The sequence below is a fragment of the Rhizobium sp. AN68 genome, from assembly GCF_030758035.1.
Classification (GTDB): Bacteria; Pseudomonadota; Alphaproteobacteria; order Rhizobiales; family Rhizobiaceae; genus Agrobacterium; species Agrobacterium tumefaciens.
The window spans coordinates 1,996,520-2,054,190 of record NZ_JARWMI010000003.1 but is presented as its reverse complement, the minus strand read 5'-3'; the positions used below and the strand labels follow the sequence as shown (position 1 = coordinate 2,054,190).

Below are 57,671 nucleotides of genomic sequence, written 5' to 3'. Positions count from 1 at the left end.
CAGCCTGCGGCGCGGTCGTATACCGCTGGGCGACGACCTGCAAAACGAAGGCGAGGCCGGAGGATACGAGGCCGACGTATAGAATTTCCGCCAGCGACCCTTCTATGGACGCCATGCTGATGGGTTCTACCGCAAGGCCGATCATGCAACTCAAGAGAGAGCAAATCGCAAACTGAGTGCATGAGAGCGCAAGCGGCCGTCCGCTTTCGGAAACGAAACGACCTGCAAGCGTAATCTGGATTGCCCAGAAGAAGGCGCAGATGATGCTGAGAATATCGCCCTGCGTCAGCGCCTCGAATGCGCCGCCGGAGAGCAGGAATATTCCACCCAGCATCATCAGGGCGCCGGGCCAGACGATCCAGTGGGGATGGCGCCGGTAAAGAACGACGGCGATCACGGGCACGAAGATGACGTAAAGTCCCGTCAGGAAGCTGGAATTCGTGACGGTCGTAGTCAAAAGCCCGACCTGCTGCGTCGTCGCGCCGCCGAACAGGGCGAGGCCCACAAGGATGAAGCCGCCGATTTCCCTGCGACGTGGCGGCGATTTTTTCGAGCGGTTTTCCATCAGGGCGAATGGCAGCACGGCGATGGCGGCAATGGCGAAGCGTAAACCGACGAACCAGAATGGCCCGATCGAGGCCATGGCGGATGATTGTGCGACGAAACCGCCTCCCCAGATCGCCGCGGCGAGCAGAAGCAGCATGTTGGCCTGAATACGCGTCATTGATGGCACCAGCACAGCAGGGGCCCGAAGATCATTCCGTCGCGGCCTTGGCATTTCGGGGATTTTTGAAACGTCGTTCTGACGACTTCCCCTGTGCTTTAGCAGCAACACGCCGATGCCGCAAGTCGAGGAGAGGGCGGCTTACTTGTGGCGGCGGGCCTCGTCCTTCAGGCTTCGCCGGGTGAGCGCGAGGCCGCCTATGCCGAGGCTGATGAAGGCTGCAGCCGAGAAGATAACCAGCAACAGGTGCCCTCCCGCCCGCGCGGTTGCCGTCACCTGCGGAATAGAGGATGTCTGCAGGGTGTCGACTGCCTGAGGGGCTGCATTGGCCGAGGTTGCGATCCCGGCGGCCATGGTGACGACGACAAGAAAGGCGGCAATGGCCATCCAGAGGGAAAACAGCGTTCTCTGCGCCCTTAACCGTTCAACTGATGTCCTGTCGTTGGTAAACATGGCGATCGCCTCTTGTCCCTGTTCTCAAAGGATAAAAGAGGCTTCGAAATGGACGGCTTGGAGACCGAATTCAGGCGTTCCGCAGTATTTATTGTGGCAATATCGTGGCAAAGCCGATTTCAGGACAATTTCGCTGTCAACGGCCTCAAAGGCCGCGTTTTCCGAAGGTTCTGGTCTGGCGCAGGGTATGCGGCTCGGCTGGGCGGTCTTCACGCGGGAATGCCGGTGTCGCAGTACTTCTATCCGACCTTGGCGAGGGTGAAAAATATCCGCTGCCGAGTTCGGGAAAGCGAGCGTCGAAACTCGTCGGCGCTAGTTCGGGTTTTGCCAAAACGTATCCCTGCATCAGCAGGACGCCGAGGTCCTCGCAGATATCCACCTGCCTGCCGGTTTCCAGTCCTTCGAACACCGGCTCTATCCCATCGTCGCGAAACTGGCTGACGATGACGCGCAGAAGGGCGGCGCCTGCCGGAATTCTGCATGAAATCACGCACCCAGCCTGCCTCGAATTTCACATAGTCCGGCTTGATGAGTTTCACCCGGTCAATGTCGGAATCGCCCGCGCCATAATCGTCCAGCGCCACGCGAAAACCGATGTCGTGCATATGATAGGCGAAGTCGGCGACCATCTGCGTATCGGAGACTTTTTTCTCGGAGATTTCGCAGACGATGCGGTCTGCCGTCATGCCGGCCTCGTGGGCGGTAAGGCGCATGCGCTCCACTTCCTGACGCATCTTGGCCGGGGTCTGGAACAGGCCCGGATGGAAATTGACGAAGACGCGGGCGCGCGAACGATTGAGCCTGCCGGTATTGAGAATGTGGATCGTGCGCAGAATACTGTCGATATTCTCTATATCTTCTGGTGCCACCAGCGAGAAGAATTCACCGGGTGTCACAGGTTCGCCGTTGCGATGGGGACGCACCAGACCCTCGAAGGAATCGATGTCGAGAGCGCCGTTCATCGTTCGGCGAAAAATGGGCTGCAGTGCGGATTTCAAGTTGAAGGTGCCATAGGCCGTGGACCATGTGCCATCGACCTCGCGGACAAGACTGGAAAAGATGCTTTTGGGCGCCATTTTTCAACCAGCTACAGAGACACGACCTCTAGCCGGAGAATATAGCGCATCAAGCGTTACTTCCGGGTTAAGGAAGGTTTAAATTCTTCCCCGTGTCACATATGCTGCTTTTGACCTTGAAAGAGCGCCTGTCTTTCGACATAGAAAATGCCGCAGAAGACAGGATTTTCCGCCTCTGCCGATGTCAACCACAACAGGACCGATTAAAAATGGCCTTCCTTGCCGACATTCTCTCCCGCGTAAAGCCATCCGCCACCATCGCTGTTACCCAGAAAGCCCGTGAGCTTAAAGCGAAGGGCCGCGATGTGATCAGCCTTGGCGCCGGCGAGCCGGATTTCGATACGCCCGAAAACATCAAGGAAGCCGCCATTGACGCCATCAAGCGCGGCGAAACGAAATACACGCCCGTTTCAGGTATTCCTGAACTGCGCAAGGCGATTGCCGACAAGTTCAAGCGCGAAAACGGTCTGGACTACAAGCCGGAGCAGACCATCGTCGGCACCGGTGGCAAGCAGATTCTTTTCAACGCCTTCATGGCCACCCTCAACCCGGGTGACGAAGTCGTCATTCCTGCACCTTACTGGGTCAGCTATCCCGAAATGGTGGCGATCTGCGGCGGTACGCCTGTCTTCGTCGACACGACGCTCGAAGACAATTTCAAGCTGAAGCCGGAAGCGCTGGAAAAGGCGATCACGCCGAAGACCAAGTGGTTCGTTTTCAACTCGCCGTCCAACCCTTCGGGCGCTGCCTATTCGCATGACGAGCTGAAGGCATTGACGGACGTGCTGGTCAAGCATCCGCATGTCTGGGTGCTGACTGATGACATGTACGAACACCTGACCTATGGCGACTTCAAATTCGTCACGCCGGTTGAGGTGGAGCCTTCGCTCTATGACCGCACGCTTACGATGAACGGCGTCTCCAAGGCCTATGCCATGACCGGCTGGCGTATCGGCTATGCAGCCGGCCCGCTGCCGCTCATCAAGGCCATGGATATGATCCAGGGCCAGCAGACCTCGGGCGCCAGCTCGATTGCTCAGTGGGCGGCTGTCGAAGCGCTGAACGGCACGCAGGATTTCATTCCGGCCAACAAGAAGATTTTTGAAGGCCGCCGCGATCTCGTCGTCTCCATGCTCAACCAGGCGAAAGGCATCAATTGCCCGGCTCCGGAAGGCGCATTCTACGTCTATCCGTCCTGCGCCGGCATGATCGGCAAGACCGCGCCGTCCGGCAAGGTCATCGAGTCGGATGTGGATTTCGTCTCCGAGCTTCTGGAAGCCGAAGGTGTTGCCGTCGTGCAGGGATCGGCGTTCGGCCTCGGCCCGAACTTCCGCATTTCCTACGCCACGTCGGAAGCACTGCTGGAAGAGGCCTGCAAGCGCATCCAGCGCTTCTGCGCCGATTGCCGCTGATCGGTCTAGGATATTGAATAACAAAGCCCGGCAGCGATGCCGGGCTTTTTTGCGGCTAAAGCCCGAGAAACAACAGCATGATGAAGGTTGCGAAGAGGATGAAATGCGTCATTCCCTCGATCGCGTTGGTTTCACCGTCATTGAGGTTGATGGCGGCGGCGATGAGGGTGATGAAGACCATGACCGTCTGAACCGGCGTCATCGCCATGATGAACGGCTGACCGGTGTAGAGTGCGATGCCCTCCATCACAGGGACGGTGAGGATGACCGTCGAAAGCGATGCGCCCATGGCGATATTGACCACGGCCTGCATGCGGTTGCGCAATGCGGACCTGAGCGCGGTCAGGATTTCCGGTGATGCTGAGATCGTCGCGACCACGACTGCCATCAGTGCCGGTGGCGCGCTTGTGCCCTCGAGGCTCTGGCTTAGGAAGGCCGCCATGAATTCCGCCAGCACGCCGATCAGCACGACGCCCGCGACGATGAGACCGATGGAGAGGGGCACGCTGCCCTCTTCCTCGTCCTCCGTGTGATCGCCGGATGGATGACCGCTGGGATGAGCCTTGCGGGGATAGGCGTAGCTGAAGAAATAGCTGTGCGGACCAACCTGCATTTTCAGGAACAGCGCATAAAGCGCGATCATTGCAACGATGGTGAAGGCGGAATAGACGTGCCAGCTTTCCTTGGGGATGAATTCCGGCACGATCATCGAGATGCCCATGGCAGTCAGGATCATGACGCCGTAGGTTTTGCCTGAATCGTCATTGTAGGGCTGCTCGCCGTGGCGAAGGCCTCCCAGCAGGGCGGCCAGTCCCAGAATGCCGTTGATGTCGATCATCACGGCGGAATAGATCGTGTCACGCACGAGCGTCGGCGAGTTGGATTCGCTCATGATGATGGCAAGGATCAACACTTCCACCGCCACGGCAGACAGCGTCAGGATCATCGTGCCATAGGGGTCTCCGACCTTGGCGGCGAGGATTTCGGCGTGGTGGGCAACCCGCATCGACACCAGAACGATCATCCCTATCAGGGCGATCGCGGCAATCAGCGACGCCGTTTTGCCGGCCTCGAATATCGCATGTTCGGCCATATAGGCGACGGCTGCCACCGGTATTGCCAGCAGCAACATGCGCTCCTGCTTTAAAATAGAACCCGCCATCGATTTCCCTTCCCCTGAGAGTGTGAGGCTGTGACGTATCGTCGTTAAGATCAAGCAGGATTTGCGCTTGAGTGCTTTTGGTAGGATAGTGTTACGGTCAAGGACATGCTGCTCATGCCGTGTTGTCCCCCGTTGGGTGCAATGCTTGAAGCGCGGTTGTGGTTGCGATGTCGCCTACTGAAACAGGAGGAACATGCATGACAAAAGTGGTATATGAAGTCGTGGAACATGACGGTGGCTTCGCCTACCGCATGAACGGCGCTTATTCCGAAACATTTCCTACCTATGCCGATGCGGTCGAGGCCGCGCGCATCGTTGCTGCCGAACAGCAGGTGGGCGGCGATGATGAGGAAATCAGCTATCAGGACGAACGCGGCCAGTGGCATGAGGAATACAGCCAGGGCGGCGACCGGCCGGAGGCGGAAGTGGTCGACAAGATTTCACCGCCGGCCAGACCGTTTTGATGGAGTGCGTCAACATTTCCGGTGAGAACAGCATCACCATCCATGCTTCGCCGGTATGTCTTGCGGATTTGCGGGCGCAAGGCCGTGCGGCATCGATGCTGTAATGGCGCTAGCGTCGTTGCGGCGGGGCGCCCGGATCGGTTTCCTTCAGGTGGGCCTTCAGGCCGTCGACAAGGGCGCTGAACACGGCACGGCATCGCGGCGAGGTCTTGAGATTTTCATGCATCGCGACCCATGCGTGCAGCGGGATGTCGGTTTTCGGAAGGACCTGGACAAGCCGCGGATCCTTGCGCGCCAGGCCGATCTGACAGACGCCGATGCCCGCGCTGGCGCGGATCATGGCAAGCTGGGCGAGGTTGCTGTCGGCGCGAATTTCGAAGGAAATTTCTTCGATATCGGGTATTTCCGGATCGAGCGAGCGCATGCGCTGGATCGCCGCCCTGATGAAAGGCGTCTTGCGGTCGAAACCGATCATACGGTGGTTGTTCAGTTCTTCCATGTTTTTCGGGGTGCCGGCTCTTGCCAGATAGTCGCGTGTGGCATGAAATCCCAGACGGAAATTGCCGATATAGCGCATGACGATGGCATCCTGCTGCGGTTCGGTCATGCGGATGGCGATATCAGCCTCGCGCCGCAAAAGGTCTTCCAACGTGTCGGAGAGTGAAAGTTCTATTTCAAGCCGGGGGTGAATCTCCTGCATGGCAGCGATGATCGGCGGCAGCATTTCAACGCCGATGATGTCCGATGCGCTGATACGAACGGTTCCTTCGATCTTGCCGACCTCGCCGGAGGCCGCCCGCATAAGGGCTGCGGCCGTCGCCGCCAGATTTTCCGCATAGGGCCGGAGCGCCAGCGCCGCTTCCGTCGGCATCAGCCCGTGCGGCGAGCGGATGAACAGCGGAAAGCCGATGGCCTCTTCCAGCGCTCCGATATGGCGCCCAGCTGTCGGTTGGGTAATGCCGAGTTCGCGAGCGGCGGCGGAAAGCGAGCCGTCGCGCAGCACGCTGAGGAAGGTGCGGTAAAAATCCCAGCTGACATCGCGGCTTCTGATTATAAGATTTTGTATAGCGGCTCCACTCATTTGGACAATTTCGTATATCGCCTGATGGCCCGATACTCCAGCCCAGAAGAAGGAGTAATGGCAATGATATATGAAATCCACGCAAATACAGCAGAGAATAACCGGCCTCTGGCGCTGATTGTTGGGGCGAATGGTGGCGTCGGCAGCCATGTCTCGAAGATGTTGTTGCAGCGCGGCTGGCGGGTGCGGGCGATGACTCGCCGATCGGCACCAGTTGATGCCGTCGATGGCATCGAGCGCGTGACCGGCGATGCCATGAACCGGGAGGATGTGGTGAAGGCGGCAAAAGGCGCCGGGCTCATCGTCCATGCGGTCAATCCTCCGGGGTATCGCAACTGGGACAGCCAAGTGCTGCCGATGCTCGACAATACCATTGCCGCTGCCGAGGCCTGCGGGGCAAGGATCGTGTTTCCAGGCAGCATCTATAATTTTGGCCCGGATGCCTTTCCGCTTCTGACGGAGGACAGTCCGCAAAAGCCTTTCACCCGCAAGGGCGGCTTGCGCGTTGAAATGGAGCGGCGTTTGAAAATGGCGTCGATGCGCGGCGTGCCGGTCCTGATCGTCCGCACCGGTGATTTCTTTGGTCCTGACGCGAAGAACAACTGGTTTTCGCAGATGCTGGTGCGACCGGGTAAGCCGGTTCGCAGTGTTCAGAATCCAGCAGTACCGAATGCCGGGCATCAATGGGCCTATCTGCCGGATGTTGCGGAGATAATCGGGCGGCTGCTCGATCGCTCGGACGAGCTTCAAACGTTTGCCGTCTACCACATGGAGGGTGTCTGGGATTTCGACGGGCTGCAACTGGTTGGGGCAATCGAGCGAGCCGTCGGTCATCCGGTCAAGATGCGGCGGCTTTCGTGGTTAGCCGTCGGGCTGGCTGCACCGTTCGTTCCACTGTTCCGCGAAGTCATGGAAATGAAATATCTGTGGCAGATGCCGATCCTGATGAGCAACCGCAAGCTTGTCGAATTCCTCGGCGCGGAACCGCGAACGCCGATCGATGCGGCAGTATCGGAAACACTGGCGAGCCTTGGGTGTCTCGCCGAGGTGCAGCAACCGGCGGGCCTTCATCATGCGACCGATGCCGGGGGTAGGGTGTGATGGTTACAGTGGCTAATGGATTTTCCCGGCGGCGCCGTATGTTCGCCGTGATTTCGGCAGGCGTGCCGGTGTTGATTTTCGCGCAGGTGCTGCTGGCCGGGCTGTCGATCTATCATGACGGATCGCTGCTTGTGGTTCACAAAGGGCTTGGCATGCTGATCGCCGTTCCCATTGTATCTCTAGTCGTGCTCGCCCTTCGTCATGATGACCTCCGGCCAAACCTTGGGCGCGCGCTCGTGCTGCTCGCTCTCTACTGCCTTCAGGTGGCGTTGATGAGCATCGGTCGGGAAACGGGCAGTGGCTTTCTGCAGGCGCTGCATGTGGCCAACGCCTTCGTGATGGGCGCATTTTCAGACTTTGCTGCGCGGCAGGCGCGAGGCCTGTCCTGAAACGGCAAAACGCCGCACCGCTGTGGAGCGGTGCGGCGTTTCAAGTTTAGCACTGATCAGCCAAGAGCCGGGTAGTCGGTATAGCCTTCAGCCCCGCCACCATAGAAGGTCGGCTGGTTCGGCTCGTTCAGCGGCGCGTTGTCCTTGAGACGGCGCACCAGATCCGGGTTGGCGATGAAGGCCTTGCCGAAGGCCACGGCATCAACCTTGCCGCTTTCCACCGCCTCGATGGCGCTCTCACGGTCGTAGCCATTGTTGGCGATCCACAGGCCCTTGCCGCCCGCATTGCGATAAGCGGCCTTGAAGGCTGCGTAATCGAAGGGCTTGTCGCCCTGCTTGAAGTCGCGCGGACCACCTGTCGCACCTTCAACAACATGGATGAAGGCGAGATTGCGTTTGCCGAGTTCTTCCGCAACGTAATTATAGAGTGGCTGCGGGTCGGCCTCGAAAATGTCGTTGGCGGGTGTGACGGGTGACAGGCGAATGCCGGTGCGGCCTGCGCCAATCTCTTCCGCAACCGCATCGACGACTTCGAGAAGGAAGCGGGCGCGGTTTTCGATCGAGCCGCCATATTCGTCGGTGCGCTGGTTGGTGCTGGATTTCAGGAACTGCTCGATCAGATAACCGTTGGCGGCATGGATTTCGACACCGTCGAACCCGGCCTCAAGTGCGGCGCGCGCGCCGGTCCGGTAATCTTCAAGGATAAGACCGATATCGTCGATGGTCAGTGCGCGTGGCTCGGAGGTTTCCGCAAACGCGCCGGTGCCGTCATCATTGATGATATAGGTCTTGGACTTGGCGATAATCGCGGAAGGGGCGACCGGCTGTCCGCCATGCGGCTGGAGCGAGGTGTGGGAAATGCGTCCCACGTGCCAAATCTGCGCGACGATCTTGCCGCCGGCGACATGCACGCCATCCGTGATCTTTTTCCAGCCCTCAACCGCTTCCTTCTTGTAGAGGCCCGGAACATCCGCGTAACCCTGACCTTGCTGGGAAATCGGCGTGCCTTCGGTCACGATCAGCCCGGCTGTTGCGCGCTGCTCGTAATAGGTGGCGTTGAGATTGTTGGGAATTGCTCCCGGCGAGCGGTTGCGGGTGAGGGGAGCCATGACGATACGGTTGGCGAGTGCGATATCGCCGGCCTGTGCCGGTTCGAAAAAGACTTGTCATGCGACTTCACTTTCTGGTCGGTTGGCGAAACTGCGCGGCTGGCGCGCTTTCCTAATGTATGGGCATCGGAGAGAAAACCGCCTTGCAGTTTCCGGTCCGACGCCCCGGTCTTATAAGCTTGGGAGGCTCAAAGATTGGCTTGCAGATAATTGCGGAAGGCGTCGATGGTTTCCTCGTTGCGTTCGAAAAACACCCATTGCCCGACTTTCTTTGACCTTATCAGGCCAGCTGCCTGCAAAACCGCCAGATGTGAGGAGACCGTCGATTGCGACAGGCCGCTGATCTGGAACTGATTGGCGCATACGCCCATGCTGAGCGGATGGTCCTGACAGAAGTGACTTTCAGGGCTCTTCAGCCACTCGAGGAACTTCAGCCTTGCGGGGTGTGAAAGGGCTTTGAGGATTTCCTCCGGGTTCATCTGCGTTTCTCTAATATCTGACATGTCCGATATTTATATCGATAGTTTCCGATATACAATTCACGTCTCTGTGAGGTTGTCGCCCGGGCCGAGAACAGCGCGCAAAAAAATGGCCGCCGGATTTCTCCGCGGCCAATGAGTTTGAAGGTTAAAACCTCCAGAGGGGAACAGCTGTCGCGTGCATAGGCAGGCGTGACAGCTGATTGAAATATGGGAGTGGCAAGAATGCAAAACAAGGTTGCATCATGCGATATTTCGCCAAATTGGAGAAAATTCTTGCGGGTAAAAAAAGAGGGCCGCCGGATAAATCCAGGGCCCTTTAAGTGTGAAGGTCAAAAACCTCCAGAGGGGAACAGCTGATGCGGTGGAACTGGGAGGAAAAGCCACCGTGTGCATCAACTGAGAGCGATATGGTGCTTTTTTGTGCACGAAACAACTCTTTTTTGTGCAGGTCAGGCATGCGTGCGATGCAGGTCTGGATATTTCCGGTATAATTTATGTGCAAAGCTGAAGCGCGGCGCGTCTGGCGCGCCGCCATCTTGGGAAGGCCAACTCCATGAATTAGTATGATATTTTGTGGCGCTGGCCTATTTAAACGTCAGAAGTTCCAGTTCCGTGCCTTGGCAACGACGAAGTCGCGGAAGGCTTTCAGTTTTGCAGCGTTTTTCATCTCGTCCGGGTAACAGAAGTAGGTGTCGAACGAGGGAATATCGGCGGCAAGCGACAACTGAATCAATCCCGGATCGCGCCCGACGATGTAATCCGGCAAACAGGCGATACCTATTCCCAGCAGGCAGGCGCGCTTGATCGAGGTCTGGCTGTTGATCTGAAGATGCGGAATGCGGGTGTTGTCCGACGAGCGTCCCGCATTTTCCAGCCAGTTGACATCAAGCAGATAGTTGGGTGCCGGTTCGCCGAAGGAGATGATGCGGTGGTTGTCCAGATCCTCGATCGACTGCGGCTCGCCGTGGCGGTTGATGTAGGACGGCGCCGCATAGACGTGCATGTGCACCGTGAACAGCTTGCGCTGGATAAGGTCGGACTGTTGCGGCTGACGCAGGCGGATGGCGCAATCGGCGTGGCGCATGTTCACATCCAGCTCCTCATTGTCGAGGATGAGCTGGATCGACATTTCCGGATAGAGCTGCAGGAATTCCTGCACCTTGTCCGTCAGCCAGCCCTGGCCGAGACCAACAGTCGTCGTCACGCGCAGCTTGCCGCTCGGCTTCTCCGTCGTTTCGGTCAGTTGCATCTTGACGGTTTCGAGCTTCAGCAACACGTCGTGGGCGGTGCGATACAGCAGTTCGCCCTGCTCGGTGAGGATAAGACCTCTGGCGTGGCGGTGAAACAGCTTCACGCCAACATCCTGTTCCAGCGCGCTGACCTGGCGGCTGATGGCCGACTGGGACAAATGCAGCTTGTCGGCAGCGTGGGTAAAAGACCCCGCTTCGGCTGCGGCATGAAAAATGCGCAGTTTATCCCAGTCCAATGGCATTGCCATGCCTATCCTGCCTTTCGGTTATTCGGCTGCTACCGCAAGCGGCTGCTGCGCGGTGAGGTACCGTTCTGCTTCAAGGGCGGCCATACAGCCCATACCGGCGGCGGTGATGGCCTGACGGTATATGTCGTCGGTAACGTCGCCGGCGGCGAAAATACCTTCCACGTCGGTAGCGGTGGAATCGGGCGCGGTCCACATGTAGCCATTGTCCTTGAGCTTCACCTTGCCCTTGAACAGTTCGACGGCCGGCGCGTGGCCGATGGCGACGAAGACGCCGTCGATGGGCGTATCGCTGATCACACCGGTCTTGGTGTCACGCAGTCGCACACCCGAAACAGAGGGTGGCATTGGCGGCTTGGCGGGAGCGCCGGTGATTTCGGCGATTTCCGTGTTCCACAGAATCTTGACGTTTTCCTTGGCGAAGAGCCGTTCCTGAAGGATTTTCTCCGAGCGGAAACTGTCGCGGCGGTGTACGACGGTTACGGACTTGGCGATATGGGCGAGATAGAGCGCTTCCTCCACGGCAGAGTTGCCGCCGCCGACCACGATCACATCCTTGTTGCGATAGAAGAAACCGTCGCAGGTGGCGCAGGCGGAAACGCCGAAGCCCTGAAAGTGCTGCTCACTCTCGATACCGAGCCACTTGGCCTTCGCGCCTGTTGCGATGATCAGCGTGTCGGCGGTCCAGACCTGACCGGAATCGGTCTTGACCACGAAGGGGCGCGTGTTCGTTTCGACTTCGGTCACGAGGTCGCTGACGATTTCCGCACCCACATGCGTCGCCTGCTTCAGCATCTGGTCCATCAGCCAGGGGCCCTGGATCGGATCGGCAAAGCCCGGATAGTTTTCGACATCGGTGGTGATCATCAGCTGGCCACCCTGTTCCATGCCGGCAATCAGCACGGGTTTCAGCATTGCGCGGGCCGCGTAGATCGCCGCGGTATAACCGGCGGGACCGGAGCCAATGATCAATACCTTGGTATGGCGGGCAGACATGGAAACAATCCTTTTTAAAGTAGCGGGGCCTTTCGGCAGCAGAACATTCCAGCCGCAGCACGGTGGACAGGCCGCAACCCCTTCGTTGCCCGGTATTTAAGGTTGTCTAGTGCCTTTATTCAAGGGCAGCCTTGCGTTACCAACAAGGCAGTTGTGGATGCGCGCGCAATTTTGTGACCGGCCGGCGGCATATTGTTGCGAATCCTGCGCCTGGTAGTACAAGGAAGTTCTCCGGCTTAACGAGGAACCTCTCCGTGACCAGCGTCGAACTCGATGCCATCGATCTGAAAATCCTGCGCGAATTGCAGCGCGACGGGCGCATGACCAACGTGGAGCTGGCCGAAAGGGTCGGTATTTCCGCGCCGCCGTGCCTCAGGCGCGTCCGCAAGCTGGAAGAAGCCGACGTGATCGAGGGTTATCACGCCATGTTGAACGCGCCGAAGCTCGGTTTCGATCTCGTTGCCTTCTGCATGGTCGGCCTCAAGCGCCAGTCGGACAGCAATCTGAAAGCCTTTGCAGCGGCGACGGCCGGATGGTCGCTGGTGCGCCAGGCCTGGATGGTATCCGGCGAAAGCGATTTCCTTCTGCATTGCATCGCCAGAAACCTGACCGAGTTTCAGGATTTCGTCATCGAGGTTCTGACAGCGGACGAAAACGTCGACACCGTGCGCACCATGCTCACCATCCGTCAGGTCAAGCGCGTCGGTCTGGTGGAAATCTGATCGGCGGACCTTTGAGTGATTGCGCCGGCGCTTACCCGCGCCGCAACGCGTCGTAGATATTGCCGAGGCTCGTCGCCTCTTTTTCCAGCGGAAATGCAGTGCGCACATGCGAAAGTCCGGCACGGGCATGGTCCCTGGCGAGAGCAGGATCGGCAAGATAGGTTTTAATGGCATCCCGCAGGGACGCGTAGTCGCCGGCCTCAACAACCATGCCGGTCTCGCCCTTGACGATCATTTCCTCATAGGCGCCGGCATTGCTGGCAACGACAGCCGTCTCGGACGCCATGGCTTCCAGTGGTGTCAGGCCAAAGCCCTCGTTGCGTGACGGTGCGACATAGAGGGTTAGCCGCCGATACCAGGGCTTGATGTCGTCCACCTCGCCCTGAAACGCGATGCGGTCCGCAAGACCGGCTGCTGCGACATCGGCCACGAGCTTGTCGGCGAAGGCCTTGTGCTCTGCGGTCACGCGGCCGGAGATGACGGCCGTCCATTCGGGATAGTCGGGCAGAAGTTCGATCATGGCGCGCACGAAAAGGTCTGTTCCCTTCTGGTGGCGCACCCGTCCGAAACATCCGATGAGAAATTGCCCCGGCAGGCCGGTCGAAGCGATCGTATCCTCCGGGCCGGTTGCGGGATGAAACAGCTCGGTATCGACGCCATGCATGACGACGCTGTGTGGTACTTCCAGAAACGAGCCTGAGCGGCTGCTTGTCGCGACGACCGCATCCATTTTTGAAATCAGAAAGCGGGTATAGGCGGAATGTCGCCTTTGCGCCGCCGAGGTGAACATCAGCTTCAGCTTCATGCGCAGCACGTCACGCATGAGAATGCCCGGCAACATTTCGAGATTGCGGCGGGCGTGCCAGATGCGCGGACCGCTGAGCGGGCCGTTTTGCCAGAGCCGCCACAGATCACGGAAGCGCACATGTGGCAGATGCTGCGGCAGGCCGGGGCCGATGACGGCCACTTTCTGACCCAGCCGGTTTTGTACCGGAATAAGCTGCACGATGGTGGAGGTAACGCCGGAGAGCCTGCGCTTGAAGTTCGGCGCAAGCACCTGCACATCTTTCAGACTGGCGTGGGACAAGATGGGCTTCCGTCTTTGCGGCTAAGGCAGGATGTTCAGTTCAGGATATCAATGCAATGCGCCCGAGGGGCGCATTGCATGAAAGGGCAGATCAGCCCCACTGTACGGCGAGAATCTCGTAACCCTTGGCGCCGCCCGGTGCGTTGACTTCGATGCTGTCACCGACTTCCTTGCCGATGAGGGCGCGGGCGATGGGCGAGGAAATGGAAATGCGTCCCGCCTTCACATCGGCTTCCTGGTCGCCAACGATCTGATAGATTCTTTCCTCGTCGCTATCCTCGTCGATCAGCTTGACGGTGGCGCCGAACTTGATCTTGGAACCGGACATCTTGGAAAGGTCGATGACTTCCGCGCGTGCGGTCAAGTCTTCGAGTTCAGTGATGCGGCCTTCGTTATGGCTCTGGGCTTCCTTGGCAGCGTGGTATTCGGCATTTTCCGAAAGGTCGCCATGGGCGCGCGCCTCCGCAATTGCCTCGATGATACGGGGGCGCTCCTCCTGCTGGCGAAAGCGCAGCTCCTCCTGCAGCTTGATGAATCCACCGTGCGTCATCGGTACTTTTTCTACCATTTTTTTATCCTTCGCAGTCCTGTCGCTTTACTTGCAGACACAAAAAGAAACAGGTTCCGGAGGGGAACTCCGGAACCATGCCAAAATCATAACTAAGCCGACTATATCAGAAGACGACAACGAAATGCCAGCAAATTTGAGACGGGCATTTTCTTGCATTCGTTCAGGGCTTTAACAGATGAGATTGACATTTTTCAATAGAACATATAGTGAACATAACCATGAAGAAGTCAATCAGGCAACGGCTTGCCATTCTTTCCGATGCGGCCAAATACGATGCGTCCTGTGCCTCCAGCGGCACGACGAAACGCAGCTCTGCTGCATCCGGCGGACTTGGCTCCACGGAGGGGTCGGGCATATGCCATGCCTATGCGCCGGACGGGCGCTGCATTTCGCTCCTGAAGATTTTGCTCACCAATTTCTGTATCTATGATTGCGCCTATTGCATCAATCGTTCTTCGAGCAATGTCGAGCGGGCGCGGTTTACTGCCGAGGAGGTGGTGTGGCTGACGCTGGAGTTCTATCGGCGCAACTATATCGAGGGGCTGTTTCTCTCTTCCGGCATTATCCGCTCTTCCGATCATACGATGGAAGAGATGGTGCGGGTGGCGCGGGAACTGCGCGTCACGCATGGTTTTCGCGGCTACATCCATCTGAAATCCATTCCCGAAGCATCGCCAAAGCTTATTGAGGAAGCGGGGCTTTACGCCGACCGGCTGTCGATCAACATCGAATTGCCGACTGATAGCGGCGTCAGCCGTTTTGCGCCGGAAAAGCAGCCCGCCAATATTCGCCGCTCGATGGCTGATATCCGCCTGAAGATCGAGGAGGCGGGGGAGCCGACTGTCAGGACGCGAAAGACCAAACGTTTTGCGCCTGCCGGACAGAGCACGCAGATGATCGTTGGGGCGGATGGGGCTGATGACAGCACCATTCTGTCCACCAGCGCCCGGCTTTATGGCAGCTATGGTTTGCGGCGCGTCTATTATTCGGCTTTCAGCCCCATTCCGGATTCGTCGAAGAACCTGCCGCTCATCAAGCCGCCTTTGATGCGGGAACACAGGCTTTATCAGGCCGACTGGCTTTATCGTTTTTATGGGTTCGACATTGGTGAAATAACCGCGATCGGCGGTAACGGAATGCTCGATCTCGATATAGATCCGAAGCTTGCCTGGGCGCTGAAAAATCGTGACCGTTTTCCAGTGGACGTGAACGTGGCGGATCGCGAAATATTGCTGCGCGTGCCCGGCTTCGGTACCAAGACGGTCGCCTCGATCCTGTCTTCACGCCGGATTCGACGGTTGCGGCTGGAGGATATTGCCCGCTTCGGCGTTTCCCTGAAAAAGGTGAAGGCCTTCATCGTTGCCGAGGGCTGGACGCCGGGCAAGCTGACTGAACGGCCGGATTTGCGAGCGATGTTTGCTCCGCAGCCCGAACAATTATCGCTGCTGTGATGTACGGCCCGGTTCTGGAAGGGCGGGGCGATTTCGGCGAGTGGCGTGATGCGGCGCGCGCGGCTCTCGCCGCCAATGTGCCGCCGGAGGCGATTGACTGGCGGTTGCGGGATGAGAAAGTCGGGCTTCTCGATTTTGCCGGAGAGCCTTTGCCGGCGGCCCGTGCGGATGACGTGCAGGTGTCCGTTCCAGCCTCCTTCGTGACGTTGGCGCAAGCGATTATCTGTCATAGCGATCCGGGTCGTTTCGCACTGCTTTACCGGTTGCTGTGGCGGCTGAAGCGGGATCGCGCCCTGCTGCAGTTCAAGTCCGATGCGGATGTTTCCGAAGCCCGGCAGCTTGAAAAATCGGTCCGCCGCGATTGTCACAAGATGACGGCCTTTGTTCGCTTCAAGGAATTATCCTTGCCGCAGGGGCAGGGCGGGCGGCGGCGCTTCGTCGCATGGTTCGAGCCGGATCACTTCATCGTCGAGCGCACGGCCCCGTTTTTCCAGCGGCGGTTCACGGATATGGACTGGCTGATCGCGACACCGAACGGCTCCGCGCGGTGGGACGGAAACGTGCTGGAGACATCGCGGCAGGCCGCGTCCAAGCCTGAGCTGACGGATGAAACCGACGAGCTGTGGCGAACCTATTATGCCAACATATTCAATCCGGCGCGTCTGAAGATAAAAGCGATGACGGCAGAGATGCCAAAGAAATACTGGAAAAATTTGCCGGAAGCCGAGCTTATTCCAGGTCTCGTTCTCGGTGCCGAGGCGCGGGTGCTGGAGATGGCGGCGAAGGCTGCTAGCCAGCCGCAACCATTCCATCACCGCCTGCAGGCCGCGGCCTCGGCGCGTGAAGAGCCGCCAGCGGCGCCAGACGGTACGCTCGCTTCATTGGCGCGGGAGGCTGGCCAATGCACGCGCTGCGCCCTGCATTGCAAGGCAACGCAGACAGTGTTCGGCATGGGACCTGAAGATGCGAAAGTGATGATCGTCGGGGAACAGCCGGGAGATCATGAGGATCTTGCCGGAAAACCTTTCGTCGGTCCCGCTGGTCAGCTGTTCGACCGGACGTTGGTTGAAGCCGGTATTGACCGCAAAAAGCTTTATGTCACCAACGCCGTCAAACACTTCAAATACGAGGCCCGCGGCAAGCGGCGCATTCACCAACGACCGGATGCGGGCGAGGTGCAGCAGTGCCGCTGGTGGCTTAACAAGGAAATCGAGCTGGTACGGCCGAAGCTTATCGTTGCCATGGGTGCAACTGCGCTTTATGCGCTGACAGGCGGAAAGGAAAAGGTCTCCGAGGTTCGGGGTCGCCCGATACCGATGCAGGAGGAGCGGACGCTTTTTGTCACGGTGCACCCTTCCTATCTTCTTCGCCTTCCCGACTCGCAGCAGAAGAAGGAGGAAATGCAGAATTTCAGGAATGAAATTGATTTTATAAGATTATTCTAATATACTGTTTTGTGTGTTGCTATGCTATATTGGATGATCATCGATGTCTTCATCGATATGATTAAATTTTTGTTTATTGGTTATTTTTATTGAAATTTTATACTTGATGCCATAATTCAGATATTTATATTTATTCATTGCGTGGATGTATGATGCTCGGCGAACTAGATCTTGCAACAGTGATACTGATGCAAAAGTGTTCTTACATTGTTGGAATGCTGAGTTTTATATATCTGAAGCTCACAAATCGTGGTTTGCACGGCCCGACAGCTCTTGCAGCAGGCTTCGCAGCCATGGCTGCCGGCTCCACGCTCGCTGGGTACGGCGAATGGGGAATAATGTCTCCGGCCTTGTGGCAATTCGGCAGCATCGTATTCGGTATCGTGGGTTATGCGCTGATCTGGCTTGGCCTGAAAATCGTGAGCGATGGACGTGCTGCCAGCAGGGGGACAGTATCAGCTGTCTGTTTGATTGCCTTGCTGGCAATTGTCCTTGCACAGCAGGTGGCTGACAATAACGCTTATCGTGCGGCCCTGTTCAACGGCTGTGCGGCTGTGGCCTATCTTGCGGGAGCGGGCGGGCTTTTTGCGCGGTGGCGCAAGGAGCCACTCCTGTCCCGCTTCGCGCTGGGCGCGATTGCGGGTATTTCCGGCCTGATTTCGTTGTCGGTGGCAAAGAGCGTGCTTTTGCCCCAATACGCCGCCATCGATCTGGTCAATGCGTTTTTCTTGATCATCATGTTGAACTTCGCCATTGCGCTGTTCGTGATGATGCTGGTAGCCGAGCGGTCAGAGCGGAAATTGCTGGTTCTCGCCAACACCGATCCTTTGACGGGCGTCAAGAACCGTCGTTTTTTCTTCCAGGCCATGCCGGCGGTGCCGGGTCCCCACGATGCGGCGATGCTGCTCGATATCGACCACTTCAAATCAATCAACGACCGCTTCGGCCACGCCGTCGGCCACAGCGTTCTTCAGGAAGTCGCGAAGCGTATCGGCGGCAGCATACGCGGTGGTGACGTGCTGGCGCGTTACGGTGGCGAGGAGTTCATCATCTTCCTGCCGGGTGCCGGTGTTCAAAAGGCTTGCATGATCGGAGAACGCATTCGCGATGCGATTGCGATAACCGAAGTCGATTGCGGCGGTTTGCGTGTCGGCGTGACGATCAGCATCGGCGTCGCAACCAGCGGCGATATGCGCTGCGATCTTCAGACCCTGGCGGAAATGGCGGACCGCGCCCTTTACCGCGCCAAGACGGATGGGCGCAATTGCGTGCGCGAAGCCCTGGCGGCGTGAGGCTTTTGAGCTTTTTGTGAGACAATGCAAAACGCCGCAGGCATGACCCGCGGCGTTTCCATGATCTTTGTTGTCGGCTGATTTTACAGGAAGTAGCTCTGCAAGGGCTTCACTTCCAGGTTGCCGGCCTTAAGCGCCTTGATGGCAAGGGCTGCTGCTTCCGCACCGGCCATCGTCGTGTAGTAGGGCACCTTCTGCATCAGCGTTGCGCGGCGCAGCGACTTCGAGTCGGAAATCGCCTTGTTGCTGTCGGTGGTGTTGATGACCAGCTGGACCTGACGGTTGCGGATGGCGTCTTCGATATGCGGACGACCTTCCTGCACCTTGTTGATCTTCTCGGCGTTGATGCCCTGTTCAGCAAGGAAACGCTGGGTGCCGCCGGTTGCCAGTACCCTGAAGCCACTCTCGACCAGAATACGAATTGCGGGCAATACGCGGTCCTTGTCGTCGTCGCGCACCGAGACGAAGACGGTGCCGGAGCGCGGCAGGTCGACGCCGGCGCCGAGCTGGCTCTTGGCGAAGGCGAGTGCGAAATCGGTGTCGAGGCCGATGACTTCGCCGGTCGAGCGCATTTCCGGTCCGAGCAGAATGTCGACGCCGGGGAAGCGGGCGAAGGGGAAAACGGCTTCCTTGACGGCGATGTGCTTCAGGTTGCGCGGGTCGGGTTTCTTGCCGTAAGCGGCAATCGCCGCATCAAGCTTTTCGCCGGCCATGACGCGGGCAGCGATCTTGGCGATCGGCGCACCGATGGTTTTTGCAACGAAGGGCACCGTGCGGGAGGCGCGCGGGTTGACTTCGAGAACGTAGATCGTGCCGTCCTTGATCGCGTACTGAACGTTCATCAGGCCACCGACGTTGAGCGCCTTTGCAAGCGCCGTCGTCTGGCGTTCCAGCTCGTCGAGGGTTTCCTTGCTCAGCGAACGGGACGGCAGCGAGCAGGCCGAGTCGCCCGAGTGGATACCGGCTTCTTCGATGTGCTCCATGATGCCCGACACGAAGACGTTTTCGCCGTCGCACAGTGCATCGACGTCGACTTCGACGGCGTTGGTCAGGTAGCTATCGAACAGAAGCGGGTTCTTGCCGAGCAGGGTGTTGATCTGGCCGGTCTTGTCGTTCGGGTAACGCTGCTTGATGTCCTCTGGCACGAGGCCCGGAACCGTGTCGAGCAGATAGGTCTGGAGCTGGCCTTCCGAATGGATGATCTGCATGGCGCGGCCACCCAGAACATAGGACGGACGCACGACCAGCGGGAAGCCGATTTCCGAAGCGACGAGGCGCGCCTGTTCAACCGAATAGGCGATGCCGTTGTTCGGCTGGGCGAGGTCGAGCTTCATCAGCAGCTTCTGGAAGCGGTCGCGGTCTTCGGCAAGGTCGATCATGTCAGGCGCGGTGCCGAGGATCGGAATACCGTTCTTTTCCAGCGCTTCGGCCAGCTTCAGCGGCGTCTGGCCGCCGAACTGCACGATGACGCCGACCAGTTCGCCCTTTTCCTGTTCGGCGCGCATGATCTCGATCACGTCTTCGGCCGTCAGCGGTTCGAAATAGAGGCGGTCGGAGGTGTCGTAGTCGGTCGAAACCGTTTCCGGGTTGCAGTTGATCATGATCGCTTCGAAGCCTGCATCCTTCAGCGCGAAGGCAGCATGGCAGCAGCAATAGTCGAACTCGATGCCCTGGCCGATACGGTTCGGACCGCCGCCGAGGATGACGACCTTCTTGCGGTCGGAAACCTGCGCTTCAGAGCGGGCGGCGCCGACGAAGGGGATTTCATAGGTCGAATACATGTAGGCGGTGGGCGAGGCGAATTCTGCCGCGCAGGTATCGATGCGCTTGAAGACCGGGCGAACATTGAGGCTGTTGCGCAGTTCGGCCACTTCCTTTGGGCGCTTGCCCGTCAGAATTGCCAGGCGGGCGTCGGAAAAGCCCATGGCTTTGAGCATGCGCAGGTTCTCTGCGTCCTGCGGCAGGCCTTGCTCACGGACACGGGCTTCCATGTCCACAATTGCCTTGAACTGGGCGATGAACCAAGGGTCGATCTTCGAGTTTTCGTGGACTTCTTCTTCCGTCATTCCCATGCGCAGCGCCTGGGCGACCATGCGCAGGCGATCCGGCGTCGGCGTGCCGATGGCGGCGCGGATGGCGTTCTTGGAGCCTTCGCCCTCTTCGAAGCCGGGGATTTCGATTTCATCGAGACCGGTGAGGCCGGTTTCCATGCCGCGCAGCGCCTTTTGCAGCGATTCTGCGAAGGTGCGGCCGATGGCCATGACTTCACCGACGGACTTCATGGCCGTGGTGAGGATCGGCGAGGCGCCCGGGAACTTCTCGAAGGCGAAACGCGGGATCTTGGTGACGACGTAGTCGATCGACGGTTCGAACGAGGCAGGCGTCGCGCCGCCGGTGATATCGTTTTCCAGCTCGTCGAGCGTATAGCCGATGGCGAGCTTGGCGGCGATCTTGGCGATCGGGAAGCCGGTCGCCTTGGAGGCGAGAGCAGACGAGCGCGAAACGCGCGGGTTCATTTCGATGACGACGAGGCGGCCGTCTTTCGGGTTGACGGCGAACTGCACGTTCGAGCCGCCGGTTTCCACGCCGATCTCACGCAGCACCGCAATCGAGGCGTTGCGCATGATCTGGTATTCCTTGTCGGTCAGCGTCAGTGCTGGCGCAACCGTGATCGAGTCGCCCGTGTGGACGCCCATCGGATCGATGTTTTCGATGGAGCAGATGATGATGCAATTGTCCGCGGTGTCGCGGACCACTTCCATTTCATATTCCTTCCAGCCGAGAACAGATTCTTCGACCAGCACCTCGGTGGTCGGCGAAGCGTCGAGGCCGCCCGAGACGATGTCGAAGAATTCGGAGCGGTTATAGGCAATGCCGCCGCCGGTGCCGCCGAGCGTGAAGGACGGGCGGATGATGGCGGGCAGGCCGACATGGTCGATCGCCTGGGCGGCGATTGCAATCGCATGCGCCATGTAACGCTGCTTGCGGTCGGTCTCGCCAAGGTTCCACTGGTTTTCCAGATCGTCCAGCGCCTTGTCCAGTTCCGCACCGGAAAGCTTCGCCTTGAGTTCGGCGCGGGCAGCTTCGTGCTTCTTGCGGTCGGCGTCCTTGATTTCAGTGGCGTTGGCCAGCATGGACTTCGGCGTTTCGAGGCCGATGCGAGCCATGGCCTCGCGGAAGAGGGCGCGGTCTTCGGCCATGTCGATGGCTTCGGGCTTGGCGCCGATCATTTCCACATTGTAGCGGTCGAGAACGCCCATGCGCTTCAGGGACAGCGCGGTGTTGAGCGCGGTCTGGCCGCCCATGGTGGGCAGCAGCGCGTCCGGGCGTTCCTTCGCGATGATCTTGGCAACGACTTCCGGGGTGATCGGCTCGACATAGGTTGCGTCGGCAAGGCCCGGATCGGTCATGATGGTGGCCGGGTTGGAGTTCACCAGAATGACCCGGTAACCCTCTTCCTTCAGCGCCTTGCAGGCCTGGGTGCCGGAATAGTCGAATTCACATGCTTGGCCGATGACGATCGGTCCTGCGCCAATGATGAGGATGGACTTGATATCTTGGCGCTTCGGCATGGCTCTCTCGTTCCGCGTTTTGGTTGCGCAAAACACCAGCCAGGGTGAAAGATCACCGGCCGGGGCGCGCAATTCAAAGTTTTCAGGCTAGAAGCGGCTTATAGGCAAATGTTTTTGAGAACGGAACCCCATAAATTCCGGAATCGACAGAAACTCTTAACCCGCCGGTGTATGCGCGGCGAAACGGGCCTGCACGGCCGCGCTATGGGAGCGGCTGACGGGTATTTCCGAGCCGTCTCTTGTAATGACGTGCAGACGGCCAGCCTGTTTACGCAACGAGACGACGTCGGAAATGGCAATCCAGTGGGAACGGTGCACCTGCAAGCCTTCCGTGAGGCCTATTTCTTTCAGCGCATCGGCAAAACGCAGCAGAACGAGCTGATGGCCGCGCGTGGTGACGATTTCGGTATAGTGGTCCTGCACCGACAGCCGCAGCAATTCTCCGCGCTTTTGCGGCGGCAGCCGCTCCAGCAGCGGCGCGATGCTTTTCACCTCACCTTTGGCATCTCCATTCGGGTCCGCAACGGCATCCGTTGCCGTTGCGCGTGACTGGCAGGCCGTGAGGTAGCTCAGCAGGCAAAAGATGGCGCAGAGCGGCAGGGCCGACAGGCTGCTTTTCAGAAAGGCAGCGAAACCCATTTCCCTGCCGGAAAAGATTTGGTTCATGATGGAAAGCAGCAGCCCGATGGGCAGGGCTGCCGTCAGCGAGCCGATCATCATGCGTGTCAGCATATTTTCAATGCTGCCGGCAAGGATGGTGTTGGCGAGGATGGAAAAGGATATTGCGAACGTCCATGCGCCAGCCTGAACGATTGTCCAGTAAAGCAGCCGGTCGGCGAAACTCATGGTCTCACTTGTCCCGAAAGGGCCGGTCAGAATGAAGATCGCCAATATGGCAAGGAAGGTCAGCCACAGTCTGCGCGATTGCAGGATGGCGTGCATTTCACGAAGCGTGGACTGCAAAGAGAGGTGATCCACGAAGTTTTCCTGCGGTTGACGCCAATGCGTTTTTCTTTCGCGCATGTTTTGCCGAAGTTAGCGATAATTTCAACCGGGTCAAAACGCTTCACCATGTCACTCCAGCCTTTGCTAGACGCACCGCTTGCCGTGCAATTCCATGTCGCCACCGTTGTTCCGGCCGCGATTCTCGGTGCCTTCATTTTCCTTCGCCCCAAAGGAACCGCCATCCACCGGCTCCTCGGCAGGATCTGGGTGACGCTGATGGTCATGACGTCCGTTTCGACCTTCTTCATTCATGAATTGAGGGTGTTTTACGGTTTCAGCCCGATCCATCTTTTATCGGTTCTCACCATATATGGCTGTCTGCAATCGGTCCTTTTTGCGCGCAGGGGCGAAATCAGGCGCCATATGAGGATCATGCAGAGTGTTTATCTCGGCGGTATCGTCATCGCAGGCGGTTTCACCTTCGTTCCGGGGCGGATCATTCACGAGGTTGCTTTCGGTGACGGTCAGCCGGGTCTTGTGGTGCTTTTCGCGGGCGTGTTCGTGTTTGCCCTGCTGTCTCTGACCGTCTTCACGCAAAGGCGGCGAGCCTCCTGAACGAATGCACCCACCTCCGCTTTCTTCCGGAACAAGATGTATTATAGTGCCGTTATAAGGTTGCCTGTTGAGGCGACGTTTGCGGAGAGAAAAGCATGGAATGGAGAGGGCGCCGCCAGTCGGACAATATCGAGGATCGGCGCGGCATGTCGGCGGGATCGGGGCCATCCGGCAACGATCCTTTTTCGCGTGGCGGAATGCGCGTGCCGATCGGGCGCCGCGGCGGCGGCATCGGCATTGGCGGTCTTCTGCTGATCCTGCTGATAAGCTGGGTGCTTGGCATCAATCCGCTGACGCTGCTTTCGGGCGGAGACATTTCACTGGATGGGGGCGGTACCACGCAGCAATCCGGCCAGCAGGCGGGCACTCGGCCGCAGGGCCAATCGTCCGACGAGACGACGGCTTTCGTGCGCACCGTGCTGGCTGAGACGGAAGATACGTGGAGCGGCATTTTCCAGTCCGCCGGCGAGACCTATCAGAAACCGACCCTTGTGCTGTTTTCCGGGCAGGTTGCGTCTGCCTGCGGTTCTGCCTCTGCGGCCAGCGGCCCGTTTTATTGCCCTGGTGACCGCAAGGTCTATCTTGACACCAGTTTCTTCAGTGAACTTGACAAGCGTTTCGGCGCGTCTGGCGATTTCGCGCAGGCTTATGTGATTGCGCATGAGGTGGGCCACCACGTCCAGAACCTGACCGGTGTCCTGCCGGAGTTCAACCGCCGCCGCCAGTCCATGAGCCAGGTGGATGCCAACAAGATGTCGGTGCGTGTGGAGCTTCAGGCCGATTGTTATGCCGGCATCTGGGGCAAGTTCACCGAACAGAAGGGAATTCTAGAAACCGGTGACCTTGAGGAAGCGCTCAACGCTGCCCACCAGATCGGCGACGACACCCTGCAGAAGCAGACTCAAGGATATGTTGTGCCTGACAGTTTCAACCACGGTACGTCGGCGCAGCGCATGGAATGGTTCAAGCGCGGCTTCCAGAACGGACGCGTCGAGGACTGCGACACCTTTTCGGCGAATATCTGATAATCAAATGAACGAGGGGGCTTTTCAGCCCCCTTTTTTATTCAGCGCATCAACAGCGCCACGGCATACATGCCAAGCGCGAAGATCGTATGTGCAACGAGGTTGAGAAAGCGAACCTTGTTCGGGTTCGGCGTCTTCGATGCCGCCCAGCCGATGCCGAGGCCAGGTTGCAGCAGGAACCAGCCCGCGCCGACCGTGACGATGCCCACGATCCAAGGCTGAATGAAGGACGGCTCTGAAAACCACGAGGCCGGCACTATCAGGGCGAGAATGATGCCGTAGAGAATGCCGACGGCATAATGCGAGACCCAGCCGAGCGCCAATTCATGCTCGTAAGGTGCGGCCGTCGCTATAGTATCGTGGAATATCCGGCCCTTCGGCAGATGCCAGAACCAGCGGCCGACCGGCGCCCCAGTTCGGGGCGGATTGGCCGAAAAACCGGTGCAGCACAATCGCCCATATATCCATAAACACGGTGCCACCCACCCCCATGGCAATACCGCGCCAAATCAAATCCAGCATAGATCCCTCCGCAAATCATGATCGACCAAGCTCTAGCTGATCGTGTGAGTGGCGGGAACAGGGTTTTTCGCGTGCTGAGAGCGGACAAGAAAAATGGCCGGATCGCTCCGGCCATAATGAAGACTGAAACGTCTCCTCCGTCATGCCGGACTGGATCCGGGGTAACGGTGCGATTGTCTCACCAGTGAGCTATTTTAGGTCTACGCAGCACGCCCATATTCAGCCTGCCGCCGCGTTGCCGTGGCGAGCTGGAACTGCGCAAGCAATTCGTTGAGTGCCGCCGCTTCCGAGGCTAGGCCGTGGCTTGCCGCAGTCTGTTCTTCGACCATGGCGGCATTCTGCTGGGTGCCCTGATCGATGGTGTTGATGGCGGTGTTGATTTCCTGAAGTCCGGTGGACTGCTCGCGCGACGACGTTACGATGGCGTCGATGTGGCGGTTGATCTCCTGGACTTCGCGGACGATGGTTTCCAGCGCCTTGCCGGCATTGCCGACGAGATCGACACCGGATTGCACCTGCGATGTTGAGGCGTTGATCAGCGTCTTGATCTCCTTCGCGGCATTTGCAGAGCGCTGGGCAAGCTCGCGCACTTCCTGTGCGACAACGGCAAAACCCTTGCCTGCCTCACCGGCGCGGGCGGCTTCCACGCCGGCATTCAGCGCAAGCAGGTTCGTCTGGAAGGCGATTTCGTCGATCACACCAATGATGTTGCTGATCTCCGACGACGATTTTTCGATGCCTTCCATGGCGCGAACAGCGTCCTCGACGATGATGCCGGACTGCTCGGCATTGTTGCGCGTGCGGTCTACCAGACGGCCTACCTCTTCGGCACGGCGGGCGGAATCCTTGACCGTCGTGGTTATTTCCTCAAGCGCGGCCGCAGTCTCCTCGACAGAGGCGGCCTGCTGCTCGGTGCGCTTGGCCAGATCGTCGGCAGACTGGCGGATTTCTCCAGCACCGGCATCGATTGCGCGTGCATTCTGGCCGACTGTGCTCAAGGCAACGTTCAGCTTGGCCACGGAGTTGTTGAAGTCGTCGCGCAAGCGGTCGATGCGGGTCACGAAAGGCGTCTCGATCCGGTAGTTGAGGTCGCCGTTCGAAAGGTGCGTCAGTCCCTTTGCCAGCGAATCGACTGCGAACTGGATGTCGGCCGCGTCTTTCGCCGCCAGTCTTTCGCGGTCGTTGCGCTCCTGTTCGGAAAGCGTGCGGTTCTGTTCGGCGTCGCCTTCAAGACGCAGACGTTCCGTGGCGTTCGATTTGAATACGGCAACCGCCGCAGCCATCGAGCCGATCTGGTCACTGCGCTCCTGGCCGGGAATGGCGACATCGAGATTGCCGGCGGCAAGCCTTTCCATGGCAGCAGTCATCTGCGTGACGGGGCGAACAATGAAACGGCTGAGAACGGTTGCCAGCAGGGCGATCATGATCGCGGCGGCAAGGATTGTCGCGATGGTTGCCGCGAGGCGAAATTGGCCGATCGCGCTGTAGGCGACGTCGGAATCGACAACGAAACCGAGATACCAATCGACCGAGGGCAGACCGGCGACGGGAATGAAGCTGGTGATCTTGCCCTTGCCGTGGATCTCGGTTTGCGAAATCGCGGAAGAAATTGCCGGTGTATCAACCTTGAAGAGATCGGTCAGCGGTTTGTCGACGAATTTCGCATCGGGATGCATGAGGATCTTGCCGTCCTTGCTGACGAGGAAGGCGTATCCATCCTTGCCGGCATCCACCGACTTGATCATCGTTACCAGCAGAATCCAGCGAGAAGTCGCTACCCGTCACGCCGGCCAGCTTGCCGTCGATGGACACGGGAATGGCGGCAGTGATGATAAGGCCGCCAGTCGACGCATCGCTATAGGGCTCGGTCAGTACTGGCTTGCCGGCCTTGACGGCGTCCAGATACCAGGGGCGCTTGCGCGGGTCGTAGCCTTCCGGCAATGGCAATTTCGGGAAAGTCGTGAAACTGCCGCTTTCGGCATCGCCGAAATAGGTGGACATGAACTGAGCCGTCAGCACGTCGTTCTGGAGGAACTGCAGTTTGGCGTCGTCATCTGGGAGCTTGGCGAGCGTCTTCGCAACCGTTTCGGTCAGCATGATGCGGCCGTTCAGCCAGTTGGCGATGCTTTGCGCTGCCTGCTTGCCGGACGAATCGATATTTTCCGCCACGGCTTGCGTTGTCACCTGGTGTTGAAGACTGTCGATATAGAAGGAAAAGCCGGCAAAAGCGGCGACGACAAGCGATGACGCCGCAAACAGAATGCGCGTCATGAGATTGGTTTTTTTGGGCAAGCTACACGTCCTTGGAACCAGATGTGCCCATTCGGCTCATCTTGGAAAATAATGGGAAAGACATGCCTCAATGGCGGGAATATTCTGCGTCATGCAGCTTATGGTTTGAAAGAACTTCGCGATATTCTAATGCGTAAAGTGAAATGGTAAAATTCGGCTAAATTTGTTTTATGTCACGCCGTTTCGGCCCAAGTGGACGTAAAATTGCCGTTCTGCGTAAATTTTGATCATTGATCCGCAAAGGTTGCGTGCAGGAAGGGAATATTTTATTCATCACCTGCTGCCATTGCGCAATTCGCGGGCAATGGCCAAAATTCAGGTGAATTACAATGTCTTCGTCGGTTGTTGCAGAAACCGTTCCCTCTGGATCGGGGTCGTGGCTTTCGCATTTCAAGGCTACGCTTGCGCTTGGAATCCCGCTTGTCGGTGCGCAGCTCGCGCAGCTTGGCATCCACACTACAGATATGGTCATCGTCGGTCAGCTCGGAGCTGAGAAGCTGGCGGCCATGGTGCTGGCCGGGCAGTTCTTCTTCGTTGTCTTCATTTTCGGCTCGGGATTTTCCGTGGCCGTGGTGCCAATGGTAGCGCAGGCTTACGGGCAGGGCGATGCGACGGCTGCCCGCCGCTCGCTGCGCATGGGCATGTGGGTTGCAATCGCGTACTGGATTCTTGCCTTGCCGATATTCTTCAATGCCGAGCGCATTCTGGTCTATCTCGGGCAAAACCCCGAAGTTGCGGCGTTGACCGGCCATTATCTCGCCATCGCCAAGTTCGGCCTTTTGCCGGCGCTGCTTTTTTACGTGCTGCGCGGGCTTGTCAGTGCCATCGGCCGTGCGGGCATCATTCTGTATGTCACCATCATCATGTTGGTGCTGAACGGTTTGATGGCCTATGCGCTGGTCTTCGGCCATTTCGGATTGCCGGTGATGGGTATGAACGGCGCGGCTGTCGTTGCCGTCATCGTCAATGCCTTCAGCTTCATCTTCATCGTCGCTTATGTGCAGACGCGTGAGGAAACCAGGAAATACGAGCTGTTCGTGCGCTTCTGGCGGCCGGACTGGCATGCGCTGTTCGAAGTGCTGCGCCTTGGCCTGCCGATCAGCATCACCATCCTTGCCGAAGTGACGCTGTTTGCGGCGGCTTCGATCCTGATGGGACAGATTGGCACCGTGCAGCTTGCGGCGCATGGCATCGCTCTGCAGCTTGCCTCCATCGCTTTCATGATCCCGCTCGGCCTGTCGCAGGCGGCGACCGTGAGGGTCGGTGTCGCGTTCGGTCAGGGTGATTTCAGGAACCTCGTGCGCGCCGCCATCATGGTCTACGCGATTGCCTGCGGCATTGCCGTTTGCGGCGGCATCCTGTTTGCGGCTGTTCCGGAATTTCTGGCGAAGTGGTTTCTTGACGCGAAGTTGCCGGAAGCGGCGGAAGTGCTTGCCTACGCAAGCAGCCTCGTGGTGATCGCCGGCATCTTCCAGCTGGTCGATGGTATCCAGGCCGTGACAGCAGGTTTGCTGCGCGGATTGAAGGATGCGCGCATTCCGGCGATGCTGGCGCTGATTTCCTATTGGCCGATCGGGCTGGCGCTGGCCTGGACCATGGCCTTTCCGCTCGGCTTTGGCGGACGTGGCGTCTGGTTCGGTTTCGTGATCGGCCTTTCGACGGCGGCCGTTCTCCTGACTATACGTTTCGTCATTCTGGTGAAGCGTGAAATGAAAACGGCCCGCTGAAAGCGGGCCGTATATTTTTCCTGATTTTTCGAAGATGTCTCAGCGCTCGGCGAGCGCTGCCTCACCTTGTCTCTCGCGCAGCAGGTTGACGAAGCGGCGGAAGAGATAGTGGCTGTCCTGCGGGCCGGGCGATGCTTCCGGATGGTGCTGGACGGAGAAGACCGGCTTGCCGACGATGCGCAGGCCGCAATTGGTGCCGTCGAACAGCGACGTGTGGGTTTCTTCGACGCCATCAGGCAGCGACTTGGCGTCAACCGCAAAACCATGGTTCATGGAAACGATTTCCACCTTGCCGGTGGTGAAGTCCTTGACCGGATGGTTGGCGCCGTGGTGGCCCTGGTGCATCTTTTCAGTCTTGGCGCCGACGGCCAGGCCAAGCATCTGGTGGCCGAGGCAGATGCCGAAGATCGGCAGGTCGCTGTTGATGAGGTTCTGAATGACCGGTACGGCATATTCGCCTGTCGCGGCCGGATCTCCCGGACCGTTGGAAAGGAAAACGCCATCCGGCTTCAATGCCAGAATGTCTTCGGCGGATGTCTGGGCCGGAACCACCGTGACCTTGCAATCGAGACCGGCGAAGAGGCGCAGGATGTTGCGCTTGACGCCGAAATCCACGCAGACGACATGGTACTTCGCATCGGCTTCATTCAGCGTGCCGTAACCCTCGTTCCAAACCCAAGGCGTTTCCGTCCAGGTGGAGGATTGGCCGGATGTGGCTTCGATGGCGAGGTCGAGGCCGACGAGACCGCTCCATGCCTTGGCTTCCGCCTTTAGCGCCTCAATGTCGAACACGCCGTTGGGATCATGGGCGATCACCGCGTTCGGTGCACCGTTTTCGCGTATCCATGCCGTCAGCGCGCGCGTGTCGATGCCGCAAAGGCCGATGACGCCGCGGGCTTTCAGCCAGGCATCCAGATGTTTGGCGGCGCGGAAGTTCGAAGGGTCGGTGATGTCGGCCTTGAAGATGACGCCGACCGCGCCGCGGCGGGCGGCTGGCGTCAGGTCTTCGATGTCTTCCTCATTGGTGCCGACATTGCCGATGTGCGGGAAGGTGAAGGTGACGATCTGGCCGAGATAGGACGGATCGGTCAGGATTTCTTCGTAACCGGTCAGTGCGGTGTTGAAGCAGACTTCGGCCTGTACCTTGCCGGTTGCGCCGATCCCCGTTCCCTCGATCACTGTGCCATCGGCAAGAACAAGCATTGCGGTCGGTTTGCGGGTAGTCCAGGGCGCTGTCTCGGTCATCTCGTTCCGTTTCTGCCGCTTCGCACCCCGCCTCTTGAAAGGCAGGGGGAGAGGGGCCATTTTTTGTCGCAGGCTTCGTGACATAAAGGGGCGCGCGAAAAACTCGCGTTTTGACCCTTCGTTAAAATCTCGTGCAGGTGCCGGAAAATAACGAAAGCTGCTTAAACGGTCAACCGCAGGCTCGAGATTTACGCGGAATTAAACCTTCGCACATTCAAAGGCTTATGCATTTGATTTGCTTGAGCGGGTTTGCTCGGTTATGTCGTTTCGAAAAATAAGGTGGAAAGTTTCCGTGTCGAGAAGCTGCGGAATGCACTTTCCCAAGGAGAAGAAGAAATGATGCGCGACACGTTCGCTAATACTCTGAAAGACGCGCTGAAGGCTCGTGACGCCCGGCGTACATCGACCGTGCGTCTCATCCAGGCGGCCATCAAGGATCGCGATATTGCCAATCGCGGCGTGGGCAAGGACCCCGTCACCGACGACGAGATCATGCAGATCCTGACCAAGATGGTGAAGCAGCGGGAAGAGTCCGCCAGCATCTATGATGGTGCCGGTCGCGCCGAGCTTGCCGCTCAGGAGCGCGAGGAAATCGTCATCATCAAGGAATTCATGCCGGAAGAGATTCCGGCCGAAAAGGTGCGCGAATTGTGCCAGGCCGTCATCAGCGAAACCGGCGCCTCCGGCCTGCGTGACATGGGCAAGTGCATGAATGCGCTCAAGGAGCGCTATCCCGGCCAGATCGACTTCGCGAAAGCCTCCGGCGTCGTCAAGGATTTGCTGAAGTAGGTTTCGCCCGTTCGGAAAAAGTAAAGGCAGGGCAGCCATGGCTGCCCTGCCTTTTTGCTGCCGACGAAGGCGCATTTCGGCGGATCAAAATGCGGTCACGCGCAGGCGTTTTTCGGGGGACGTGCCTGCGGGCGTCAGCAGCTTTATGAGAATGTCCGGGCGCTGCCTTTGAATATGTTTTATACCTCGGCGACGGTTGGCTCAAATTACAAAAACATAATTTTTTGTGATGATGCGCTGCCATAAATTTGCCCGAAGCGGGCGACAGCGGCGATGCGGTTTTAGTGCGATGGCCTGTGAATATCGGGTATTCCGGTTCTTTGGGTTTGGTACTGACCCCTTTCTGCGCTTATATGAAAGACTGGCCTCGAACAGGTAACCCATGCGATTTTCCAATTCTTTTCTCGATGAGATACGCGACCGCGTGAACATCTCCGATGTGATCGGCAGACGTGTGTCCTGGGATAAGAAGAAGACCAATACGCCGCGGGGCGATTATTGGGCCTGCTGCCCGTTCCATGGCGAAAAAAGCCCGAGTTTTCATTGCGAGGATCGCAAGGGGCGATACCATTGTTTTGGTTGCGGTGTTTCCGGCGATCATTTCCGGTTTCTCACCGATCTCGAGGGGTTGAGTTTCCCCGAAGCGGTTCAGCAGATCGCCGACATGGCCGGCATCTCCATGCCGCAGCCCGATCCGCAGGCTGAGAAGCGCGAGCGCGAGCGCACCTCTTTGCAGGACGTCATGGAAATGGCGACGCTGTTCTTTCAGGATCAGTTGCAGACCGCGCTTGGTGCGCGGGCGCGGGCTTATCTGCGCGATCGCGGACTGACTGGGCGCACCATCGAGACATTCAGGCTCGGTTTTGCTCCAGATAGCCGCAATGCGCTAAAGGAGCATCTGGCGAGCAAGGGTGTGGCGCGCGAACAGATGGAAGCCTGCGGGCTGGTGGTGCATGAAAACGTGCCGGTTTCCTATGACCGCTTCCGCGACCGCATCATGTTCCCGATCCTGTCGTCGCGCGAAAAGGTGATCGCTTTCGGCGGCCGCGCCATGGCGGCGGATGCAGTGGCCAAATATCTGAACTCCAACGAGACCGAGCTTTTTCACAAGGGCAATGTTCTCTACAATTTCGCCCGCGCGCGGCGCGCCTCGCAGGCTTCCGGTGGCACCGTCATTGCCGTCGAAGGTTATATGGATGTCATTGCGCTTTATCAGGCGGGTGTCGAAAATGCTGTCGCCCCGCTCGGCACGGCGCTGACGGAAAGCCAGCTTGAGCTCCTGTGGAAAATGTCGCCGCAGCCGATCCTCTGCTTTGATGGCGACGGCGCCGGCATTCGTGCCGCCAACCGCGCAGCCGATCTCGCCTTGCCGCATATCAAGCCTGATCGTTCGGTCAGCTTTGCGCTTTTGCCCGACGGAAAAGACCCTGATGATCTCGTGCGGCTGGAGGGGCGTGCGCCTTTTGACCGTGTGCTTTCCGAGGCAAAACCGCTCGCGGCGATGATCTGGAGCCGCGAGACGTCTTCGGTGACTTTCGATACGCCTGAAAAGCGTGCCCAGCTTGAAAGCCGGCTGCGGCAGATCGTTGCCGTGATCGGCGACGAGGCGGTGCGGCGTTTTTACCAGCAGGATATGCGCGACAGGCTGAATGCCTTCTTCCAGCCGCGTTTTCAGCAGGGCGGTTCGCAGGGTGGAAATTTCCGCCGCGATGGCCAGCAGGGTAATGGGCGCGGGTTCCAGAGGAACGCTTCCGGACGGGGTGGAGCCATGGCTGCGCCGGCCAGCAACATTTCCGACCGGCTTACCCAGTCGGGTCTGGTCAGGGGCCACCAGACCAAGCCTTCACTTCGTGAAAGCGTTCTCGCCATCACCATCGTCAACCATCCCGAACTGCTACTTGAGGAATATGACGAGATCGCCGCGATCGATTACGAGAACCGCGATCTGCAACGCCTGTGGTCGACTGTGCTGACGTTTGCTGCGGAAAGTGCGGCCGAGATTTCGCGGGCAGGGCTGATCGAGCGCCTGTCGCAGCAGGGTTTCGAGGTGCTTTTGAAAACCATGGACCAGCAGGTGCGCAATGCGCGCCTGTGGACGGCCACGGAACAGGCGGCGCTGGAAGATGCGCGTGAGGGATATGTGCAGGCGCTTTCCCTGCACAAGAGGACGAAATCCCTGCTCTGGCAGAAGCGCGAACTGGAACGGGAAATAGGCGAGGCGACGGACGACGAACGCGGCACGCTTCTGGTGCGGGCGCTGGCCGAAGTTCAGCTGGAAATCGGCCGAATGGAAAATCAGGAAGCGATCATCGATGGTTTCGGCGTCATGTCCGGCCGGGTAAAGGGTCCGGCTGTCGGCCATGGCTGAGGACTGCGGCAAAGAATAGAAAGACGTGTGGGGTTGCCTTTTGCTGCAAGCGCCCTAAATAGGGGGTAGTCTGGTGATAACTCGCAAAATGCGGCCCTTTTTATGAATTTCCGTGGCTGTCTCGCCCTCAAAGGCTTGACGGGGCGGGAAATAGCGGGAATCACCAATTCAGGAATAGTAAGGTGGAATGAGCCTTGGCGGATAGAAATTGCATGAGCAAGCATTTTCGGGTGCACTGTCTTTGCATTCTGCCTGAGGCTGCCGTGGTTAATCGGCAATTAAAGATCACTCCGTTAGGTGTCTGACAGTGATTCGCTGTTATCAGCCGGATGCTCTCAAGGCGAACGGCTATGCGGCGGAACAGGTGTTAGCGTCAGGGAAAGCGACGAGATAGATGGCAACCAAAGTCAAAGAAAACGAAGAAGCAGAAAACGAACGCGACGGTGCGACGGACGGTCCGCTTCTCGATCTTTCGGATGACGCGGTCAAAAAGATGATCAAGGCCGCCAAGAAGCGCGGCTATGTGACGATGGACGAGCTGAATTCCGTCCTGCCGTCCGAAGAAGTGACGTCCGAGCAGATCGAAGACACGATGGCGATGCTGTCCGATATGGGCATCAACGTTATCGAGGACGAGGATGCCGAGGAAGCGCCGGGCGAAGCCGAAAGCGACGATTCCGATAACGAAGAGTCCGAAGGCGGCGAACTGGCACCTTCCGGCGGTACCGCGCTTGCGACCGCGAAGAAAAAAGAACCGACCGACCGTACCGACGATCCTGTGCGCATGTATCTGCGCGAAATGGGTTCCGTAGAGCTTCTGTCGCGCGAAGGCGAAATCGCCATCGCCAAGCGCATCGAGGCCGGCCGCGAAACGATGATCTCCGGCCTTTGCGAAAGCCCGTTGACGTTCCAGGCGCTGATCATCTGGCGCGACGAACTCAACGAAGGCACGACGCTTCTGCGCGAGATCATCGATCTCGAAACCACCTATTCCGGCCCGGAAGCCAAGGCTGCCCCGCAGTTCCAGAGCCCGGAAAAGATCGAGGCGGACCGCAAGGCCGCCGAAGAGAAGGAAAAGACCCGCAGACTGCGTGCGCCCTCCGGTGACGAGGATGTGACTGATGTGGGTGGCGATGGCCTGCCGCCGGAAGAGGAAGAAGAGGACGACGACGAGTCCAACCTTTCGCTTGCCGCGATGGAAGCCGAGCTGCGTCCGCAGGTCATGGAAACGCTCGACACCATTGCCGACACCTACAAGAAGCTGCGCAAGCTTCAGGACCAGCAGGTCGAGGCTCGCCTTGCCTGCACGGGGACCCTGTCCTCCGGTCAGGAGCGCCGCTACAAGGATCTCAAGGACCAGTTGATCACGGCTGTGAAGTCGCTGTCGCTGAACCAGAACCGTGTCGACAGCCTTGTCGAGCAGCTTTACGATATTTCCAAGCGTCTGATGCAGAACGAAGGCCGGCTGCTGCGCCTTGCCGAATCCTATGGCGTAAAGCGCGACAGCTTCCTCGAGCAGTATCACGGTGCGGAACTCGATCCGAACTGGATGAAGTCGATTGCCAATCTGGCCGCCCGCGGCTGGAAGGAATTCGCCCGCGAGGAAAGCAACACGATTCGCGAGATCCGTCAGGAAATCCAGAATCTGTCGACGGAAACCGGTATTTCCATCGCCGAATTCCGCCGTATCGTTTCCATGGTACAGAAGGGTGAGCGCGAAGCACGTATCGCCAAGAAGGAGATGGTCGAGGCCAACCTGCGTCTCGTGATCTCCATCGCCAAGAAATACACCAACCGCGGCCTGCAGTTCCTCGATCTCATTCAGGAAGGCAATATTGGCCTGATGAAGGCAGTGGACAAGTTCGAATATCGCCGTGGTTACAAGTTCTCGACCTATGCGACATGGTGGATCAGACAGGCGATCACCCGTTCGATCGCTGACCAGGCGCGCACGATCCGTATTCCGGTTCACATGATCGAGACGATCAACAAGATCGTTCGCACCTCGCGCCAGATGCTGCACGAGATCGGCCGCGAGCCGACCCCGGAAGAGCTGGCGGAAAAGCTGGCCATGCCGCTTGAAAAGGTGCGCAAGGTTCTGAAAATCGCCAAGGAGCCGATTTCGCTCGAAACCCCTGTGGGTGACGAAGAGGATTCGCATCTCGGCGACTTCATCGAGGACAAGAACGCGCTGCTGCCTATCGACGCCGCCATTCAGGCCAACTTGCGCGAGACGACGACCCGCGTTCTCGCCTCGCTGACGCCGCGTGAAGAACGTGTTCTGCGCATGCGTTTCGGCATCGGCATGAACACCGACCATACGCTGGAAGAAGTCGGCCAGCAGTTCTCGGTCACGCGCGAACGTATTCGCCAGATCGAGGCGAAGGCACTGCGCAAGCTGAAGCATCCGAGCCGCTCCAGAAAGCTCAGAAGCTTCCTCGACAGCTAAGCCTTTGCCTGCGTTAAAATTGAACCCGGTCAGTCACCTCTGGCCGGGTTTTTTGTTTCCCGCACTGGCGATCTCTGCGACAAGCCTTATGTGTGAAAACAAAGCATTCCGCTTTTTCGGAAATGCTCAGGTTCGATTTGGCTCGATAACATGCAACAGGTTTCGGCAAGCAGATGGCGAGGGAAGGGATGGGCGGTGCCCGTCTCCGTGTTGCTGCATCTGGCTGTGGTCGCGATCTTTCTTTTTGAACTGCCCGAACGCATAGCCGAACCGCAGGAGCCGGAAAGCATCAGCGTCGATCTGGTGCCGCCGCCTGAGGAAAAGAAGCCGGAAGAAGCCAAGCCTCCCGCCGCCGAGCAGGCAAAGCAAGAAAAGCCGCAGCCTCCACCGCCGCCGCCCGCTCCGCCGGCAGAGGAGCCGAAACCTTCGCCGCCCTTGCAGGCGACGCTGCCGGCGATCGCCATGCGGCCGGAGGAGACGCAGGCGGACCCAGAGGACAAGCCAGGTAAGGCGGAGGAAGCGGACAAGACCGAGCCTTCCAAGGAGCCTGAAAGCCAGCCTGAAAAGACGGCTGAGGACAAGCCCGCGCCATCTGCCGCCAACGGCGATCTCAAGGCGTCCGCCGAACAGGGAGAAATTGCGGTTTCACCCGTCAAGCAAGAGGCTGAGCCGGAGAAGGCGCCTGTGCCGCAGGAGAAACCGGCTGCCGAAAAACCTGCCGAGGTGGCAAAGGAGAAGCCCGCGAAACTTCCGGCCGCGAAACAATTATTGTCTTCGTCGCTGCTTTCTCCGGCCCAAAGACGCCAGATGTTTGGTGATCTGCCGCCCCGCCGCCGCATTGTTCAGCTTTGCAGCACGGAGGCTCTGGCGCAAATTCAGGGCGCGGGTTTTGCCGCCCGTGGCATGATACCCTATTCGGATACGGGCGGGAGGATATCGGGGAATTCGATTGATGCTTCCGGCGGCGCATTCAACACCGGCAATAGCTGGCACGATGTGTCTTTTCAGTGCGAGGTCGATCTGGATAACTACGCCGTAACGGCCTTCCGGTTTAAAATTGGGAACGCCTTAACACCGGATGAGGCGAAAAAGCGGGGCTTCACCCGATTTCAATGAAGGCTAGTTTTTTTAACTTTCGGTTTGCTGACGAAGGTTTCCGTCCGCCACTCCGTCGTCCTCGGGCTTGTCCCGAGGATATGCAACCGACTGATTTTGTAGACGTGTTTAAATCCTTGGGACAAGCCCAAGGATGACGTCCAGTCTGGACATATCTCGGTCAGCAGGGCTGGGAGCTTACACCCTCTCCGTATCACCGACCAACAGCCCGATACCCGCCATCAGCGCATCCTCGTCGTACGGCTTCCTGATAACAGGCACGTTGCCGAAGTCGTCAGGCACCATGCTGGCATCGGCATAGCCGGTGGCGAACAGGAAGGGGATGCCGCGGCGGTGAAGCTCGCGTGCGACGGCGATGGAGGTGTCGGAACCGAGATTGATGTCGAGGATAGCCACATCCGGCACGTAGCTCTTCAGCTTCTCGATGGCCATTGCCGAGGAGGTCGCGGTTTCGATTGTCTTGATGCCGTTGTCTTCCAGCATGTTCTCCACATCCATGGCGATCAGCATCTGGTCTTCTACGAGCAATATTTTCAACGTTTCCTCCCGGTTGGACCGTCTGGGTTGTGGTACGGTGTCATCCTCCGTCTTCATCTCGGAAGCTGTCATGACTGCTGAGATATGGCGGGAGGGCAGGAGAATTTCCGCCTCCAGCCCATCAGGCAAATACCGGATGGTGCTGCGTCCACCCAGATCGTAGGGGATGCTGCGGCTGATGAGCGCCGTGCCGAACCCGGAGCGTGATGGTGTGGGCAGCTTGGTAGGCAGAGTTTCGCGCCAATGTATCAGGCAATCGCGGTTTTCGTCGACTTCCCAGCGCAGATCCAGTTTTCCGCCGGTCTGCGCAAGCGCGCCGTATTTGGCAGCATTCGTCGCCAGTTCATGCAGTACGAGGGCCATGACGGAAAATGCGCGCGAATCGAGCGTGACCTGTGGTCCGGCGAGATCAACAATAGCCTCGGCTGAACGGTGCGGCGACAATTCGGCGTCCAGCAGGTCGCGCAACGACCCGCCGCCTTCACCGCGAATGATCTGGTCATGGGCAAAGGACAGTGCCTGGATACGACCCTTCAGCGCACCGACATATTCCTGCAGGGTTTTACCCTCCTGCGAGGGATTGCCGACCAGCGATTTGATAATGGCGAGAACGTTCTTGACGCGGTGGTTGAGTTCCTCGTTCAGCATGCGCTGGCGCACTTCCGCGCGCTCCCTTTCGCCCGCCATCAGCTCGCTGTGATGGAATGCGACCTCGACCAACGCTATTCTTGCGGCTTCGGCAATTTCCCGGTCCGCATCTGACCATGGCTGCGCCTGCAGGCGCACGGTCTCCTTCCAGATCGCGAAGCTCTTGCGCGGCGTGAGACGATCGCCGAGCGGACCGGTCTCATAGGATTTTTCCGGGTTGCCGGCCCAGTTCAGGTTCTGCACGATCTCCCTGCGGAAAAACAGCAGATAGTCGTTTTTGACCTGCGACAGCGGAATGGCGAGCATTCCGGCTGCGATATCTGCATAAATCTCCGCTTCCGGTATGGCTTGCGAGATGGCATGGGTTGCCCAGACCCTTCCCTCACTGACAGAGGTTACGAAGCGCGCCAGCCTTGGAATGGCATCCGCGGGCGGCGTTGCGCCGTGGCCGTGCCAGTTGTTGTCCACCCAAAGCCCGACGCCGTCGCATGGCATCAGATCGGCAAAATCCTGGAAACTGTCGATCAGCAGTTCCTCGATGTGCGCGTGATGGGCGGCGAGCCGCAGGAAGCGGTCTAGAGCGGCATGGGCGTGGTTGACGGTATCGAGTTTGCGCTTCTGCTTAAGGACCTGCAAATGCATGGAGAAAAACTCTCCAAACATTTCTGCGGCGATTCTGACCGACATCGTCAGAACGCGTGGCGAATAATGGTGGCAGGCGATAAGACCCCACAGGGCGCCATCGACGATCACCGAAATCGACATGGAGGCACCAACGCCCATATTGCGAAGATATTCGCAATGGATGGGAGAAACGCTGCGCAAATGCGCGAATGACAGATCAAGCGGTTCACCAGACACATCGATGGCGGGCAATACGGGAACTCGTATTCCGCTGGCGTCGGAGATGATGCGCAGTGTGTTTTTAAGATAGAGCGTGCGGGCCTGCTGCGGTATGTCGCTTGCCGGAAAATATTGTCCGAGAAAGCTTTCCAGTTCCGGCTGCTTTGCCTCCGACACGACCTTGCCTGCACCGTCATCCTCGAAACGGTAGATCATCACCCGGTCGTAACCCAAGGTCGCCTTTACCAGCCGGGTTGTTCTCGAAATCAGGCTTTCGACCGTGTCTGCCTCGCGAATGCGGTCCACCATCTTACGTGCGGTGCCAAGCGGCTGGGTCTCGCTCCCCGACGGTTCGAATTCGATGATCGTCGTGGATTTATAGCGGTGGAGCGCAATATCGAAGCTGCGACCATCGCGCAGTTCCATATTGGGCAGCATGGCAGGGCGGGTGGTTCTGCCAGTTACCGTGAGTGCGTTGCGAAGGTCATGGACGAGATTTTTACCAAGCACTTCTTCGGCGGTTCTGCCGTTGATATCGCCATCGACGCGCAAAATCTCGCGACAGTTTTCCGAGTGTCGCAGGACCATGCGCATGGCGTTATCGCAAGCGATCAGGCAGCCGTGCGATTGAATATAACCTGGAATGTGGATGGGTTCGCGGTCGCAATTTGTCAGGTCGACATTATAATCAGTGGATGCCATGAATCTATCTCTCGCACCCTCTGCCTGTCTTGCACTGAAAATAGTTTAGTCGTCCGCAGACGGGAAAGCCTGAATGGTTCATTCTGATAGTGCCAATCCTTCCCCGTTTTTTGCAACCGTGACGCCGGTATTCCGTTCTATTAAAGGCAGCCGCCATGTCATGGAAGCACGCCTTTTCGCCATCAGTTACAATTCGACATGGTCCAACGTTTGCAGTGCCTAATTTGTTCCGAATTTTCTAAAGGAAATAACGTGCCGCAGAAGAAAATGACCATTACCACCACCCACGGGCAGGGGCTCTACGAATTTACGTCCGAGGCCGAGCGCTTTGTGAAGGAGGCAGGCGTGAACGAAGGCCTTTTGACCGTCTTCGTCAGGCACACATCCTGCTCCCTGCTTATCCAGGAAAATGCCGATCCGGATGTCCGGCGTGATCTGGCGGTATTTTTTTCCCGCCTCGTGCCACCTTCCGACGATGTCTCCATGCGCTGGGTCGTCCACACGCTCGAAGGCCCTGATGACATGCCTGCTCACATCAAATCGGCCCTGACCGCGGTTTCCATCGGAGTACCGATCAGCGATGGCAGGCTTACCCTTGGCACATGGCAGGGCCTTTATCTTTTCGAACATCGCGACCGGCCGCACCGCCGTGAAATCGTTCTGCATATCTCCCCATGATTCCCGTCAAAAGCCCTGCCTTTTCCTTTCGTTTTCCCGTTAATGTCTCTGAACGTCTGCTGAACATGCGGTTCTGTCGGCGTTCAGGCGGGCGGGTCTAGGGTCTCGTCAATCGCCGGGGGACGTCCCTGCCGGCGCAGAAACAAACGGAGTGAGTTCATGTTCAGTACCTTCGCAAAAGCCGGCCTGGCTGCCCTCATCGCCCTTGGCGGAATTTCCGTCACCGCTCCAGCTGCTTCGGCTGGCCCGGATGTTCAGCTCAGAGTTCAGGTTCAGGATGGATACGGTCATGACAGAGGCCGCGGCCCGGGCTGGGGTCGTCCCGATCGTCCTGGTCCGGGTTGGGGCCGTCCTGACCGCCCGCGTTACGGTTGCTCGCCGCGGCTTGCGGAGGAAAAGGCTAGCCGCATGGGTCTTCGCCGCGCGCGCGTTGTCGATGTATCGCCGCGCCGTGTCGTGGTTGCAGGCTTCGACCGTCGCGGCCCTGACCGCATCTTCTTCGCCAATGAGCGTGGTTGCCCGGTGATCCGTCGCTAAACGGCTGATATTGATCCGCGGAAATCCCCCGCCCTTCGCGCGGATCAAAAAAAATGCCCCTCGCTTGTTAATGACAGGCGGGGGGCGTTTCTTTTTGTGGCCTCTCGGGTGGCGGTTGCGCGCAGCCGTTCGGCAAATGCGGGCGGCGGGCAATGCCGCCGCTCCGACTGTTTTATTCGCCCAGGGCGAAGGTGACGTTGACAACCACGCTGTAGCTGTTCTCACCCGAAGCGATCGGCACGCTGTCGGCCTCCTTCGCCATCGAAGCGCGCATCATGGTCTGCGGCACCGGCATGGGGCGCTGCATGTTCTCGCTGATCTGGATCACGCGTCCAAGCTTCACGCCCGCCGCTTCCGTCAGCGTTTTTGCCTTGGCCAGCGCATCGGCAACCGCCTGCTTGCGAGCCTCGGTCACGGTTGCTTCCGGCTTGTCATTGGTGAAGGTAATATCGCCGCCTTGGTTGATACCGAGCTTGACGGAGGTATCGAGTATCTCGCCCAGCTTCTTCAGGTCGCGTACGCGCACGGTCAGTCCGTTGGAAACCTGATAGCCGGTAATTTCCGGTGCAACGTAAACGCCGTCTTTCGGTTCATAATGCTTATAAAGCGGCTGCACGGAGAAATTGCTCGTCTGCAGGTCGCGGTCTTCGATGGCGGACGCCTTCAGCGATTTTAGAACCTCGGCGAGCGCCTTGGAATTCTCTGTCAGAGCCGCAGCCGCCGTTTCCGCCTGCTTGACGACACTGAATGACAGGATCGCCATATCGGGCGCGATTGCCGACTGACCTTCGCCGGAAACACTGATGGTTGCTTCGCGCGGGGTGGCATCCTGCGCAAGGGCATTACCGGCAAGCGGCATCATTGCTGCTGCGGTCAATGCACTAAGTGCGAAAAGGCGGGCCTTTGTCGTCGTCATGGTGTTTCCTCGTTGATTGTGTCCCTTTGCAGGGTATTGCCTTAGATTGTGAAGCTAATACGGCAACGGCAGCTTGCGATAGCATCAATGGCTTGTCGGGCCGTAAAAATTACGTTAGAGCGTGACCCACCGGATTCGAACCATTGCGAAGCCGGTGTTTCGGATAATTTTTCCGAAAGGGCCTGTAGCTCAATGGTTAGAGCCGGCGGCTCATAACCGCTTGGTTGGGAGTTCGAGTCTCTCCGGGCCCACCATTTTCCTCTAGCTCGTCAGACTAGATGATTTTTTCGTCAATTCGATTGACCTGAAGAGCATTGATTTCATTGATTAAATTCCATTGTCACCGTTGGGTGAGCCGGCTTTTCCCGAGAGTTGACCAAAACCGCTATAACGCCCTCCGAGGTTCATCGTTCGCCATTACGGGTATTTCCTCTCCTCGATCCTCCGGAGCAACGTCGAAGCCATGGAAAGATGGTCCAGGCATTGGTCGATGGAGTCATGAATTATCTCATGGCCTCTCGGGTTTCGTATCGCCGACATCGAGCCCGCGAAGATGAACTTGTAACCGCTCTGTTCGTCCTGCTCACTCTGAGAGACCATGTCCGTCAGCTTGATCTTGGTATTTTTGTCCCCAAACGCATTCATCATAAGGCCGTAGCCGCTGTCGTTGACGCCAGAGAGTTTCTTCACGTGCGTGTCGAGGAATTTGAAGGCTTCGAACGTCGCCTGCGAATAGTGACCGTCGTCGAACAGCGTCTTGGACACTACGATGATCGCAGAGTGGATGTTTCGCTCATCGAAAGGATGGACGTCGGGCGTCGACGGCGGGGATATGCTCTGGAAATTCCGCGCTGTTCTGGCAATCCGCTCGAACCGGATCAGGTTCTTAAACATCGATCAGATTGGCCTTTATACTCTTGAAGATGTTGTCGTAGGTCTCCTGCGACCCTTCCGCGGGCAGGTTGATCTCGATGCGCACCGTCAATGCCATGTCTCTTCTCGATGACGTGTGAACGGAAACTGGAGCAGTGGTGGCTTCCGTTGCTGTCTCCGCAGGCTTCACCTTCGCGGGTTTGGGCTTGATGGACTTCGAGTTGCCGTTGGATGATGCCGCACGAGGCTTGGCGGGTGTCGTCTGCTGCTCGTTGCCCGCAAGGACGCTGAAGACCTGAAAGACCCCGGCCTGTCTGCCGCCGATGACTTCACTGGTCTTGTCGTTGGTACGGAAATACGCAGTGAGCTCGGCCTTGCTTAGGGTCCAGGCCTCTTCGCCCCTTATTTCGAAAAGGTCAGTGTAAGCTTCGCGTACCAAAGACGCGAACGCGCTTTCGAATTCACCTTGAGGTAAAAGGAGAACCTCGTGTCCTTTATCGGTCCGCTTGCCTTCTTCGTCGATGATGCCGATGAACTGCAGTGCGTTTATGACATAACTTTCGTTGTTTGAAGCAAGTTGGTACTTCTTGACGGTGTCCGAACTCACGGTTGCGGGGAAATTCTTCCGCAGGAAACCGATCATCTGCGTGATGTTTCCCGGGCCAGAGATATACGGATGCGATGCCATAGATTTCTCCTCGAATCGAATGACCTATAGATCACGCGAGCGCAGGAGTTTCGTCAACTGAAGCAAGCCGTGGTTGCGAAAATGAGGCTGAAGAAACACTCTTCATAACCAGAAATTTCTTGCGGCAATTGAGCCGGTTGGTATTCACGCTCGTAGGTCCAAGCACTCTCGGGTTTAGGACTTCGTTCTGTTTGTCATAAACAGCACTTTGAAGACATGGCACTCCCACATCGATATGCTGAACGAACTTGCTCTTCGACGAGCCAACGATCCTGCGGGCCTCGGTGCAAGAGCCTTCGACTACACGGGGCGTCGGCGCAGAACAGCTGTAGCGGCCGCGCTTCGTGGGTGACCTCGAACGTCAGTTTCGTCGGTCCGTTCAGACTGACATGCTCGGAGACCTTGCGAACGATGGCCGCCAACTTCCCCGCCACCCTGCGTGCGGCCAATACGCGCCAAGGTGTAGAATGACTGGCATCGCTTGTCACTCGGGCGTAATTCGGCAAAATCCTACCGAGGCCATGAGTGACTCGAGGCCATGCGTATTGGGGGCAGATTTGACAGCTCTAAATTTTCTGAACTTGACTGATAACGAACTAGACAAGCCAATCTATCGCATAATGAAGCAGCAGCACGTTATCGACCTTTTCACCGAAAAGCAGAACGTTCTCAGCCAAGTCCATAACTGGAAAGATAAATTTGAAAACTTTCAATTGGCGCTAGGTGGCATCTTGAACGGCGAACGATTTGATTTCGCCCTCAAAAACGACTTTGTAGGCCAGTGCTGGACTAGGGACTATCTGTCGGAGGCCATGTGGGGGATATACGCCAATGATCCCAAGCATCGTTTTCTCCGTATCCGCTCGACCCCTCGTAAACTGCTTACCGCGCTGTCTGACGCACACCGTACGATGCCACAGGACACCTGTTTCCTCGGCAAGGTCGCGTACCGGAAAGAGAAGGACCTGAAAGCGTTCCTTGGTGGAGGCGGATCGCTGTCTATATCGGCTGTGGGATTTGCCCGCACTCTGCTCCTGAAGCGATACACCTTTAAGCATGAGAGCGAAGTGCGGCTGCTCTACTTTGGTAACGCCACCGATTGCGACGAGCGCGGTCTGTACCGATACCCGGTAGACCCCCACGCACTGGTCACGCAGATTATGGCTGACCCAAACAGAAACCGTGCCAACTGGGTGGCGGACAAGGCAGCGATCAAATCCGCAACGGGTTTCACTGGCGAGATAAAAAGATCGAAGGCCTATGACCCACCGGATTGGGCACTGCCAGTTTACACATCTGGCGAGTAGCGGAGAATGTAGTCCTACCAGTCAATCAGGCTTTCGAGATAATTTTTTGGAAGAGGCGACGGATGTATCAGCAGTACAGCCCAATGTTAAAATACAACCTGACCAATTGACTGCCGCTAAAGTAAAGATACTCTGGCTCACCTGCAAAGGAGGAGCTACGAAATGTCTGGATCAGGCCCCAGTAACAGCGATAATAATGACCCGAGGTGGACACCGGCATCGACGACGCCCTCCCTGGGGCAAGGAGGTGGTGGTGGCGGAGCTGCCGCGCCCAACCCTTGCATGTTTACGGAAGAAACCATTCTCGCATCTCCGAACATGGCTGTAGTTAGTACCCTTTCAGTCGGGGCTATTCTGACGGTACTTCAAACTGGGCCACGTGTCGTCGCCCAAGCCCCGACGGGCATAGCAGGTGCAATTACGTCGACTCGCTTGCCAGTCATCATCCAATGCCTGAATGCCGGACAGCAATACCTCGCCCGGGTGACGCAGATCAATGGTGGCGCAGTAACCGTGGAAATCTATCCGGCATGAGCGTGATTGATATTGTTGGTGGTATTTACCGAGAGGAATGCGCCTTTCCATACTGGGATCAGTTGTACGGCTCGGCAGGCCGCGCGACGTCTGCGTTAACCGGACACGTCTCGCGGATTAATCTCCATAGTGCCTTGGCGAATGAGGAACTCGTAACCGCGAACGCAATCTTTACGTCCGAGGAAATCAATCTCCGCATTACTCCCCGGAGACAATCGATCGGTTTCGAATATCTGCATTGCCTTTCGGTGCCAAAGATCAAACCGGGGCGGAATGTTCCGCAAGTGAGCATGCCCCCTGTTTCGGGCGACGTAATCATAAAGTTCGGAATGCTCGAGAGCGATCCAGTCGTGTCAGGTGGTCACGTTATTTACGACCCGCAGTCGTCTCTTAACCCAATACCTTTCTCGGCGTCTGGGTCGGCGGCCGAGCATCTCGCAATCATAGCCAACCGCGGGGAGATACTCGCCCTTGCGAAGTCGGCATCTATCGATGCTGCGATATCCTTCTTGTTCGAAGCCGAAAAGGCAGAAGTGATCGTCGTCAAGGACGGTATAAACGGCGCGTCCGTCTACGAGGCTGCAGGTTCGAACCACGTCCCCGCTTACGTAACGCAGAACGTTTTCACAATTGGGTCAGGTGACGTCTTTGTTGCTGCGTTCGCGCTCGCTTGGGCGATAAATGGAGCGTCACCAGCACAGGCTGCGGACTACGCCAGCCGTTCGACAGCGGACTATGTCGAAACACGCATGCTTCCGATCGGTCCGATGAACTTTGAACCTACTGCGCGTAAGCCTGCGGCAAAGGCAGGCGGCCATATTTATCTCGCCGGACCGTTTAGGGAACTCGGTCAGCGGACGATGATCGACGACGCGAGAGACCAGCTTCAAGGGTTGGGAATGAGCGTCTTCAGCCCCATCCACGATATCGGACCTGGTACAGCGGACATAGTGGTAAAGCAAGACCTTGCCGCGATCATTCAATGCGACGCTGTCTTCGCAATTTTGAACGGGAGCAGTCCCGGAACCGTATTCGAGGTCGGCTACGCGCGCGCCCTTGGAAAACCCGTGTTTTGCGTTGCCCAGAATATGCGTGACGTTGATCTCAAGTTGCCAAAGGGATCGGACGCACATCTCCATCAAGACTATGTCAGCGCGCTTTTCCAGATAGCGTGGCGCTCATGAGGCGGGCCCTCCTCCTGTCAGGCGGCATGGATTCCACATCGATTGCCTACTGGCGTAAACCCGATCTCGCGATCACCATCGATTATGGCCATAAAGCAGCAGCTGGGGAAATCCGTGCAGCCACCGCTGTCTGCGCGGCGCTTGCTATCGAACACAAGATCATTCATTGCGATCTCTCGGCACTCGGGAGCGGTGACCTCGCTGGCACCGCAGCCGACCCCCATGCACCAGCCAGCGAATGGTGGCCCTACCGAAACCAGATGCTAGTCACCATTGCGGCAATGGAGTGCATCAAGCACAAGATCAATGTTCTCGAAATCGGAGCGTTGCGAACCGATGGGTTCCACGTCGATGGCCGTCAGGAGTTTGTGGACGCGTTAAGTGCACTATTGTCGATGCAGGAAGGTGGACTGAGACTGGAGGCCCCCGCGGTCGCCTATTCCGCCGAGGAACTCGTGCAAGTTTCGGGGATACCTATGAATATCCTCGCCTGGTCGCACTCCTGTCACAAGAGCGATTATGCGTGCGGCTACTGTCGGGGTTGCGAGAAGCACTACCTCACAATGAAGGCGATTGGCGTTGTCCCCTATTGATCCGAGCCCTACAGGTAAGATTCCCGTGGTCTCCGAGCCTAGCTGGTACGAACCCAGAAAGCTTGCGATACTTGGCATGGATTGTCAGCCACGGGACTTTGCCGACGTCCTGCGCTCGCGGCGCTCAACCCGACAGATGCAGGTCGCCGCATTGTCTCGGGTGGCATCGGTGGTTCGGGAAGCCCTAAAAAGCGATTTCATCGGGACCGGATCGCATATGGGACGCAAGCTGAAACGCGTGATTTCCGCTGGCGCGCTTCATCCCATCAAGTCTGTCATCATCGACCGCGATGGATATACGGTCTCATACGACGACAACAATGACGCATTCCTCGCTATCAAACCGCGCAAGCTGGACCTCCTCTCAAAGGGGTTGAGGGATTGCGCAACCGTACTCCCATCAGCACACGGTCACGCCATCGCCCTGATGGCCGATGTCCACCTAACATCCACAATATACGAGAACCCGGAGTCATTACTTTGGCGCGACGCTGGCGCTGTTCTGCAAACGCTGGCGCTGGCGAGCGAAGCATACGATCTCGGCTTCTGCCCCCTCGGCATCCTTGGGCAAGACTTCGCTGACGCACTTCTTCCCGAAAACCACCACTATCTCGGTGTCGGGGTCGCACTGATAGGACAGCGCGGTCCAGCGTGAGAAGTCAGAGCGCGAGTTGGAGTTGAGTGGGTGCGGCGATCTTCATCGGCCTTGCAGTCGGCCCGATCCGTCTCATGAAGTCCCAGATGACAGCATCAAGAACACTGGCTCGCACTTTTATAGCCTGCGCGAATTTCAGGAACAGGTCTTCGAGACCGAAGTAGTCTTTAGCGGGATGGGAGTCCGCGTCGAAAACGTTCATCATCACGCAGGCACGATGGAGATGGACGTCTATTATGGCGACTTCGTCCGAATTCAGATGATTTCGGACAACCCACGAAGCGGTCTTTGGGCCGATTCCCGGTAAACCGAGCAGCTGCTCCTCGAGTACGCGCTCAGGGACGGCAATGGAGAAGCTCTTCGCTGTCGCCAAAGAACGGGCTAGGTATGAAGCTTTCTGACCAGCGAACCGGTAGCGTCTCAACTTGCCTTCAACACTGAAAGGTTCGAGCAACCCGTCGAGAATGTCCTGCTCGCTAGCGTGACCATCAAGTAGCCCGTCCTTGCGAAGGCGTTCGAACGCGACCATTCCCATCTCGGCAGGAATTCCATAGCCGCCAAGGAGGCACACTGCGATCTCTTCAAGTAGCGTGTCACCGAGCCGATGATCACGATAGCGGTTGCAACGCATCTGGGCTTCGGACTGGTATTTCCAGAACGCAGGCGTGAAGAGCTCGTCCGGACCGCCCCAGCAGACACCAGGCATAACCTCGTCGATGCTTTCAGGAACTGTGTGTTCCTCAATGTTTCCGTCGATGTTGATCCAGAACCGCTGCATGTTGTTCCCCTCGCGGCTGTTCCCAAAGCATTCGGTGGAACCTCTGTCCATGGAAACTCGCAACATTTCGTTTGCTATCCACGATAACCACAGGAAGCTTGCGCGAGCGGTTCGACCGAAATCGATCCTGCAGGAGGAGGACGCAAGCCACAATCGTATCAGGAGGTCCCTATTGTCGTTACTTTGACTCCGCCATCTTTTCCGCATGCGAAGTCACGAGCATCGCAATCAAATGGACAGTATTGCGGGCACCATACCTGATCTTTAAACGTTCAACTCGGTGTTCTACTGTTCGTGGTGATACGCCGAGAGTCTCCGCGATCTCCCTTGCCGTGGCTCCTTCAATGAGAAGCTGGACGATGGCTTCGTCGGCGACATCCAGTTTCTCGTGTTGTTGAGGCGGGCTAAGTAGGAACTGCGCGTAGGACGATGAGATGACCCATTGCGGTCTCGCCGTATTTTTCTGCGGTATCAGAATACGATCATAACCAAGGTTGACGCCGAATAGCCGCGTTTTCACCAGTTCCATGGATGGCTGCTGCCATTCCATGACCTGGCGAAGTCTCGGAATAACCGCATCCTCCATGTATTTCTGGTCTTTGAAATCCTCGACATAACAGTCGGCGAAAATCTTGTTGATGTTCAAAATACGAGAAGTAAAGCCCGAATGGCGGATGGCTTTCATGTGCCATTTCTTCGGATTGTCGCTTGTTACGGTGAACAGGGTCAGCCGCATCTTGATTGAAAGATGGCCGAGGATATCGTTGTAGACCGTCTCCGGTCTTGCGGCATCTTTGGGGCTGGTTTGGAGCCAGTTGTCTATCATCGTGCGCGTAACCGCACTGAACGGTGTCTCTTTGGCCATTGTCGAAAATATGAAATCCATAAATTGATGTCTGCCAATAGTCGGATTCCATGATGCCGCACAGGGTATTTTTACCCTGGCCTATCAGTGCCATGTTGACGATGTGCCGAAAAACGAAGTCCTGAATTTCGTCGCAGGGTAAATTCCCCCTCGGAAATTCTCTCATCGGTAAGGCGGCTCCCCGATTGTCCGCGACGGGGCGATTTCGGCCCCATCGTATTATCTACAAGGGGCTGGTTTTGACACATACGCATGAAAACCCGATTCCGTCCGTGGACAGGAACAAAGTCGTAATTTCGGCAGTACTGGCTGCGCTCTCGGTTGCGGCAATTTCACTTCCGATCGCCAATCTCAAGGTCATGGGTTTCAGTGGCGGCCTGGCGCTTCCTTCGCCTCATCTTCTTGGCGGCGTCGCATACCTCCTGCCGTTGGCCTTTTTCGCTGGCATCGGCAGCCGACTGGCACCGCAGTTGCGACCATACCAACGGCTCGTCGAGATTGTAGCTCTGGCGGTCGCCGTAGGGAGCGCGATCTACGTCATCGCAACGCTGCTGAATGGCATGAATGAGATGACTAACGCGAATAGGCAAATGTCGCAGATGCTGGGCGCAGCGGCCGCGCGTCAGTTTTCGATGTCTGGCGGACTATCACTGGGCAGCGGTAGCGTCGCACTTGGACTGCTTGTACTCGGCAGCGTGTGGCAGGCCTGGACTGGTCGTCGATAATCGCGAAATCCGCGTTTCTTCTGGAGCATCAAATGAAAAACATCATTTTATCGGCCCTGCTTTTAAGTGCGGCGACGGCGGCTTCCCATGCCGCAGAATTCGACATTAACGGAATGGCGCTCGGCATGAATGCCGATCAGGTTGTCGCCAGGTATCAGGAACTGCGTCCAGACGGCCAATACAGCTTCTCGAAATGGAAGCTTCCGGAAGGCACTGAGTGGGTTGCGAACGGACGGACCTTGTACAATGACCTGAGCCGTCCTGACGACATGGAACACGAACGCATGCAGTTTGCCTTCACGGGGCCCGGAAGCGGCAACAAACTCTTCGCTGTTCGTCGTGAACTGAAATTCAGGCCATCGGAACGTCCCTCCACGGACGCGGTCTATGCAGCAGCCGTGGAAAAATACGGCGAACCGTCATATGCGAACAAAGACGGGAACAGCATCTGGGCGGCTTGGAAATTCACATCTGCCGATGCGCCTGCTGAGAAAATCAAGTCATCGCTCGGCTGTATCGGGACGAATGACTTCCCAGTAGGACTGGATGACCATACCGCGGGAAAAGCCAAAAAGAGCGCGGCCTTCTGCGGCTTGTACATTGAGTTTTCAGTCCGCGGGTCCGAGACCGGTCTCGCAACTGAACTCGACATGGGTATGATGAACCACCTTGATCTCGTCCGTGATTTCGACGTCGACAACCAGGATGCCCGAAAAAGGATAGATGCTGCGAGGGCGAAGAACACGAGTAGCGCCGCTCCCGCACCCAAGCTCTGACAGAGCCCACACTTGAAACCACGTCATGATTTGCGCGGTCGCCTGCCGCCCATGCCGCGCGACACGAGTGCCGACCGCCTTTCCACGGTGGTCGGTATCGTCAAGATCACAGGAGTTCGCTGCATGCAATCGACCGTCATCACATCTATCATCCTGCTGTCGATCTCGGCTTCGACCGCCGCTGCGGACAGGGTTGCTAGCCATGAAGAGTTCCGGGGGCGCTGGTCACGGGACTGCGGCAATGACCAAACCTGCCACCTCGATATCGATGACATGAAATCGAGAACGGTGGTGCGGATCACCTTTTCAATCGAGGGCAAGGGGTCAGCGTGCACATGGTCGGTTGATGCGGTCTTTGACAAGGGGTTCGGAGGCCCTGTGGCTAGAGACCCCTACGGCAACTACTATTTCTATCTGACGCGTCAAAAAGACGGTCGCCTCTATTCATCCGGCACGATGTTGCCGGCCTGCGGCCCTCAGCCGACCGATCAATACTTCACCTCGGACGCGCAGACGTCGGTCGACAACCGTGAAGTCTTCGACCACAACGGATCGGCGGTGATCGTATCACCCAGTAAGGGAACCATCATCTATCGCGATCCCAAAAAGTCGATCGCTGGCACCGTCAAACCAGGTGCTTTACTATTCAAAGCCAACGCGCCTTGGGACCCGTACAACGATAATGCTGTGATCCGCGGAAACGCTTATGTCTTCAAGGATGGCTGCGATCCTGCTCAGTATAGGGTTTCTGGCCATCAGCAAGGATGGCACACCCTTGTTTTAAAAGGGGCTGCGCCTGTGCGGGAGAAAAACGGGTGCAGGGTTGTCGACTACAATATGAACAGTAATTCCACCCTCAAGTTTGTCAGTTGGGGCGACTGATCCGTCACGAGATGCGGCCGTCACATTCTCATGGTCAACAGCGGAACAATCGATTTCACCCCGGCGCGAGCCTTCATCCGTTCAATACGGTGTTCCACCGTCCTCGGCGACAACTCTAGCAGATTGCCGACCTCGCGCGCGGACAGCCCTTCTCGCAGTAGCTGGATAATTGACAGATCAATGTCGTCGAAACGAACGTCTTGCACGACGGCTGAGATGGAGTGGACCTCACAGAGAATGACACACCACGCCTTTTTTGCCGACGGATCGGGCACGACGATGCCGCTGGCGACAACCCGTGCATCCTGAAATACTCGATCGATCCTTCCAGTAATCGGTCGCCCGTCTCCGACCGCCTTTTCGCAGGCTTCAATAATGTGTCGCTCGAGACCCCTCGAAACGTCACGGAGGCTACCGGCCGCTTGGAGACCTATGGCGTCTACCAGACTCGTTGGAATCCCATATTGTTGGACGAAATCCATGTACCAGTCGGGCGGTGCTCTCGCCATGTCAACGACGATTAACGCCATGTTGACTTTGAGGAGGTCTTTCACGGAGCGGCAGATTACGTCTGAAGAGACCGATTGGCTCGAGCTTTCCAGCCACGCGTCCGTGAGTCGCCTCACGAGATCGGAAAATGAGACATTAGGCTTCAATTGATGTCCGTCAAAGCGGACAGAAACGAACGGTTTTGTCACGACGGACGGGAGGTTGTCGTTCTACGCGTAATTGCCTCTCATTGTTAAATTCAAGACTTGAACGAGAGACTGAATGCCCCTCCCGCGAAACCGTTCGTTTCTGTCAAGTCGTGATCTGGAATGTGTGAAATGGAAGGCTTCATCGGCAACATGACAAGGATCGGTTACGCGCGCGTTTCAACTGTTGACCAGCATCTTGATTTACAGAGAAACGCACTACGTCTGGCGGGATGTAACCGTATATTCGAAGATCACGGTGTGTCGGGGAGCAACGAACAACGTGGTGGCTTGTCTTCGATGCTGAAGGCGCTTCGACGCGGAGATATTCTGGTTGTATGGAGACTTGATCGTCTCGGACGATCAATCATTCACCTGATCTCCATGGTCGAATCCCTGAAGCGCCGTGGGATAGGCTTGGTTTCCCTGACGGAGAGCATAGACACGTCGTCGGCGGGAGGTCAGTTGATATTTCACATTCTCGCGGCCCTTGCGGAATTCGAGAAGTCATTGATCCGGGAGCGAACGATCGCCGGCATTGCGGCTGCGAAGGCGCGAGGGAAATTACCCGGGCGGCGTCCCGCGCTAACCGAGGTGCAATGCATGGAAATCCGTGCTACGCTAAATTCTGGTGTATCACTCCGGGAAGTTGCTAGAAATTACAACGTCCATCCTCGGACCGTGCTCAGAGGAATCAGCCGCTTGGCTCGAAGTAAACCACAGGCCCGTGGCGAAACCATCTCGGGATAGCCAGATTATCAAAATAGCGATTGATGCCGCCAATCGTTTGTTACGCTGCCTTCCGAAGATCGGCGATCTTCTGAAATTCGGACAAGATGTCCGGGTGGAACTGCGCAAGATATCTCACCACACGAGCATTCCCTAGCAATTTTCCGAGATAACCAGAAGCGAGAACAAGGTCTAGGTGATCGGCTCCGTAGTCCTGTTCTATGGTTTTGAATTCCCGGTCGAGCGTCGCGGCCTCGCGTTCCATAAGCTCAATTTGTTGTTCGCTTAATCCGCCAATTTTTTTCTTCGGATTTAAAAGCATGTTGTCTGGCGTCGAGGCCACAAGTGACTTTGCATACGTTACCGTGAATTTGTTCATCGCGATCATCAATTGGGCGGCCTCGAGCTGACGCATCGACTTCATCTTTTTGAGTTCACCAATCGTGTTTAACGGGACGTGCTTTTCCTTCAGCATATCTACGACTTCGTCGCATAACCCACCAATCAGAGTTTTCTTGTGGCGGATACTGGAAATATTAACGTCCAGTACTCGTGCCAAACGCTCCTCGGGAACACCTTTCTCGATCGCTTTCAAAATCATCTTGTGTTCCTGTATGGTCGCCAGACGGCTGACGCGGCGATTGTATGTGTAGGCCTCGTCTTCGGTACCTACCAAGCACACCACTTCTGTTTCGCCATTTCTGGCCAGGACATCTACTCGGATATGACCGTCAAGAAGATGAAACTTGTCAGGAACCTCCCTGTCCCGAATTACGACCGGAGGCTCAATGATGCCCAACTCGGCAATCGAGGCTGCGATCTGTGCATATTTGACCGATTTCAGAGTTGATGCGCTGAGCTGCTTGAGAGGCATAATTTCATCGATAGGAATTCTGAGGCTCGTGTTCTCGAACGATAGTGATACGAGAGGTTTTCGAGAGGTGGGACTCACGAGAACGTTCCTTCTTGGTGTTCCAGTTTCGAAGCCAGGGCTTCCGGAAGGGTGACCAGGTGTTCTTCCGACAGTATGCCGGTGAACTGTGTGTCGGCGAGGAGTTTTCTCAAGGCTTCCGTTATGAACGTAAGGCGCGCCTTGGCGGCCTCAGCTCTCCGGATCAGCATCCGCTTGCGATCAACATCTTCCTGAAAAGCTTTAACCAGCGCTTCGGACGACAGCGGTTGAGACCTTGATTTGATACTAAACTTCAGACCTTTGCCACGTCGGCGGCGTTGTTCGACAATGCGCTTCGCGGCCATCAATTTTTTACCGCGTAGCAATTTGTTTTCGTACGCGTTTTGGAGGGCGGCCTGTACTTCGTGTTCCTCGGCTTCGGCAATTTGAACAGCGACACTGAAGGGTATCTGGCCAGTCTCGACCGACCGCAGCAGTCGCTCCTCACCTTTTTCCATGAGCCGAACAACGGCGTGGACGTATTCCGGCGTCAGACCTGTCAGGCGGGCAATCTCAGGTATGCTGTGACCTCGTCCTTTCATCGCGCCAATGTCATGGAGATAATCGATAGCACGATGCTGACGCCGAGCGCAGTTCTCCACAATACTGGCAATCAGGCAGTCCTCTTTGTTCGCGCTGACGACGAGCGCCGGAACGTATTCCTGACCGAGTTCCTGGAAGGCTTCCAGGCGTCCCTGACCACACACAAGGTCGTAAAACGGGCCGCCGGCCTCCATACGACGGGTCACTGTAATCGGCCGTTTCAGACCGATCTGTCCAATGTTGGTGACAATTTCTTTGAAGTGCTTTCTGTTTCGAATACGCGGGTTCACGACCGTGATGCGGTCAATGGGGATCATTTCCACCTTTTGTGCAGGAACAGCGGTCATCGAGCTACCTCCATAAATGGGCGTCGCTTTGCCATCGCGTAAAATTTGGAGAGGCCGTCGCAACGATATGCGTCAAACGACAGCCCATTGAACTCGCATAGTCTCAACACGGCGTCGCGTATGTCCAGCAATGGCAGCAGGTAGTAATCTCGCGCATCGACATTGTTGAGGCCCATGCGGACGACCACGGTGATGTCGGGTCGGAGGGCACTGTCGAGGCGCACCTTCCAGCGTAACGCCCCAGACGCGGTTTGAATGCATCGAACAATTACGATCGAGGCGGAGAACTCCTGGTTTATTGTCAAAAGGTCCGTTTCCGCTGCCTGCTGAACGATACCCCCAGCTAGACGAATGCCATCGATCACCTCTTTTAGTACCAATGGATGCATTCTTCGGAGTGCTCGGTTGATTTCAAGATATCGGTAATCACGATCAGGCACGAAACCGACCAGCGCGTAGGCTCTTAGCAGGCTGCCGAAGCGATGGGCATATGAACTACTTGATGGGCAGTCCTCTGCCTCGTCAATTATCAAGCCGGAGAGATAGCCTTGTTGACCGAGCACCGTAGCGAGTTTCCGCAGCATATCATCGTCGGAAAGGCGGTCAGATCGAGATGCGATGATTGTCCTTGCTTGTAAAAAAACACCTTTCGAAACGATGTTGGTGAAAACATCGTCGGCACGTATCCAAGCCTCCTCGGGATTGTGGACGTGCGCCTGTTTGAGCTTGAAAGAGGTGCGTCCCCAGACATTGTTGCCGACGTACTTCTCGTTGATCAGGACCTGATGGATGGTACCTCTTGTCCATTCACGATCCCAGTCTGTTAGCACCCCTTCTTCGTTGAGAATGGCTGCAATTTCGGCTTCGGATTTTTCGTGATTTACAAAGAGATCGTATATCCTTCGGACAATTGCCAATTCCCGCTCTGGACCGGGCACGAGGATGACGCGGTCAGTCGCGATGCTTTTATGCTGTCCGCGAGCGAGTTCGCCTTTGCTGTTGCCACTCTGGTCGATGAGCTGGCGGCGAAGACCGAAGCCTGGCGCGCCGCCTTGTCTGTAACCCAGGCGGATGAGATTTGCTTGACCGTTGAACACCTTGACGGACAGCTCGCGGCTGTACTCACCTGCCATCGCCCGTTTCACGGTTTTGATAATAGATGACCCCATACTGCCGTCGTTTTCAAACTGCTCCGCGCAATAATGGACGAGAATGCCGTGCCGCTTGCAGCGCAATTCCACTTCGGCTGCTTCATCGGGGTCTTGAAAACGTCCCCATCTGCTCACGTCGTAAACGAGAATGACCCTGTAGTTCGCACGGCCGCCTTCGACGTCCGAGAGCAAATTTTGCAATGCGTCGCGTCCTACTAGACGAAGTCCACTTTTTCCTTCGTCGGCATAGGATCGAACGATCTCGAAGCCGTGTTTTTCGGCATAACGCCGTATCACCGCCATCTGATTGTCAGTCGAGTACTTCTGATGTTCGGTGGACATACGAACATAAGTTGCGGCAGGAACCTTGCTGGTGTCGGACGTCGCCGTCTGGCCGCCCTTCTGACTCCAATCAATGACCATCATTTGTCACGAATTCTCGATAACGGTTGCTGGGGGCAACAGAAGTATATCTCGAAGAGGTTGGAAACATGGTTCGGACAACGGGCACAAATGTTCCGCCTAATGCGGCGGAGATTCGGCGCGAATATACGCTTGCTATAGCTCGGGCACTTCGCACCGAACTTGGTAACAGCGCTCGCGCAGCAAAAACGATCATGAAATGGACCGGAGCAAGTGAACGGGCCGCAAAATACTGGCTTGCTGGCGCTCGAGCGCCGAATGGTTCGCAACTTGTTCTTCTTGCGAAAAATTCCGACGCAGTTCTTCATGAGTTCCTGAATTTATCCGGCCGTGACTTGTTCAAAATCTCTATCGAGCTGGAGGCGGCGGAGGTTGCTTTGGCGAGGGCTAGCGCCGTTATCCGAGCGTTGCGACCCGATAGCCAGTAGCTTCTCCGTGGCAACCAAATTGAAAGCTACGGACTTGGTGAAATGGAGGAAGTGCACGGGAAATCTTCGCGAGAGGGTATTTCTACCTTCCTGATTTGCCGCAGTTGTTAACGCCGATATCCGAAATCTGTCATTGAAGCCGGCATACGGCTTCAATGTTCCAAATTGCAGATACGGATATTGAATGACGAGCATCCTGACAAACGTTTCGGCAATGACGGCGTTGAGTACGCTTCGCGGGATCGGCGAGCAGCTCTCCAGCGCGTCGCAGCAGATGTCGTCGGGCCTCCAGGTGGCAAAGGCGGCCGACAACGCCGCCTATTGGTCGATATCGACGACGATGCGGTCGGACGTCAAGGCGATGGGTGTCATCACCGACAGCCTCGGGCTGGCCATGGGGATCGTGGATACCGCATATGCGGCGATGGAAACCGTCAGGCAATCCTTCGTCGAGATCAGGAACCTCGCCATCACCGCCAGCGACATGCCTCAGCCTGGAATGAAG

General features: G+C 57.3%; 48 protein-coding genes, 1 tRNA gene and 4 pseudogenes (2 of these 53 running past the window's edge). 27 read left to right on the top strand and 26 right to left on the bottom strand.

Annotation, left to right across the window (positions count from 1 at the left end):
- From RBH71_RS23085 to RBH71_RS23075, 3 genes and pseudogenes are all read right to left on the bottom strand, one after another.
- Positions 1–724, bottom strand: the 5' portion of a protein-coding gene (locus RBH71_RS23085; RefSeq protein WP_003513435.1) for a DMT family transporter. The gene continues 179 nt to the left of window position 1, outside the view; only the first 724 of its 903 coding nucleotides appear in the window; its start codon is at positions 722–724; its stop codon lies off the left edge, out of view.
- Positions 725–865: 141 nt separating this feature from the next.
- Entirely contained in the window at positions 866–1,177 is a 312-nt protein-coding gene (locus RBH71_RS23080) for a hypothetical protein (RefSeq protein WP_075807739.1), read from the bottom strand.
- 145 nt (positions 1,178–1,322) lie between these two features.
- Positions 1,323–2,253, bottom strand: a pseudogene (locus tag RBH71_RS23075) (EAL domain-containing protein).
- 209 nt (positions 2,254–2,462) lie between these two features.
- Here RBH71_RS23075 and RBH71_RS23070 point away from each other — a divergent pair.
- Entirely contained in the window at positions 2,463–3,665 is a 1,203-nt protein-coding gene (locus RBH71_RS23070; RefSeq protein ID WP_003513431.1) for a pyridoxal phosphate-dependent aminotransferase, read from the top strand.
- A 55-nt stretch (positions 3,666–3,720) separates the two neighbouring features.
- On the opposite strand, the gene RBH71_RS23065 is transcribed toward RBH71_RS23070, so the two are convergent.
- Positions 3,721–4,827 (bottom strand): calcium:proton antiporter, encoded by a 1,107-nt coding sequence (locus RBH71_RS23065; RefSeq protein ID WP_003513429.1) that lies wholly within the window; start codon positions 4,825–4,827, stop codon positions 3,721–3,723.
- Between the two features lie 197 nt (positions 4,828–5,024).
- On the opposite strand from RBH71_RS23065, the gene RBH71_RS23060 reads away from it, so the two are divergent.
- Positions 5,025–5,291 (top strand): DUF2188 domain-containing protein, encoded by a 267-nt coding sequence (locus RBH71_RS23060; RefSeq protein ID WP_003513427.1) that lies wholly within the window; start codon positions 5,025–5,027, stop codon positions 5,289–5,291.
- Between the two features lie 109 nt (positions 5,292–5,400).
- Here the strand turns inward: RBH71_RS23060 and RBH71_RS23055 are convergent, their stop codons facing one another.
- Positions 5,401–6,372: a LysR family transcriptional regulator gene (locus tag RBH71_RS23055; RefSeq protein ID WP_003513416.1), complete on the bottom strand. Its 972-nt coding sequence runs from the start codon at positions 6,370–6,372 to the stop codon at positions 5,401–5,403.
- Positions 6,373–6,435: 63 nt separating this feature from the next.
- Here RBH71_RS23055 and RBH71_RS23050 point away from each other — a divergent pair, with 63 nt between their 5' ends.
- The gene (locus tag RBH71_RS23050; protein ID WP_035251837.1) at positions 6,436–7,473 is read left to right on the top strand and encodes an NAD-dependent epimerase/dehydratase family protein; all 1,038 of its coding nucleotides are present in this window, start codon (positions 6,436–6,438) and stop codon (positions 7,471–7,473) included.
- On the top strand, positions 7,473–7,862 hold the full coding sequence (locus RBH71_RS23045; RefSeq protein WP_035251836.1) for a DUF6220 domain-containing protein: 390 nt from the start codon (positions 7,473–7,475) through the stop codon (positions 7,860–7,862). Before RBH71_RS23050 ends, RBH71_RS23045 begins: the two co-directional genes overlap by 1 nt.
- A 56-nt stretch (positions 7,863–7,918) precedes the next feature.
- Here RBH71_RS23045 and RBH71_RS23040 read toward each other — a convergent pair.
- The 4 genes and pseudogenes from RBH71_RS23040 to trxB all read right to left on the bottom strand — a co-directional run.
- Positions 7,919–9,019 (bottom strand): annotated as a pseudogene (locus RBH71_RS23040) (alkene reductase); the annotation flags it as partial.
- Between the two features lie 140 nt (positions 9,020–9,159).
- Positions 9,160–9,450, bottom strand: a complete 291-nt coding sequence (locus tag RBH71_RS23035; protein ID WP_003513408.1) for an ArsR/SmtB family transcription factor — start codon at positions 9,448–9,450, stop codon at positions 9,160–9,162.
- 598 nt (positions 9,451–10,048) lie between these two features.
- Positions 10,049–10,945, bottom strand: a complete 897-nt coding sequence (locus tag RBH71_RS23030; protein ID WP_003513405.1) for a LysR family transcriptional regulator VtlR — start codon at positions 10,943–10,945, stop codon at positions 10,049–10,051.
- Positions 10,946–10,969: 24 nt separating this feature from the next.
- Positions 10,970–11,944 carry a thioredoxin-disulfide reductase gene (trxB, locus tag RBH71_RS23025; RefSeq protein ID WP_003513403.1) on the bottom strand — a complete coding sequence of 325 codons (975 nt, stop codon included), beginning with the start codon at positions 11,942–11,944 and terminating at the stop codon, positions 10,970–10,972.
- Between the two features lie 254 nt (positions 11,945–12,198).
- Here trxB and RBH71_RS23020 point away from each other — a divergent pair, with 254 nt between their 5' ends.
- Complete coding sequence (locus tag RBH71_RS23020) at positions 12,199–12,666, top strand: Lrp/AsnC family transcriptional regulator (RefSeq protein ID WP_003513401.1); 468 nt, start codon at positions 12,199–12,201, stop codon at positions 12,664–12,666.
- Positions 12,667–12,697: 31 nt separating this feature from the next.
- On the opposite strand, the gene RBH71_RS23015 is transcribed toward RBH71_RS23020, so the two are convergent.
- Both RBH71_RS23015 and greA read right to left on the bottom strand, forming a co-directional pair.
- Positions 12,698–13,753, bottom strand: a complete 1,056-nt coding sequence (locus RBH71_RS23015; RefSeq protein WP_003513398.1) for a glycosyltransferase family 4 protein — start codon at positions 13,751–13,753, stop codon at positions 12,698–12,700.
- A 91-nt stretch (positions 13,754–13,844) separates the two neighbouring features.
- Complete coding sequence (gene greA, locus RBH71_RS23010; protein WP_003513396.1) at positions 13,845–14,321, bottom strand: transcription elongation factor GreA; 477 nt, start codon at positions 14,319–14,321, stop codon at positions 13,845–13,847.
- Between the two features lie 221 nt (positions 14,322–14,542).
- On the opposite strand from greA, the gene RBH71_RS23005 reads away from it, so the two are divergent.
- The 3 genes from RBH71_RS23005 to RBH71_RS22995 all read left to right on the top strand — a co-directional run bounded on the left by RBH71_RS23005 (position 14,543) and on the right by RBH71_RS22995 (position 18,512).
- Positions 14,543–15,775: a putative DNA modification/repair radical SAM protein gene (locus RBH71_RS23005; RefSeq protein ID WP_003513395.1), complete on the top strand. Its 1,233-nt coding sequence runs from the start codon at positions 14,543–14,545 to the stop codon at positions 15,773–15,775.
- Positions 15,775–17,220 (top strand): UdgX family uracil-DNA binding protein, encoded by a 1,446-nt coding sequence (locus tag RBH71_RS23000; protein WP_003513394.1) that lies wholly within the window; start codon positions 15,775–15,777, stop codon positions 17,218–17,220. The genes RBH71_RS23005 and RBH71_RS23000 overlap by 1 nt, the downstream gene beginning before the upstream one ends.
- Positions 17,221–17,372: 152 nt before the next feature.
- A complete protein-coding gene (locus RBH71_RS22995; protein ID WP_323687523.1) occupies positions 17,373–18,512 on the top strand; it encodes a GGDEF domain-containing protein in 1,140 nt (379 codons plus the stop codon).
- A gap of 83 nt (positions 18,513–18,595) precedes the next feature.
- On the opposite strand, the gene carB is transcribed toward RBH71_RS22995, so the two are convergent.
- Positions 18,596–22,084 (bottom strand): carbamoyl-phosphate synthase large subunit, encoded by a 3,489-nt coding sequence (carB, locus tag RBH71_RS22990; protein ID WP_003513392.1) that lies wholly within the window; start codon positions 22,082–22,084, stop codon positions 18,596–18,598.
- Positions 22,085–22,240: 156 nt separating this feature from the next.
- Entirely contained in the window at positions 22,241–23,107 is an 867-nt protein-coding gene (locus RBH71_RS22985) for a LytTR family DNA-binding domain-containing protein (protein WP_003513391.1), read from the bottom strand.
- A gap of 48 nt (positions 23,108–23,155) precedes the next feature.
- On the opposite strand from RBH71_RS22985, the gene RBH71_RS22980 reads away from it, so the two are divergent.
- Positions 23,156–23,644 carry a DUF2306 domain-containing protein gene (locus RBH71_RS22980; protein WP_003513390.1) on the top strand — a complete coding sequence of 163 codons (489 nt, stop codon included), beginning with the start codon at positions 23,156–23,158 and terminating at the stop codon, positions 23,642–23,644.
- A 95-nt stretch (positions 23,645–23,739) separates the two neighbouring features.
- Positions 23,740–24,669, top strand: coding sequence for a neutral zinc metallopeptidase (locus RBH71_RS22975; protein WP_003513383.1), 930 nt, complete (start codon positions 23,740–23,742; stop codon positions 24,667–24,669).
- Between the two features lie 41 nt (positions 24,670–24,710).
- Here RBH71_RS22975 and RBH71_RS22970 read toward each other — a convergent pair.
- Positions 24,711–25,191 (bottom strand): annotated as a pseudogene (locus tag RBH71_RS22970) (DUF2938 domain-containing protein).
- Positions 25,192–25,391: 200 nt separating this feature from the next.
- A pseudogene (locus RBH71_RS22965) lies at positions 25,392–27,483 on the bottom strand (methyl-accepting chemotaxis protein).
- A gap of 329 nt (positions 27,484–27,812) precedes the next feature.
- On the opposite strand from RBH71_RS22965, the gene RBH71_RS22960 reads away from it, so the two are divergent.
- The gene (locus tag RBH71_RS22960; protein WP_003513377.1) at positions 27,813–29,210 is read left to right on the top strand and encodes an MATE family efflux transporter; all 1,398 of its coding nucleotides are present in this window, start codon (positions 27,813–27,815) and stop codon (positions 29,208–29,210) included.
- A gap of 39 nt (positions 29,211–29,249) precedes the next feature.
- On the opposite strand, the gene carA is transcribed toward RBH71_RS22960, so the two are convergent.
- Positions 29,250–30,455, bottom strand: a complete 1,206-nt coding sequence (gene carA / locus RBH71_RS22955; protein ID WP_003513375.1) for a glutamine-hydrolyzing carbamoyl-phosphate synthase small subunit — start codon at positions 30,453–30,455, stop codon at positions 29,250–29,252.
- A 339-nt stretch (positions 30,456–30,794) separates the two neighbouring features.
- Here carA and RBH71_RS22950 point away from each other — a divergent pair, with 339 nt between their 5' ends.
- From RBH71_RS22950 to RBH71_RS22935, 4 genes are all read left to right on the top strand, one after another.
- Positions 30,795–31,244 (top strand): GatB/YqeY domain-containing protein, encoded by a 450-nt coding sequence (locus tag RBH71_RS22950; RefSeq protein WP_026330775.1) that lies wholly within the window; start codon positions 30,795–30,797, stop codon positions 31,242–31,244.
- 382 nt (positions 31,245–31,626) lie between these two features.
- The gene (gene dnaG / locus RBH71_RS22945; RefSeq protein ID WP_003513370.1) at positions 31,627–33,612 is read left to right on the top strand and encodes a DNA primase; all 1,986 of its coding nucleotides are present in this window, start codon (positions 31,627–31,629) and stop codon (positions 33,610–33,612) included.
- Positions 33,613–34,006: 394 nt separating this feature from the next.
- On the top strand, positions 34,007–36,061 hold the full coding sequence (gene rpoD / locus RBH71_RS22940) for an RNA polymerase sigma factor RpoD (RefSeq protein WP_003513359.1): 2,055 nt from the start codon (positions 34,007–34,009) through the stop codon (positions 36,059–36,061).
- Between the two features lie 195 nt (positions 36,062–36,256).
- Complete coding sequence (locus RBH71_RS22935; protein ID WP_003513357.1) at positions 36,257–37,177, top strand: DUF930 domain-containing protein; 921 nt, start codon at positions 36,257–36,259, stop codon at positions 37,175–37,177.
- A gap of 177 nt (positions 37,178–37,354) precedes the next feature.
- Here the strand turns inward: RBH71_RS22935 and RBH71_RS22930 are convergent, their stop codons facing one another.
- Positions 37,355–39,907, bottom strand: coding sequence for an HWE histidine kinase domain-containing protein (locus tag RBH71_RS22930; protein ID WP_003513355.1), 2,553 nt, complete (start codon positions 39,905–39,907; stop codon positions 37,355–37,357).
- 252 nt (positions 39,908–40,159) lie between these two features.
- Here RBH71_RS22930 and RBH71_RS22925 point away from each other — a divergent pair, with 252 nt between their 5' ends.
- Both RBH71_RS22925 and RBH71_RS22920 read left to right on the top strand, forming a co-directional pair.
- Complete coding sequence (locus RBH71_RS22925) at positions 40,160–40,585, top strand: secondary thiamine-phosphate synthase enzyme YjbQ (RefSeq protein WP_003513351.1); 426 nt, start codon at positions 40,160–40,162, stop codon at positions 40,583–40,585.
- A gap of 159 nt (positions 40,586–40,744) precedes the next feature.
- Positions 40,745–41,122, top strand: coding sequence for a hypothetical protein (locus RBH71_RS22920; protein WP_003513350.1), 378 nt, complete (start codon positions 40,745–40,747; stop codon positions 41,120–41,122).
- A 172-nt stretch (positions 41,123–41,294) separates the two neighbouring features.
- Here RBH71_RS22920 and RBH71_RS22915 read toward each other — a convergent pair whose 3' ends face one another.
- The gene (locus tag RBH71_RS22915; protein ID WP_003513348.1) at positions 41,295–42,038 is read right to left on the bottom strand and encodes an SIMPL domain-containing protein; all 744 of its coding nucleotides are present in this window, start codon (positions 42,036–42,038) and stop codon (positions 41,295–41,297) included.
- A gap of 178 nt (positions 42,039–42,216) precedes the next feature.
- Here RBH71_RS22915 and RBH71_RS22910 point away from each other — a divergent pair.
- Positions 42,217–42,292 (top strand) — tRNA-Ile (locus tag RBH71_RS22910).
- A gap of 163 nt (positions 42,293–42,455) precedes the next feature.
- Here RBH71_RS22910 and RBH71_RS22905 read toward each other — a convergent pair.
- Together RBH71_RS22905 and RBH71_RS22900 are read right to left on the bottom strand one after the other, a co-directional pair.
- Positions 42,456–42,932 (bottom strand): TIGR02391 family protein, encoded by a 477-nt coding sequence (locus tag RBH71_RS22905; RefSeq protein ID WP_323687522.1) that lies wholly within the window; start codon positions 42,930–42,932, stop codon positions 42,456–42,458.
- Positions 42,925–43,599: a DUF5343 domain-containing protein gene (locus RBH71_RS22900; protein WP_323687521.1), complete on the bottom strand. Its 675-nt coding sequence runs from the start codon at positions 43,597–43,599 to the stop codon at positions 42,925–42,927. The genes RBH71_RS22905 and RBH71_RS22900 overlap by 8 nt, the downstream gene beginning before the upstream one ends.
- A gap of 557 nt (positions 43,600–44,156) precedes the next feature.
- Between RBH71_RS22900 and RBH71_RS22895 the strand changes: the two genes are divergently transcribed.
- The 4 genes from RBH71_RS22895 to RBH71_RS22880 all read left to right on the top strand — a co-directional run bounded on the left by RBH71_RS22895 (position 44,157) and on the right by RBH71_RS22880 (position 47,872).
- On the top strand, positions 44,157–44,906 hold the full coding sequence (locus tag RBH71_RS22895; RefSeq protein ID WP_323687520.1) for a hypothetical protein: 750 nt from the start codon (positions 44,157–44,159) through the stop codon (positions 44,904–44,906).
- Positions 44,907–45,436: 530 nt separating this feature from the next.
- Complete coding sequence (locus tag RBH71_RS22890) at positions 45,437–46,624, top strand: PfkB family carbohydrate kinase (protein ID WP_323687519.1); 1,188 nt, start codon at positions 45,437–45,439, stop codon at positions 46,622–46,624.
- Complete coding sequence (locus RBH71_RS22885; protein ID WP_323687518.1) at positions 46,621–47,217, top strand: 7-cyano-7-deazaguanine synthase; 597 nt, start codon at positions 46,621–46,623, stop codon at positions 47,215–47,217. Before RBH71_RS22890 ends, RBH71_RS22885 begins: the two co-directional genes overlap by 4 nt.
- A gap of 25 nt (positions 47,218–47,242) precedes the next feature.
- On the top strand, positions 47,243–47,872 hold the full coding sequence (locus tag RBH71_RS22880; protein ID WP_323687517.1) for a hypothetical protein: 630 nt from the start codon (positions 47,243–47,245) through the stop codon (positions 47,870–47,872).
- A 4-nt stretch (positions 47,873–47,876) separates the two neighbouring features.
- Here the strand turns inward: RBH71_RS22880 and RBH71_RS22875 are convergent, their stop codons facing one another.
- Both RBH71_RS22875 and RBH71_RS22870 read right to left on the bottom strand, forming a co-directional pair.
- Positions 47,877–48,701 (bottom strand): hypothetical protein, encoded by an 825-nt coding sequence (locus RBH71_RS22875; protein ID WP_323687516.1) that lies wholly within the window; start codon positions 48,699–48,701, stop codon positions 47,877–47,879.
- Positions 48,702–48,828: 127 nt separating this feature from the next.
- Entirely contained in the window at positions 48,829–49,515 is a 687-nt protein-coding gene (locus RBH71_RS22870; protein WP_323687515.1) for a helix-turn-helix transcriptional regulator, read from the bottom strand.
- Positions 49,516–49,754: 239 nt separating this feature from the next.
- On the opposite strand from RBH71_RS22870, the gene RBH71_RS22865 reads away from it, so the two are divergent.
- The 3 genes from RBH71_RS22865 to RBH71_RS22855 are packed head-to-tail and all read left to right on the top strand — an operon-like array spanning position 49,755 to position 51,898.
- Positions 49,755–50,240, top strand: coding sequence for a hypothetical protein (locus RBH71_RS22865; RefSeq protein WP_323687514.1), 486 nt, complete (start codon positions 49,755–49,757; stop codon positions 50,238–50,240).
- 32 nt (positions 50,241–50,272) lie between these two features.
- Complete coding sequence (locus tag RBH71_RS22860; RefSeq protein ID WP_003506635.1) at positions 50,273–51,016, top strand: hypothetical protein; 744 nt, start codon at positions 50,273–50,275, stop codon at positions 51,014–51,016.
- Positions 51,017–51,028: 12 nt separating this feature from the next.
- Entirely contained in the window at positions 51,029–51,898 is an 870-nt protein-coding gene (locus RBH71_RS22855) for a hypothetical protein (RefSeq protein WP_323687513.1), read from the top strand.
- 20 nt (positions 51,899–51,918) lie between these two features.
- Here RBH71_RS22855 and RBH71_RS22850 read toward each other — a convergent pair whose 3' ends face one another.
- Positions 51,919–52,596 (bottom strand): AsnC family protein, encoded by a 678-nt coding sequence (locus RBH71_RS22850; protein WP_323687512.1) that lies wholly within the window; start codon positions 52,594–52,596, stop codon positions 51,919–51,921.
- Between the two features lie 129 nt (positions 52,597–52,725).
- Here RBH71_RS22850 and RBH71_RS22845 point away from each other — a divergent pair, with 129 nt between their 5' ends.
- Complete coding sequence (locus RBH71_RS22845) at positions 52,726–53,343, top strand: recombinase family protein (RefSeq protein WP_323687511.1); 618 nt, start codon at positions 52,726–52,728, stop codon at positions 53,341–53,343.
- Between the two features lie 40 nt (positions 53,344–53,383).
- Here the strand turns inward: RBH71_RS22845 and RBH71_RS22840 are convergent, their stop codons facing one another.
- The 3 genes from RBH71_RS22840 to RBH71_RS22830 are packed head-to-tail and all read right to left on the bottom strand — an operon-like array spanning position 53,384 to position 56,738.
- Complete coding sequence (locus RBH71_RS22840) at positions 53,384–54,274, bottom strand: plasmid partitioning protein RepB C-terminal domain-containing protein (RefSeq protein ID WP_111803383.1); 891 nt, start codon at positions 54,272–54,274, stop codon at positions 53,384–53,386.
- Positions 54,271–55,164, bottom strand: coding sequence for a plasmid partitioning protein RepB C-terminal domain-containing protein (locus tag RBH71_RS22835; RefSeq protein ID WP_113082016.1), 894 nt, complete (start codon positions 55,162–55,164; stop codon positions 54,271–54,273). The genes RBH71_RS22840 and RBH71_RS22835 overlap by 4 nt, the downstream gene beginning before the upstream one ends.
- Positions 55,161–56,738 carry a recombinase family protein gene (locus RBH71_RS22830; RefSeq protein ID WP_323687554.1) on the bottom strand — a complete coding sequence of 526 codons (1,578 nt, stop codon included), beginning with the start codon at positions 56,736–56,738 and terminating at the stop codon, positions 55,161–55,163. The genes RBH71_RS22835 and RBH71_RS22830 overlap by 4 nt, the downstream gene beginning before the upstream one ends.
- A gap of 612 nt (positions 56,739–57,350) precedes the next feature.
- Here RBH71_RS22830 and RBH71_RS22825 point away from each other — a divergent pair.
- Positions 57,351–57,671: the 5' portion of a flagellin gene (locus tag RBH71_RS22825; RefSeq protein WP_323687510.1), read on the top strand. 777 nt of this gene lie beyond the right edge of the window; only the first 321 of its 1,098 coding nucleotides appear in the window; the start codon lies at positions 57,351–57,353; its stop codon lies off the right edge, out of view.

Excerpts from the sequence above, each read along its gene's own strand:
- RBH71_RS22985 (WP_003513391.1), bottom strand. The coding sequence starts at position 23,107 with ATGCGCGAAAGAAAAACGCATTGGCGTCAACCGCAGGAAAACTTCGTG.
- RBH71_RS22890 (WP_323687519.1), top strand. The coding sequence starts at position 45,437 with ATGAGCGTGATTGATATTGTTGGTGGTATTTACCGAGAGGAATGCGCC.
- RBH71_RS22930 (WP_003513355.1), bottom strand. The coding sequence starts at position 39,907 with ATGGCATCCACTGATTATAATGTCGACCTGACAAATTGCGACCGCGAA.
- RBH71_RS22995 (WP_323687523.1), top strand. The coding sequence starts at position 17,373 with ATGCTCGGCGAACTAGATCTTGCAACAGTGATACTGATGCAAAAGTGT.
- RBH71_RS23005 (WP_003513395.1), top strand. The coding sequence starts at position 14,543 with ATGAAGAAGTCAATCAGGCAACGGCTTGCCATTCTTTCCGATGCGGCC.
- RBH71_RS23030 (WP_003513405.1), bottom strand. The coding sequence starts at position 10,945 with ATGCCATTGGACTGGGATAAACTGCGCATTTTTCATGCCGCAGCCGAA.
- RBH71_RS22835 (WP_113082016.1), bottom strand. The coding sequence starts at position 55,164 with ATGACCGCTGTTCCTGCACAAAAGGTGGAAATGATCCCCATTGACCGC.
- carA (WP_003513375.1), bottom strand. The coding sequence starts at position 30,455 with ATGACCGAGACAGCGCCCTGGACTACCCGCAAACCGACCGCAATGCTT.
- carB (WP_003513392.1), bottom strand. The coding sequence starts at position 22,084 with ATGCCGAAGCGCCAAGATATCAAGTCCATCCTCATCATTGGCGCAGGA.
- RBH71_RS23035 (WP_003513408.1), bottom strand. The coding sequence starts at position 9,450 with ATGAACCCGGAGGAAATCCTCAAAGCCCTTTCACACCCCGCAAGGCTG.
- RBH71_RS22915 (WP_003513348.1), bottom strand. The coding sequence starts at position 42,038 with ATGACGACGACAAAGGCCCGCCTTTTCGCACTTAGTGCATTGACCGCA.
- RBH71_RS22830 (WP_323687554.1), bottom strand. The coding sequence starts at position 56,738 with ATGGTCATTGATTGGAGTCAGAAGGGCGGCCAGACGGCGACGTCCGAC.
- RBH71_RS23070 (WP_003513431.1), top strand. The coding sequence starts at position 2,463 with ATGGCCTTCCTTGCCGACATTCTCTCCCGCGTAAAGCCATCCGCCACC.
- RBH71_RS23065 (WP_003513429.1), bottom strand. The coding sequence starts at position 4,827 with ATGGCGGGTTCTATTTTAAAGCAGGAGCGCATGTTGCTGCTGGCAATA.
- RBH71_RS23045 (WP_035251836.1), top strand. The coding sequence starts at position 7,473 with ATGGTTACAGTGGCTAATGGATTTTCCCGGCGGCGCCGTATGTTCGCC.
- RBH71_RS23080 (WP_075807739.1), bottom strand. The coding sequence starts at position 1,177 with ATGTTTACCAACGACAGGACATCAGTTGAACGGTTAAGGGCGCAGAGA.
- RBH71_RS22950 (WP_026330775.1), top strand. The coding sequence starts at position 30,795 with ATGCGCGACACGTTCGCTAATACTCTGAAAGACGCGCTGAAGGCTCGT.
- RBH71_RS22870 (WP_323687515.1), bottom strand. The coding sequence starts at position 49,515 with ATGGCCAAAGAGACACCGTTCAGTGCGGTTACGCGCACGATGATAGAC.
- RBH71_RS22845 (WP_323687511.1), top strand. The coding sequence starts at position 52,726 with ATGGAAGGCTTCATCGGCAACATGACAAGGATCGGTTACGCGCGCGTT.
- RBH71_RS22960 (WP_003513377.1), top strand. The coding sequence starts at position 27,813 with ATGTCTTCGTCGGTTGTTGCAGAAACCGTTCCCTCTGGATCGGGGTCG.
- RBH71_RS22875 (WP_323687516.1), bottom strand. The coding sequence starts at position 48,701 with ATGGACAGAGGTTCCACCGAATGCTTTGGGAACAGCCGCGAGGGGAAC.
- RBH71_RS22975 (WP_003513383.1), top strand. The coding sequence starts at position 23,740 with ATGGAATGGAGAGGGCGCCGCCAGTCGGACAATATCGAGGATCGGCGC.
- greA (WP_003513396.1), bottom strand. The coding sequence starts at position 14,321 with ATGGTAGAAAAAGTACCGATGACGCACGGTGGATTCATCAAGCTGCAG.
- RBH71_RS23000 (WP_003513394.1), top strand. The coding sequence starts at position 15,775 with ATGTACGGCCCGGTTCTGGAAGGGCGGGGCGATTTCGGCGAGTGGCGT.
- RBH71_RS22905 (WP_323687522.1), bottom strand. The coding sequence starts at position 42,932 with ATGTTTAAGAACCTGATCCGGTTCGAGCGGATTGCCAGAACAGCGCGG.
- RBH71_RS22920 (WP_003513350.1), top strand. The coding sequence starts at position 40,745 with ATGTTCAGTACCTTCGCAAAAGCCGGCCTGGCTGCCCTCATCGCCCTT.
- RBH71_RS23060 (WP_003513427.1), top strand. The coding sequence starts at position 5,025 with ATGACAAAAGTGGTATATGAAGTCGTGGAACATGACGGTGGCTTCGCC.
- RBH71_RS23050 (WP_035251837.1), top strand. The coding sequence starts at position 6,436 with ATGATATATGAAATCCACGCAAATACAGCAGAGAATAACCGGCCTCTG.
- rpoD (WP_003513359.1), top strand. The coding sequence starts at position 34,007 with ATGGCAACCAAAGTCAAAGAAAACGAAGAAGCAGAAAACGAACGCGAC.
- RBH71_RS22860 (WP_003506635.1), top strand. The coding sequence starts at position 50,273 with ATGAAAAACATCATTTTATCGGCCCTGCTTTTAAGTGCGGCGACGGCG.
- trxB (WP_003513403.1), bottom strand. The coding sequence starts at position 11,944 with ATGTCTGCCCGCCATACCAAGGTATTGATCATTGGCTCCGGTCCCGCC.
- dnaG (WP_003513370.1), top strand. The coding sequence starts at position 31,627 with ATGCGATTTTCCAATTCTTTTCTCGATGAGATACGCGACCGCGTGAAC.
- RBH71_RS23055 (WP_003513416.1), bottom strand. The coding sequence starts at position 6,372 with ATGAGTGGAGCCGCTATACAAAATCTTATAATCAGAAGCCGCGATGTC.
- RBH71_RS22900 (WP_323687521.1), bottom strand. The coding sequence starts at position 43,599 with ATGGCATCGCATCCGTATATCTCTGGCCCGGGAAACATCACGCAGATG.
- RBH71_RS22885 (WP_323687518.1), top strand. The coding sequence starts at position 46,621 with ATGAGGCGGGCCCTCCTCCTGTCAGGCGGCATGGATTCCACATCGATT.
- RBH71_RS22980 (WP_003513390.1), top strand. The coding sequence starts at position 23,156 with ATGTCACTCCAGCCTTTGCTAGACGCACCGCTTGCCGTGCAATTCCAT.